We start from the raw sequence: 57,671 nt of genomic DNA, 5'->3' as shown, positions 1-57,671 counted from the left end.
TGCTTTGCTTTGCTGTAGTCATGGTGCTATGCTCCATTTAGTTTCTTAGGTTGATTAGTGCTTGTTGATGCGCTTCGTTTACCTGGCTAACAAAATTGGTTGCGTCAATTTTGTTGGCTCTACAATGGCCCTCAACCTCTTGAAGCAGTTTCTTGTGGTTAAGGTTTAAAATTGATTCGTTCTCAGCGCTTGTGATCAGGTCGCTGATTTTCGTGTTAATCCAATTCAAAAACTTTTTGTTTTTATTTATTGCTTCGTCTTGGTTTAGCTTTTCAAGCTCAGCCTTTTTGCGGTCTTTGATTGCTATCGCTTTGTCACGAATATCGATTCTGTTTACAGCTTCAGCGTATTTGTATGCTTTGTTATAAGCTTCACGCATTGATTCCATTAACTCTGCGGACTCAATTGCTTCTAAGTACTTATCGAATTTCGCTTTTGGTAACGCCCAATCTGGTAGTAGTGGAGGAAACCATTGCGCTTCCATTTTTGGGCCGTTTTTCTGTTGCTTATTAAGCGGAATGCGTATGTATTCACCATCACACTCGAAACGGTTATTAACTGGTGAGCAAGTTGCAAACTCTGACTCAAGAGAGTAGAGGTAACGGCCAATACCAAATTGAACGGCTGTTCGCTTCATAGCGCCTGACAGAGCGCCTTTAAGTGGCTCTATATTTGTGTACTCTGCGCCATCCCACTTAGTTACCCATTTATCTCCAATGCGAACTTTTAACCCGCAAAGGTAGCCTTTACCGTTAGATGCTTCTTGATAGACATTTTCCCAGCCATCCAGACCTAGAACGTCATCTAATCGTTGTTGGATTGCGCGGTTAGTGATGTATGGAATAACCATTACCCAAGGCTTTTGATTGTTAGATACACCGCTTTGTTGAACACGCCATTCAATGTCATGTTCTTCAAAAGGATCGGCTAATAAGCGCTGAGTTTCTTTAACGTCATGCATTGGCTTAGCTCGCTAATTTGATTAGTGGAGCAAGCAACTTGTCTTGCTTTTTGTATGCAATAACTAAGTCGAATGCTTTTTGGAGAGCTGCTATTGCATCGTTATCAGTTAAGTAAATAGTTATTGATTGTTCGCATTTACCGTTTACGTAAATAAACACGCAAATTGATGGGTCCGTTGCTGTGGTTACAACATTCACATGCACACAATTGCGAAAGTTGAATGACTCAACCGCTAATGCTGCAATAAGTGTTTTTGCTTCTAGCGATATATGAGTAAAAGCATTTTGTTTGGTGTTGCTATCCATGTTGATACCTTTGTTCATTTTTCTAAACTTTATTTAAGTTTATATATGCAAACAAATCTGTCAACAAAAAAGTTCAAAAAACTAAACTTTTAATTCGGAGTTATAAATTTCTATTGGTGTTTCTGTGTGCTTAAGAATGTTTAAACGCGAATGTTGATATATAGCTATTTATTGTTTAGGGTTAGTTAAGACCTAAGTTAAGCGACGTGATTTATATGGATATAATTTTAATTATTGGTGGGATTTTCGTAGTTTGGTATTTACTTGATAATCGTGACACAGATAAAACAAAGACTAAAGAAAAAAGATATGAGCGGTTTGAAACTGAGAATGGTTATGTAGAACGCGAACAAACAAGAGTTTTTACTAGTTCTTCTACAAAATTCAATGTAAATAATGAGAAGCTAGAGAAGCCTATAGACCATATTCCAAAAGTATCATCCAACGTTCAACAGCCCTTAGAACATAAACCAGACCTGATTTCTAGGCAAGAAGCAGCAGTTATTCAGCGTAATGCTGGTTCAAAAACCAAAAAGTGTTCCAAGTGCCTAAATAACCTTGCAATCTCATCCTTTGGGCAAAGCGAAAGAAATAAGGACGGTTTAACCAAGTGGTGCCTTGACTGCTTGAGAGCTGATAATAGCAGGAAGCAAATAAAGTATAAGATTTGCTCTGGTTGTGGGAAAAGGCGAAGAGGTACAAGTTTCTACCATTCTAATAAGACTCAAGATGGTCTTACAAAATGGTGCAAATCTTGTCATAGAGGCTAGTTAAAAATCTTGTATGACTTGTTTGACTACCCCAATGATAGTGCAGTTTCCATTGATAGGCATTGTCGGGTAGCTGTTATTAAATGGCTTTAAGTATTTCGCACCTCCATCAATAACTAATTGCTTTAAAGTTGCTTCGTTGCTGTCTTCTAGTCTTGCGACGATTACTTTTCCATGTTCAGCTTGCATGTTCGGGTCAACTATTATTACAGAGCCCTCAGGTATTGACTTCCCACCCGTAAAACTCGTCATACTGTCACCTTTAACACGAAGTGCAAATGCTTCATCACTAACATTTGCTGTATGTTGATAGAAAGTGATGTCAGATGCTTGTTGCAAACTTTCCAAATCAATTTCTTTCCATTTGCCAGCCTGGACCCAAGATATTAGAGGGGCCTTGCCTCTAAGGTCTGGGCCTAGCTCTAATTCTAGGTTTTTATTGGGTAACCCTTTTCCTTCAATTAACCATGTAAGATTACAGCGTAAAAACTTAGCTAATCTAACAGCGTTTTCGCCTCTAGGCTTGCTTACACCATTACGCCACTGACTTACGGTTCCCTTAGAGATTTTCAGTTTGTTGACTATATCAATTCCCTTAACACCCTCAGATTTCATCTGTGCTTCTAAACGTTCTTGAAATGTCATTTTTATATTCTCTAAGTATAGTTATCTAAACATCTTACTATTTTATTGGTTCACTTTGCTTGACTTGTAAATGTTCATAAAACTATACTTCTCGCATACTTATTTAGGAGATGTATATGAAAACCAGCGATGCAGTTTCATATTTTGGTAGTAAGTCAAAGTTAGCTAAAGCTTTTTCTCCACCGTTAAGCAAAGGATCAATAACCCACTGGACAAATGATGGTCGAGTTCCTCGCGGTCGGGCTTTTGAACTTCAAATGATCACAAAGGGGGCGCTTAAAGTTGATCTGTCTCTTTATGAGAATGAGCAGCCTAAGTCAGCAGCATAAGGAATAATATAAATGCTTTTATCTAAAAAAAGTACGTGTGCTCATGCACCAGCCGCACGATGCCCAATGGCAGCAGCTGAGAGTTATAAGAATGATTACAACATTGCTGAACTGGCTAGACAGATGGGTATGAATCCAACGGTCCTTAGAAGCAAGTTGGATGATGGTTGTGATACTCACATTCTTGGGTACCGACAAATTATTGCAATGTCAGACCTAACACAAGACTACCGTTCACTAGAAGCCTGGGCATTTAGTGTAGGAAAAACGGTTGTTGATTTACCTGATGTTGGTTTATCAGATGAAGAACTAGCAGACCAAATACTTCAGTTACAAGCCGCATGTGGTGACTTTGCCAAAGCTGTTCACACTTCACGTTCTGATGGCGTTATTACCGAATCAAATTTCGATGTTATTCAAAAGCGAGCGCAACAAGCTATTACAGCTATTTTGCATGTGACCGCAGAGCTTGAGCAAATGGTCCGTCCCGATCCAAATGAACCTGCTTCAGTGAAAGCTACATCATTGAAGGTAGCTTGAATATGAGTGACGAGCTCATGAGCTTTATTAATGAAGATACGCCGCCACCTTGGCTGCATCTAGTTGATAAACCCATTTTTACAACGGAGCTTAAATGGGCTGAATGGCCTGAATCAAAACTTAGGGAATTCCGAGATCTGTTTTGCGAGCATGGCGAAGTGCGCCTTGATCGCATTATCTATTGGGACTTCATACCCACAGGGGCAAATGTACACCGATTGGTCATGAAACCAACTAGGCGGTTTATTGAATTTTGCTTTGCACACCGGGCAGAGCACAGGTGGTAAGTGATCAATATTTGGCATGTTTAGTCCTTTTGTTTGCTGTTTGTTTATTCGCATATTCATCCTAGCAAACGAAAGGACACTTTTTAATCAATATATGAAGGTGGTTTTACATGAGCGATAACAATTTAAATCTGGTTGATGGCAAGTTTTATTCGTTCTCTTTTAATGGGCGCACCTGTGCGGGTGTTTTTATCGAGGCGCTTGTAGAAGATACGGACGAAGAATCAGGTTTTTACTGTAATGGTAAAGCTATTTGCTCATTAACTGACGCTCAACAAATTACGCCTTTATATAGCGAGGGTGATTTCCCTAAAGCTAAAGATGAAGTTCGATTATCAGATGGGAAAAAAAGAGATAGCTATATCAAATATGACGAGGCAGCAAAAGGACTTGGCGAGCTAATAAGTACAAAGGCAGATGAATTGGGTTTTCATGGCAGTGCTCGTGATGGGTTTGTTCTTGATGTTACGAATTATGTGGAAGGCCTACGAAAAGGATCCGTAAGCCGGTAAATGAGTCGTGGGTTAACAGCCAACTTTGCCTTGGTCATATACAGAAGAAGATTTTTTGAACTCTTTTTCAAAATCGACTTTAAGAAGTTCTAGGCCTTTTGAAGTTAAGTAGTAATTCGCGTTATCTGCGTGATCGCCTTCAAACATCAAGTAGTTATTTGCTGCTAGGTAATAAAGGGTTGCTCTTAGCAAAGGTATATCATTCTTTGCATCGAAGTCTGGGGCTTCATAACGTTGAAGGTGGATCTTTAGTGGTAATGGGAATTGCTCAGCGAGGGTATTTAAAAGCGGTTTAGCAATTCTATTAAAAGAAGAAATATCGAAGTTCATTTTTAGTCCTTTTGTGTGGCTGGTTTTTGTAATTCGCACTTGCATGCTAGCAGACAAAAGGGCGCTTTAAAATTGGCAGTTTGTGATGTGTTAACTGTGAAAGGTTAGCAATGGTGAGGGTGCCTAGCCACCGTTGTGGGTGGCTAGGACTTTCTTATAAGAGCCCTGCAGTGTATAGCGCTAAAACCATCGATGCTAATGCATAGATAATTTTAGAGATATCTACAGTGATCTTAACAGAGACTTGAAACTTCATGAGAAATCTCACTCTATCACAAGTCGCCGAGCGCTCAGCGACCAATGAAAATTTGGCCGACGAGTTCCGAGCCTTGCAAACTCGGAGGCAAGGGAGGGGAGTCTATTAGTCCCTAATCACGTCTAGGGCAACGGTCTGTGCAAGCCAATAGACTAACTCTCCCTGTCGCTACCGCCTATAGCGAACATACAGAATGTGTGTTTTTTAAAATTTATTCAAGTAGTTAATGGAGTCGTAATGGATGCAGCTGATAACGCTCAAATTGAAATAGAGCGAGAACAAGAAAGACAGTTAGCGAAGTTAAAACAAGAAGATATTCAAGAGTCATTAGATTGTATTGAGTGCGGTGCTGATATTCCTGAAGAGCGTAGAAAGGCAGTTAAAACGAATTTGTGTATTGGATGCGCTGAACTTCAAGAAATACAAAGACGGCAGTTTAGGCGTTGAGTATGAGCTTTATAGTTCGTCACTCTATAAGCATTGGGGTGCTGTTGATGGTGATAAGTACTCTCGTCAGTAAACATAAAACAATTTCTGATTTATTAGCCATGTTAGCTGTGATGGCTTTTGTAATTGACTTAATTGGTTGCGTGGTTATTGGAAGAAGAAAACTGAATAAAGCAAATGAATTTAAGGCGCGAGCTACAGCAAAGGCTGATGTAACTCGCAGATAAAACAAAACCCGCATCAGCTTTGGTCGGCACGATAGCGGGTTCAGTAATAACAGGAGTAAGTATGGCTAATTTAGCAGAGATTTACAAGTTCCCATGTAGCCAGGAGCAAACAAAACAGGCCGAGGTCGTTACTGTGGCAAGTTTAGAAAAAGGCTTTACGCGCCTAGCAAATACATTGCTGGATGCTGCGATTAGTCACGATATGACAAAGCGTCAATATAAGGTGTTTCTAGCAGTCATACGTAAGACGTATGGCTTTCAGAAGAAGCGTGACCGCATTAGTGGCTCTCAGTTATCTGAGATTACTAATATGCCAAGAGCGCGCTGTAGCGAAGTATTGAACGAATTGATTGAAATGAAGCTGATTATCCGTACAGGCGGAACTCAAGGCGAAATAGAAATCAATAAAAAAACGAGTGAATGGACAGAGCATAAACCTAAGAAGTGTTACCAAAACAGTACTAGCAAAAAACCAAAACAGTACAGTACTGAAACAGTAACACTTACTAGTACTGAAACGGTAACACATGCTAGTACTGAAACAGTACACACAAAAGAAAGTCTTAAAGACAACTCTAAAGATAAAGAATTAACTAAAGTTAATTCTTGCTCAGAGCAAGGCTCTGAACCAGCCGTCGCATGGATACCGACAAACAAAAAAGATGAACGCTACGAAATAACTCAAACCCAAATTGATGAATGGTCTGAAACGTATCCGGCAGTAAATGTTTTACAGCAGCTACGAGAAATGTATTCGTGGAGTAATGCAAATCCCACTCGTCGTAAAACACAGCGAGGTATGCCGCGATTTATTGTTAGCTGGTTATCGAGAGAGCAGGACCGCCCATCAGCACCAAGTCATTTTAGCCAACGCAAATCTAACAACGTTGGTGACCAACTAGCTGCAATGCAAGCAGCGGTGGCACACATGCCAGCACTTCATGATGACGAGGTGATCGGATGAACAATCAAGTATCGACACTCAATCAATCGCAACGTTGTCCTGATCAAGCGCTTGCAAGCCTGATCGGTGGTGAGATATTGCCAGCGCTAAGAGCTTACTACCCAGCAAGTGATTTTAATTGGCGTGGAAACTTAGAGCAGACAGCAATTGAATATGCGAATCAACTTTTTGGCATGAAGTTTTTGGTAAAGGAAATCAGAGCTGCGCTTAACTTAGCTAGAACACGATCTGTTTCAGAACGTCACGCGCCAAACCCCATTGAATTTAAAATTTTATGCTTGCATGCCCGCGGTATGCCAACACTTGCGCAATGCATGGCTGAGATAAACGACCAACGAATTAAAAACTACGGCAAGGACAAAGAATGGTCTGAGCCTTTAGTTTACTGGCTTAACCAAAGTATTGCTGCAGCAAGAGCAAATCTTACTGATAGCGCTTGGCAGAAAATGGCTAAAGAGAAATACACAAACCTTGCAGAGCTATATGGCAAAGGAGAACTGAGCCCTATACCGCTAAAGCTTGAGTACTCAGCACCACCGGCTTACTTGAAGTACGTGGGGTGAGCCATGAAGTCTTACGAACAAGACCAAAAGCAATTCATCCGTGCACTAAAAGAGATTTTAGGTGATGGGTATTGGCTTGCAGTCGTTGAAGCGCGTAAGGCCAAGGAAGCGGTGCTTAAAGGAATAAATGACCCAAGCGCAAGAGACTTAAATGCAGCTACTGCAGCAGGCAATAGAATAATGGCCAGAGCAGCAAAACTTGCTGGTGTTCAAAGTGTTCCTCAGTACATCAAAGATCAGAAAGAAGCATTTAAGCAGGAAAAGATAAAACGTGAAGAGTCCCGCCGTCAGCATCGTAAAGCTGCAAATCAAATGAGTAATGTAAAAGCTCACCCGGGTAACTTCACATCAAATAAAGTTCCATCACATCAGGGTTATTCGCTCAACGCTGAAATGGAAAAAACATTTAAACAAGCAAGAACCGCATAGAGGTTAATCATGGCACAAGTTAAGAAAAGCACATTACAGCAACTATCACCAACCGGCGAGCTGATCAGTGATGGGTTCCTATCAGCTGCAAAAGGGCATGCAGCAAAAGCTATCCAAGAGGGAAGCCAGGCAAATGTGAATAAAGCAATTGAACTACTGGTTAAGTCAACAACAGTGATCACTGAGCGATACAACTTGCCCCGTGATTTACGTGACTCAATGCTAGCTGCAACTGCAGAAGTATTGAAACTGGCACATCAAGAGGAAGTAGCCAAACAAGAGTCAGCAAAAGAACCTGAGAAGGCTGCGTAAATGGCAAAGAAAGTAATAACGGCTACTAATGCGCAGTATTACTTGCCTCAAATAGGGCAAGCAGTAAGAGATATGCTGCGCTTTGGTAAAGACGTTGTGATTGAGTTCAAAGAATTCAAGGCAAAGCGTTCTTTAGCTCAAAACCGACTTATGTGGGTATGGAATCAGGAAATAGCTGAACACTTGCGAGAGCATTTTGGACAAGAAAACAGCTCAGAAGATGTTCACGAAGTATTTGTGCGCAAAAAGTTTGGTGTGCGCGTTATCCAAGCAGGCAATGAAGAGCCAATCATTGTCAGAAAACGCACTCGAAAATTGAATACCAAAGAGTTTACTGAATACCTCAATTGGCTAGAGCAATACTGCGCAGAGTACTTAGAGCTAATGCTAACAAGGCCTGACGATTTATACATGCTCGCTCTATATGGGGAAACAAATGTCGCTCATTAGTAAGAAAATTCGAAATAGCGCCAGAGGCCAACAATGCCAAGTGCGCATACCTGGTGTGTGCAATGGCAATAGTGAAACAGTGGTACTTGCGCATGTAGGGAAAGGCTCAGGTATGGGCCAGAAGTGTGATGACATACATGCAACGTATGCGTGCTCAGCATGCCACGATGTTATTGATAACAGAACCCGAGCAGGTGATCCGCGTATCAATCGTTTGTATGCATATGAAGGGATGATCAGAACGCAATCAATTCTATTAGAGCAAGGTTTAATCGAGGTACCAAGCGCATGCTAACTATTGGAATAGATCCCGACTTTGTGAAAAGTGGTATTGCTGTCATTCAAGGAAAAACTATTTTACACCTTGAATCACTGAGCTTTGTTGACCTATTTGAATACATCGCTGCAGCTGGCCCAAAAGAGTCAATCACAATCAAAGTAGAAAACCCCGAAGCAATAAAGCCACTATTCGGTGAGAAAGTTAAGAACAAGCGCTCTGTACGCGAAAAAATTTGCCAAGACGTAGGAGCGTGTAAAGCGACTGCTCGACTAATTTGTGAAGTACTTGAAAGCCAAGGTTACCGAGTTACTAAAGTAAGACCTCTTAAAGGGCAACATAAGCGACAAGCTAAAAAAGATGGAAATTACTTTAATAAAATCACTGGATGGCAAGGCCGAACAAACGAAGACAAACGTGACGCAGCAATGATTGCGCTTTGGGGGTAAATAGAATGCAGCCGATTAAACTACTAGCAAAACTAACAACTAAAACACTTAATCTAACTGGTACGTTTGGCGGCAGCGGTCAAGACGTTATCGATTGGAGAACGGCAGCACATGCACTTGCTGGACTGCCACCATGTCAAACAAGCTGGGCTTACTTTCGATATGTAGGTGAAGAGCAGAGGCTTAAACGCGTAGTGCGCTCTTTAACGATGCATGCAACCTTGTTTATCAAAATACGACAGTACAAGATAAAGCCAGAAACATTGAACGGCCTGGTAATGTCGGCAATATATGAGCACGTACAGCCGGTATGTAATGAATGTGATGGAAGCGGTTTAGCACCTGGGGAGAAAGCAACAAGTCCAAGCCCTGATATTTGCATTCACTGCCATGGTAGAGGGCGTAGGCCAATATCAAAGAGAAGCCGTTGCCAGATCATCGGTATCAATCACAAAAGCTACAGCTGTGCACATGACGAAGTAACCAAAGAGCTTTTAAGGCTAATTAGTGAATGGGAGAGAGGTATATTTAAAAACATCTATGAAAAGATGGAAGATGTAGCTTAAAATAACTGGTCGGAGCAGTTGTTTTGTATTATGATGTTGATGTGGGCGATTTTATAGCCCTCAAAGTAGTTAAGGCGCTACCAAACAATCGTTTGGTAGCAATTATTCATACAGAAACTAGTACAAATAATGTTGACACTAATATTTTAAGCTAGTTTCCTCTTTAGAGGAATAAAAAATGACAAAAAAGCGAATTATAGCAGCCAAAAAAGATAAAAAAGGAAATATCATTGCTGTTAAGGGTGAAGGTAATAAGAGGTTTTATAATAAGGATCAGGCAATAAAGCTAGCGGAAAAAGGAGTGCTAGATTTAGTTGTAGTAAACCCGAGCAATAAGGATAAACACATTAGGACTCCACCCAACAAAAAGGTAAAGGATAACTTAGATAACTTACCATCATCATAACATCATTAAGCCCAGTAGTCTGGGCTTTTACTTTTCCGCTTTTAACTTTTTAAAACAAGACATTTGCAAATTTTCTGCGCACTATTACTGCGCAGTATCTCATATTCCACTTTAGCTATTTGATTTAATTAATATATAAAATAAAGCATAATTACCAGAGTGCGCAGAATTACGATTAAATGCGCTATGATAAAAGAAGGTCGGCATAGCATTTAAAGGAGGTAACATGCAAAAAAAGCTCGCTAACATTAAAGTACAGCCAGTAGGATTTGGCGATTACTGTAATTTCACATTAGCTCTAGATATCGACAATGAACATTTAGAGGCTTATTTCAATAAGAATGATACCAAAGCGACGATTGCTTATAAGCTAAGAGCCTTGGCTGACAAAATTGAGCGAGATAAAAACAGTTAACCTAGCCCTAATGAAATACGAACTATACCTAGCAGGACTCAGAATTTACTGATTTTAATATTTTGAGAAACCACTAATTATTAATGTTATGTAAAACTCAAAAACAGGTAGAGCTATGAGCGTGTTGCTAAGTAATGTAATTAAAGGAGATAGTTATAATGCATTTCAAAATGGAGTTGCGGGGTTAATTGAAAAGAACAAAGATGCAACTTTTTATGGAATAGCCAGCGGTCGTTCTATGGAAGGAGTCGGAATTTTTGACGGTGACTTGCTAATCATTGACCGCAGCGTTGATGTTAAGCAGGGCGATGTTATTGTTTGTGCGTACAACGGTGTGTTTGTTTGTAAAATTGCTGACCTCAAAAATAACTTACTGCTTTCTGCAAGCGATGAATACCCACCAGTAAAAGTTACCAAGCATGATGAGTACCTTTTTGAAGGAGTTGTGATTAGTTCTGTGCGAATGCATAGAGGAAGTGTAAAAAGTGTTGTTTAAGGGTTAGTTTATGGAAAATCTGGACTTAGTTAGTAAGCACAAGAACTATCAAGAAAAGGAATATGAAAAGTGGAGGTTTAGGTTTGAAATTTCTCTTTCGTTAACTTGGATTTTACCGTTACTGCTATTAGGTGCTCAGTTTGCACTTGTTGGAAATCAAATCGACTATGATGTAATGAAGTTATCTAATTGGGTAGGCATAGAGGCTGCGTTTGCATTACCCATTAGACTTTTTGTATTAATGGTAACTATAACAACGTTATTGGGTTTATACGCTAGAAGTTTGCAGTTTTCCGAGCAGCTAAGATTATCAAAGATGCAGCAAAATTTAGCTTTTGAACAATTAAAGATAGCTCAAAAACAGTCTGATAGACTTGAGAGTCAATTGTCACTTTACATGAAAAAAGAAAGTTTCTTGCTTTATCATGAGCATATACAAAGGTTTAAGGATAAATTAGATAATTTGTTAACGTTAAGTAAGAAAATGTTTAGGTATAATTCTAAAGTTGAAGGGGAGAGCTTGTTAATTTTATCTGAAAGGCTATACAAGCATGCTTTTCCTGAGAACACTCATCTCGAAATTCAAAATGCTAATTTGAAATCTAGTAATGTCATCTTTAATAAAGACAACCCCATAGTAAGCTTTGATAGATTAAGCCAGTTGGATACTTCAGCAAAAGGCGTTGTTTTAGAAGAGCAACTAAGAATTGTAACTGAAAACTTTATGTTTATTGGGGTACATATAAAATTACACTCAAACTCTGGTACGGATTTTGATATAGCGTTGTTTGCAATTGATTTGCAGAGGGCGTTATTTTTGATAAATATGCTAGGCTTGATGAGCGATGAACATTTCGATGAAGTCTTTTCTAAGTCTCTACCTTATTTTAAACCATTTTTTGTTGAGTCAGAAAATGACGACTCTAACTTGCAAACCCCCCAATCCTGATATAGTATTTTCCATGTTGAAGAAATCCGCTTAGTTTATGACTTGGCGGATTTTTAGTTTTAAAGGGATGTAAAATGACCGTTCAAGATGATAGTAGTACTCTGGACCTATTCAGAGAAAGATTAGCAAGCCCATTCATTTTTACTTTTTTTTGGGTTTCTTGTACTTGGAACTGGAAGCTACTTTATTGGTTCTTTTATGAGCCGTTAAAGCCAAGCCTTAAATTACAGCAAATCCCTTACGAATGGCATTACATTTACCCTTTTCTGCTTACAATAGTCATTATTGTTGTCATCCCTTGGGTAAATAACCTTGTAGAACTTTTGAAACGCTTTGCGGGCAATTGGTTTAATAAATGGCTTCATTCCAAGGGCTGGAAGGAGATGGTTTCCAATGATGAACATTTACAAATACTAGATGAATTATCTATAACTAAATCTAGGGCCCATGACTTAACAAATAAATATGATGAATTATTAAGAAGAGAAAAAGAAGTACAAAAAAGTTTAATTAAAGAGCGTGAAGAAAATTCAAAATTATTGAGTGATATTGCCACTGAAAAAGAACGCTCCAGTATTTATGAAATCTCAAGAAATGAAATAAAAGAAAAGCAGCTTGAAGCTGAAGAACTTCATCTTAAGGCTCACAACGAAGCAATAGAGTTAACAAAAGAGCTGAAAAAAAGTAGAGGCGCATACCGACAACTTCTTTTTGAAAATTCGTCAATCAATGAAAAGCTAGATGGAATTAAAGTTGAAATAAATACGCTGCAAAATATATATAAACTCGATAGTGTGAATAATATAGTCATACCGAGGCATCATGAAGTAATAGATACCATCAATAGCTTACGAAATATAAGAAAAATATTAGAAAAATAGTTTTATTGTTATTTTTAACAACCCGCACCTCGCGGGTTTTTTTATGCCTAAATTTGAGAACAAACTATGAAAGCAGGAAAACTTATAGCGCTGGGGTTTTCCGGCATTCTTGCGGCTGCAGGTGTAACAATCGCTACTTTTGAGGGCCAAGAGTTAACTGGCTATGTTGACCCTGTTGGCATTGCAACCACTTGCTATGGCCATACTGAAACAGCTGTTGTTGGCAAAGAGTACACAGAAGATGAGTGTTTGAACTTGTTAGCTGATGATTTGGCAACTCATAACGAACAGCTAATGAGCGCTATTAATACAAAGCTGAGCCAAGGCGAGCACATTGCGTATTTATCATTTCACTACAACGTAGGCTCAGGCAACTTCCAAAGCAGCACATTACTTAAAAAACTAAACAACAATGATCGCATTGGCGCTTGCAATGAGTTGTCTCGATGGATTTTTGCTAAAGGCCAAAAGTTACCAGGCTTAATCATACGAAGAGAAAAAGAGCGTTCAATATGTCTTGATGGAGTAGCAAATGTTCAAAGCACTATTCAGCAGCATTGAAAGAATCGCTATCGTCGCATTACTAGTGGCACTGGCTTACGCAACATATCAGCTTGTGACGATTGAAAACGATCTTACAGAAGCTAATAAAACGATTAAAAGTAAAAGCTTAGAGATTGATAACTTAACAATGCAAACTGAGTTCTTAGCGCAAAGCGTCGAACTAACTGAAAAGCAGAATCAAAAATTAATACGTGAGCGAGAGTCATTGTCACGCATTAATCAAGCCTACCAAGATGAAGTAAGCCAGCTAACGAACAGCTTACATACATCACAATCTGAAATCGACAAGTTACGAGAGTCAAGCGATGAAGCTATTAAACAATGGGCTAATGATAGCGTTCCTTGTGATGCTATCCGCTTGCTCAAGTACGCAAGAGCCAGCGAGTGTGACAAGGACGGTGGTACAGACAAAATACGTGTACGTAACACCGCCGGAAGAATATCTATCCAACTGTAACATCGACATTAAACAAATAGCAGGAAACGCGAGTTTGTTAGCGTATGCGCAGTATTTAGAGTTTGTCATAGATAAATGCAATGAAAACATTAAACGAACCAAACAATGGGCCAGCGAATTTAACAATGGATAAATCAACAGCAGCAGCCAGTTACACCGCAAGTATCGGTACTGGTGTCGGTGGCTTATTGTCACTTAATAACATTGCCCTTGCGCTTGGTATTTTGTTCACAGTAATAACGTTTTTAATGAACTGGCGTTATCAGAGCAAAAAGCATGAGCTTGAACTTCAGAAACGCCGTGAAGATGCTGAGTACCATAAAGCACGTATGAGAGAACTAGTGCGTGACGATGAACAAGCATTAGCTGAGTGCAAGGCAGGCTACGGTGAACAGTAGTGTCAAAATGGGACGATTTAAAGACATTATTCTTAAAGGAGCATGAAGAAAGTGGTATAGGTCCGCGTGATTTCTGTGAAAGTTACGGCCTTAATTACGCAACAGCAAGACGTTATATAAAGCTACCTCAAACCAACCTGAAGAAACAACCAAAGGCTAGAGAGCGTAAAACCAAAGAAGGTAAGCAAAAGCCCGGTGTAAAACCTGGTACTCGAAATCGGCACCTTGTAACGCATGGTGGTTATACAAAATACTTCGAGAATGAAGTAAATCAACTTGTAGAAGCCACAACCCTTGAAGATGAGCTCGCTCTTTGTCGAGCACGCATTCACATGGTTATGAAGGCCATGGAAGGGATCAATAAGAAGCTTGAAGATCCTGAAACGGATGTTGATACAGTTGCGCGGTTTTATGAGTCATTATTCAAAGCAGAGTCAGCGCTAGATAGAAACATTACACGCGTTGAATCAATTATAAAAACGCTATCAAATCTTGAAACGGACTCACTCGCACGCGGCAAGTTGATTGCTGAAACATCAAGAATATCACAACAAACTAAAGCACTGGTTCATGCAACTAAGCGCGGTAAACATCAAGCGGAAATTGCTGAACACGAAGCTACGAAAGCGAGAAAAGAAGCGGGTGGTACTAGCAAGCTTGATAACTTCATTGATAGTCGCACTGACGGCTTAGATCAGGTGGTAAGTGAATAATGCAGCCAAAGCTCGCTAAATATCCAAAAAGCACCTGGTTAACAGAAGAAGAACGCTTCACTTTAGATGATGTAGACCTGTTAGAACGTTGTGAGCCATATTTAGACTGTTGGTGGTGGCGACTAAACAACCTTTACATAATCGCTAACGAGAAAGGCCAAGAAGTTTTATTTCGTTGCCGGCTGGCACAGACCATGTTGTTTATGACCATGTGGTTTTTAAACATCATATTAAAAGCGCGTCAGTTGGGCTTTAGTACAGCTATTCAAGTTTTCATTCTTGATCACGCTATGTTTAACGATAACAGACAGTGTGGTGTTATTGCCCAAGGTAAAGATGAGGCAAGCGCGATATTCTCATCCAAGATACTTTACCCATACGAACGGTTACCAAGCTGGCTAAAGACAGGTAAGCGCTCGATTAAAAGTAAAACGGGCACTGGTATTTGGTTTAATAATGATAGCTGGGTACGTGTTGCTGTTTCGTTCCGCTCTGGAACACTTCAAGTCTTACACGTTTCCGAGTACGGCAAGATATGCGCGCAATACCCATTACGTGCAGAAGAAGTTAAAAGCGGCTCATTCAATGCTGTTCATGACGGCTCATTAATATTTGTTGAATCGACAGCAGAAGGCGCTGCAGGTAATTTTTTCGATATGTCTGTAGAAGCAATGGAGCTGCTAGAGTCAGGCATTGCATTAACGAGACAAAACTTTAAGTTTCACTTCTTTCCTTGGTTTGAAGATCCTAAGTATGTTGCAGCAGTCCCAACAAGCGGACTAAAGCTAACTAAAGAGCAAGTTAAATACTTTAAGTCAGTTGAAGCGGCTAATGGAATAACGCTCAGTGAAGAGCAAATATGTTGGTACATCGGCAAAGAACGCAACATGAAAGACAAGATGAAACAGGAGTTTCCATCTACGCCAATGGAAGCGTTTTTAACATCAGGTCGAAAAGTCTTTGCGAGTGACGATTTGATGCGTGTTGAAGGTCGTTGCAAAAAGCCTCTCATTGTTTATGAAATTGAGCCCTATACAGGCAAGCTCAAAAAGATGAATGGCAAAGTGGACCTGTCATCTAAAGCAGCTGACAAGCTAGCACAATCAACACTTGGTTACTTACTCGTTTGGGAACTGCCAGACGATGACGAAGAATATGCGATCGGCGGCGATGTTGCAGAAGGACTTGAGCACGGCGATCGCAGCTCATTAGATGTATGCGCGAAATCAGACGGTCGCCAAGTCGCTCATTGGTTTGGTCATATAGATCCTAAACGCTTTGCTCATATCAATAAGCATATTGGCCTGATGTATAACAAGGCGTTTATTGGCATAGAGCGTAACAACCACGGCCATGCAACACTTCAAGAGTTAGTTGAGATTTACCCGACTAGCCGGATTTACACAGAAGAACACATTGATCGTGAAGACACGGACGAAGAAACAAAAAAAGTAGGATGGCATACCAGTGCACAGTCTAAACCAATACTCACTAGTGGTTTGGATGAACTACTTACACATGACAAGGACGGCATTGTTTGGCGCGGAACAGCCAACGAATTAAACACCTTTGTTTACGATAAAAAAGGACGAATGGGCGCTCAGCCTGGTGGTTTTGATGATCAAGTAATGAGCTACATGATTGCTAAAGAAATGCTTGTCAGAATGCCTAAGAAACTCATTAAAGATAATACTCCCGCACCGCACAACCCTAACTCTTGGATGGCACGATAATAGATGGCTGATTTTGCAAAGAACAAAGATGGCTTGTCGTTAGATAAGCTATTGTCGATCCTTGGTGACATTGACTCACAACCTGATTGGCGAACACCCGCAACAAAAGCTTGTGCGTATTATGATGGCGACCAATTAAGTGCAAAAGTTAAAGCTATTCTAGAAGAGCGTGGGCAACCAGACATAGTGCACAACATGATTGGCCCCACAATTGATGGCGTATTAGGTTTAGAAGCTCGTTCACGTTCTGACTTGATGGTTTCAGCTGATGACGAGCAAGGTGAAGAGCTAGCGAAGGCGCTTAATGAAAAGTTTAAAGACTATTGGCGCTTAGCAAATGGTGACCGAGCGTGTTCTGATGCATACGCGAGCCAATTAAAAGCGGGCATTGGCTGGGTAGAAGTTACTAAGAATCCAATTCCTTTTGCAGCACCATACCGAATTAAGTTTATTCATCGTCGTGAGGTTTGGTGGGACTTTCACGCTGTAGAAGCTGATAGAAGTGATGCACGTTGGATTGCTCGCCGTAAATGGCTTGATTTAGATGAAGCAAAAGCGACGTTCCCAGAGCATAAGGAAATCTTGGAGCAATCAGTTAATCACTGGGAAGACTTCTTGAGAACGTTGGATGAAGAACACACTGAAGATCATGCGCTGCAATCTGCATGGAGCGATGCACAAAGCTGGAATAGGTCAACTAGTGAGTGGTTAGACACAACACGTAAACGCGTGTTACTGCAGGTTATCTATTACAAAGTATGGAAGCGTGCTCACATTATTAGATTGTCTGATGGTCGTGTTATCGAGTTTGATAAAAACAATACGGCACATGTTGCAGCTGTTAATAGCGGTAAGGTTCAGCTGGAATATGCTGCATTCCCCAATGTGCGTGAAGCATGGTTTATCGGTCCTCATCGTATTATTGATAGACCAAGCGAAGCACCGGGTGGCATGTTCAACCTTGTACCATTCATCGGTTATCAAAAAGACGCAAGCGGCGAGCCTTACGGTTTAGTTAGTCGAATGATGCCAGCACAAGATGGTATTAATGCGCGTGTTATACGCCTGAACTACTTATTGCAGGCAAGGCGTGTTATCGCAGATGAAGATGCAACACAGTTATCAGATAGACGTGTGAAGGAAGAGGTCGAAAAGCCAGATGGCTACATTAAGCTTAACCCGGAACGAAAGAACAAAGGCAAGGCCAGTGATGCAATAAGCATTCAAAACGATGTAGGCATTGCAGCACAACAGTTTAACTTGATGCAGCATGATATGAAGCTGATACAAGATTGTGCCGGTGTATATAACTCGATGTTAGGCCAAGACAGTAATGCAACAAGTGGTGTAGCTATTGCCAACTTGGTAGAGCAAGGCACAACAACACTTGCTGAAATAAACGATAATTTCCATTACTCACGGAACAAAGTAGGTGAGTTGCTTCTTGCTTATATTATCGAAGAACTTAAGCCTCAAAATAACATCGAGGTAACTGTTAACCGTGAAGATAAAGCAAAGCGCCGTTCTATTGTTATTAATGAACCAAACCCTGAAGGTAAGCGCAATAACGATGTAGCACGTTGGCGCGGACACATGGCACTTGCACCAGTTAAAGCCACGCCAACATACAGGCAGCAACAAGCGACACTACTCAGTAACACCATGAGTCAAATACCGCCAGAAGCTCAAGCAGCAACTTTACCAATGCTTGTAGAGCTGATGGATTTGCCAAACAAAGAAGAGTTTCTATCAACCTTACGCCAAGCCTTGAACATTCCAAAAGCTAAAGAGGATATGACCGAGGAAGAATTAGCACAGGCACAAGCTCAGTCTGAAAAACAACAAGCAATGGAGCAGCTGCAGCAACAAGAAATTCAGCAAAAGGTGCAAAAAATCGTATTGGAAAACAAGCAGCTTGAAGCACGTATCAATGAAATTCAGAAGAAAGCTGAAACTGAAGGCGTGAAAGACGAGAAGGTCCAAGCTGAAACGCAAAATATTCTTGCTGAGGTACAGAAGAAACAGGCAGAAGTAGCAGCGCTTAAGTCATCAATACAAACAAATTTACAACAGCAACTAGACGCAATACAGGTGTAACAATGAGCGAGCAAACCGAAGATTTAATTAATGTTTTAGTGTGCGGTAATGATGGCGCAACAGTTCATATTCGTGAAGTAATGGCCGAGTTTCAATGCTTCAAAGTGGTACAGGCAGCTGAAATTAAATCAGTAGCTAAGTTAGAGGAGCAACCAGAACTCTCTTTAATCATCGGTATACCAGGTACTGATGTTCAACTGCCATATTTAGCAAGCACGGAACTGACTGCTAGATACAAGCCTGTAGCAGGTGATTATCTAGTACTTTATGAAAATGATTATGTCTCAATTAGCCCTAAAGAAGCTTTCGAAGATGGATATAACAAAATTGAGTTTGCTGATTTTGAAGGCGCGGACGAGCTGGGCATTCCAAAAGAGCATATGGGGCAGGTGACAGCAATCGCTAAAATGTGCCATGAAGTAAACCGAGCCTATTGCAAAGCTCTTCGCGAAGAGCAGCCAAGTTGGGAAATGGCACCACAATGGCAAATTGACTCAGCGATTAAAGGGGTTGCTTTTCATATCCTTAACCCTGATGCACCGGCTAGTGCTTCACATGATAGCTGGATGGCTGAAAAAGCTATTCAAGGTTGGAAGTATGGCAAGGTTAAAGATGCTGATAAAAAAGAGCATCCTTGTATGGTCCCGTTCCACCATCTACCGGTAGAACAACAAGCGAAAGACTTTATTTTTAGCACCATAGTTAAACAAGCTATTCAGGGCTAAATATGAACTTATTAAAACACTTCTTTTTAAAGTTCATAATGCCAGCTTTCAAGCCTGTTGAAAGCCATCAAATACAACAATTAAAACCAGAGCTAATAAATCAAAGTATTAAGCAACGCAAACCAGTTTATGTAATTAGCTGGGGAAGTGTTGATGTGAGGTTACGTAAACCTTACCGGTAATAAATCCAATTAAGTATGTACTACGCAGAAATTAAGCCGCTTTAGGGAAACCCAAGGCGGCTTTTTTGTGCGATGCACAACAACTCGCAAAGGCAGCGTACAGCCTACAACTTTAATTTTCGCAGCTATGTGTCAAATAGTGATGGAGTCATAAGTGGATAATCTCGACGATATTTTAGAAAACGGCACACCAGAAGAAATCGAAGCGGCATTGGCCGACGTTGATCTTGATGGTGACACGCTTTTTGGTGATGAAGATGGCAGCGAAGTAAGCGAGCCTGTAGTAGACACTAAAGAAGAGCCTGCAGCGGAAGCTGAAGCCGAACAGGAACAAAGCAAAGAACAAGCTGAAACAGACGTAAAACCGGAATCGTCATCCGAAGCGAGTGAGCAAAAAGGTGATGTGCCTGAAGGTTTTGTGGAAATCGATGGTAAATACTACGTTGAAGCAACAGACATTACGAGTAAGAACGGCCAGCACAGCTTGCCTTATGATGTACTAGTCAAAGCGAGACAACGTGCGGCAGACGCAGAAGCGGCAAGCCAACGTATAGCCGATGAAAAAGCAGAGCTGGAAAGCAAGTACGAAGAAACTAAGCAGTTAGCTGAATTGCACAGCAGTCAGTTAAAAGACGCGGGTATCGACGCACGCAAATTGCCTAAGCAAATGCTTGAAGATCCTGAATTGTTGGCACGTATCAAAGAGGAATATCCAGACTTAGGGGAAATGGTCGGCGCTTTAGCTGAACAACTCCGAGAGCACAACGCTAATAAGCAAGCATCCCAAGAGCCTCAGAAGCAAGAAGAGCCCTCAAGTGATAATTCGGTCCAAACTGCTTTTGAAAGTTCAAAGCATCTGAAATCGTGGCGTGATAATGATTCAGACAAGTGGGAAATGGCCCAAGTTATTGATGAAAAGCTCGCAAGTGACCCGTCTTTTAAAAACAAATCAGTAGCAGAGCGCTTTGCAGAAGTTGAAAAGCGTGTTCAGTCAGCGTTTGGAGAGCAACACAAGCCTAAGCCAAGCGAAGTCCCATCTGCTGCAATCCCCAATTCACCGACCGACTTAGGATCACAAGCAAGCGACCTTAGCGCAAATGCAAGTTTGCTCGATAAGGACGCGGCAACGATGACTGATGAAATGTCAAACATGACAGAGGCTCAGATCGAAGCCTTGTTATCTGAAGCGTCGGACGTTTTATTCTAGGAATTAAATAATGAGTACGATCACTAGAGCACAGGCTGCAAAAGCATTTGGCGCAGCCTTGTTTACACACACTCGCCGTCAAAACACGTTTGTAAACATGTTGACCGGCGGTGCTCCGCAATCTGCGAAAAAAGACACGAACCATGGCAAAAACCAAACCGAGAAAGGTGCGCCAATTGTCATGATCCGAGACTTGGAATCACAAGCCGGTGATACGGTTGAAATGGATTTATTCCACAACCTAAACGGCTTGCCAACAATGGGTGATAAGAAACTAGAAGGCCGCGGCGAGAGCTTAAGCAAAACAGTGTTTGAATTACGCATTGACCAAGGCCGTAAGATGGTTGATTCAGGCGGTAAGATGAGCCAAAAGCGTACTAAGCATAACCTGCTTAGCACGGCTAAAACGCTGTTAGGTAATTACTACAATGACCTTAAAGATGAAGTGGCAATGTATCACCTGGCAGGTGCACGCGGTTCATTTAACCCAAGTGACATTATAGTTCCACTTGAAGACCATGAAGAGTTTAACGAAATCATGGTTAATGAAGTGCAAGCGCCTACTTATGACCGTCATATCTTTGGTGGTGACGCAACGTCATTTGAAACGTTGGACCCAGCTGACATTTTAACGTTAGACAAATTAGATGATTTAGCGTTGATCCTTGAAGAGCAGCAAAACCCAATGAAGCATATTTCGTTTGAAAAAGACGAAATGGCTAACGAGTCGCCGTTCTTCATCCTGTTTGTTACTCCGCGTCAGTGGCGTGACTTATGGAATAGTGCGTCAGAGAAGAAAATGCAAGAGCTTATGTCTCGTGCAATGGCGCGTGGTCGCGGCTTTAACCATCCAGTATTCAAAGGTGATGTGATCATGTGGCGTAACATTCTTGTTCGTCAATATCGTAAGCCAGTACGTTTCTATGCAGGTGATACTGTCACTGTTTCAAACAATGACAAGTTAGCAACGACTAAACAAGTAACAGCTGGTGCGGATATCGACCGCGCAATCTTGCTGGGTGGTCAAGCGCTAGGTAATGCGTATGGTAAAGCTGAGTCAGGTACTCACTTCCATATGAGCACGAAGAAGGTCGACCATGACAACGGTAATGAAACAGCCATTGTTTGGATGAACGGCTGTAAGAAAGTGCGATTTGCAGACCGTGAAGGCCGTGTAAATGACTACGGCACGATGGTTCTTGATACTGCTGTAACACTTCAGTAAATCTCAAAGGCGGTTCACGCCGCCTTTTAATTCTAACTTTTTAAATAGTGAAAAAGATTATGAAAGAAACATTTTATCGCGGTGCGCAAGGTAATTTGTCATTACATGTGCTAACGCTATCGCTAGCTGCACTAGCAGCGGGTTCAACGGTCATTGCAGCTGAACAACTGCCTATCGGTACACAGGTAACCGGTATTCGCGTGATTAATAGCGCGCTAGGTGCTGACACAGAGCTAACGACAAAACTCGTTGATTCAAAAGGTATTGAAAAAGAGCTGTCAGTTGTTGATACGGTTGCTGCCGGCACTGATGTGACGCCTGTAAAACCAATCTATATCGGTGATGCAGGACCGAGTGATTTGGTGATTGAAAACTCAGGTACGGGTGCTGCTACTGGTGAAGTAACACTTCAACTAGAGTATCGATTCAAAGGCTACTAAAAGCTATTTGATGTTGTAATTAAAACCCTGCAAATGCAGGGTTTTTTATTTTGAATTACTGACTTATGGAGTCATTAGAATGGCTACGAATATTGTTTATATTGGTTCAAAACCTGTAAAGAAAGATACGGTGTGTGGTACGCGCCTTATTTTTAAACGTCACGAACCTATTCCGGTAGATGATGCATTAGCGCCACGCTTTTTAGATTTTCCTACCGTGTGGGTAAAGGAAAGCCAGTTAGAAGGCGTTATTGAGCGACAAAAAATGATAGACAAACTGGCTGAAGAAGAGCGACTTGCTGCAGAAGAAGCCGCTAAGAAAGCTGAAGCTGATGCCAACATGGTTGTGATTGTTGAAGGGGAAGAAGTTGATCTTGCTAAGTACAGCTCAAAACAGCTAGATACCTTTGTTGTTGCGCATGAATTAGAAATTGAAGGCCCTAAAAAGCCAGTAGATGACTACCGCAAAAAAGTGCGTGATGCATTTCGTACTTTAACGAGTGAATAAAGCGAGGAATAATCATGGCTCAGCTGTCTACCTTGATCCCGCTTGTTCGAGAGCGTTGCGGTGGCGTTCTTGACAAATTTGCACTTGATCACCTTAAACGTGCATATCAAAAGTTTTGCGCAGAGTCCTTGTATTTGGCTTGCTCACAACAATTCAATCAAGGTGAGGCAGCACTGTTAACCATTGATGATGAGCATTCGTTTGGGGGTGTTAGTTTTGTTCTCGATACTAACGGCCATGAGCTAGAGCGGGGTATTGATTACAACGTATCAGTGAATGGCGAAGTATTTCTAACAAAGAATACCTCAGTCATTAAAGTGTTCTATTACATTACACCGCTGTTTTCACTACCTGATGATTTTAACGCAAATAACACGCTGATCAGTAAGTACGCTGATTACCTTGCCGATGGCGCAGCATCAACACTCATGAAAATGCCTAACACCCAATGGACTGATATTAATTTTTCAGAGCACTACCGTCGCAGCTTTATAGACGGTTACCGCCTTGCATACCGCGAAGCTATCAATGCGCTGGACGAACAGCGACCAACTAAACCTAGAGAGTTTTACTAATGGCTATTGTCACATCAAAAGAAATTACTACGCGAGTAAATAAGTTACTAAACGATCCGGGCTTTGTTCGCTGGCCTGAAGAAGAGTTATTGAATTACTTGAATGATGCGCAGCGTGCGATTGTTCTACGCCGTCCTGATTCATATAGCATTGATATTGATGATTTTGCATGTGTAGAAGGTACTAAACAAGCACTGCCAGCAGATGCGCTGCGATTGATTGATATTACTCGTAACGCAACCGGCAAAGCTATTCGAGGTCCATATAACCGTCAAGTGCTCGATGATAATCATGAGAACTGGTACGCAGGAACTGATGCTGCAGAAGTTCAGCTCTATATCTATGACGAACGTGTTCCAAAAACCTTTTACGTTTATCCAGGTGTAACAGCTGGCGTTCAATTAACACTAGCTTATTCAAAAGCACCGGCGTCAATTAATATGACTGCTCACAATGCAAGTGAAGTCATTGCATTAGATGATATATACGTCAACGCCATCATTGAATGGATCTTATACCGTTCTTATATGAAAGACGCTGAATATGCAGCAGATCCAAATAAGAGCACTATGCACTTACAAGCTTTTGAGAACCAGCTGGGCCAGAAAAATCAAGCTGATAGTGCAATGATGGGTCAGCAGAAGGGGCAGTAAGATGACAGCAAGTGCAGGCGCGTGGTATCGCGTAGGAACAGTAAACGTAACTGGTGGTAGCCAATATGTAATAGGTGTAAGTACTAATTGGCAAAATGATGTTATCTCGATTGCAATAGGTGATATTTTTACGCTTGATGCTAAAACGTGGTACGAAGTAACTGCTGTAAATAGTGATACAAACATTACATTAGATCGTGACTTCGAGGGAGTCACTTTAAACGGTCAAAGCTATGCAATTGTGCGCAATACATCCGGCACAATCCTAACGCGTATTGCGGGACAGATATCAGTACAGTTCAATCAAAAGCAGCTGTTCTTAGATGAATTACGCACTTGGCTAAACTCTGATAATGCTAGTGAGCCACTTACTGATAGCCACGGCGTTAAACAGTCCCTAAAAACGCCTGCGCAAATGGTTCGTGATCATGATGATAAGTTAGCTAATTTAGATGCTATTCACCCTTACCCTTGGGCCTTTAGAAAGGCTTCAATGGATGCTTATATAAAATCCGCTAAAGAACGATTTGCTGCTTCTGGTTTCATCCACAAAGGCAAACATAACGGCACCAATAGCAATAATGTAAATCAAGGTCTTCAAGCTTTTGGTAGCTTCACTGTCGAAAGCCAGGCAAATCTGCTTCTACTGGGTCGAAACAAGAAAGAAGCAAGTACTGATGCCATTTCAAAAACGGATTATCCTGTATTAAATATGGCAGGTGTAGCGATTAAAGTAGGCTTACAACAAAGTTTTGATTATCACTATGCCGCTGCAAAGTTACCACCTGCAGAAGAAGGTTTAAGAACGTATGACTCGGCAACAGGCTTAAGCATCTTACATGCGACCCCAGCAATTGCCTTTGCTAGTGAAACAGAAACCAACAAGGTTGTTATTGACCGTGAAGATATGTGGGGCTTCGAGCTATTTCTTCGTGAAATCAATGACCAAGACCCTTTTGTATATCGTTGGGGTAACTGTCAAAACCGTTCGGGTAATATTAATGGTGTACCAACAGAGTACGACACTGTTAGACCAGCCGAGTACTTTGCATGGTATAAGGGAGATGCCGAAAGTCGGGGTGTTGGCGTCAATTGGCTACAGGCTGCAGAGAGCGAACGTAAAAAAATTGCCTCTGATTTTGACAATCTAATTTTCTTTGATGACCAAACAGGCAAGTTTTATCAGTGGACGCTTCGCGGTGTCTCATACGCTGGCATGGGTAATGGTAGTTGGCTTCAACTCGATACTAATAAGGGAACCCGTCAAGATTTAGCCTTTGCTGATATGGTTAGAGTAAAACCACGCGGCAAACAAGACGACATACCAGACCACTTAGCGGCTTGGAACTCACCAGATGCTAACTCAGGATTTTATATCAGCAATCGATATGGTAACGGTGTAGTTCATATTGAAAATGAACAAGGTATTTTCGAAGCGAATATTGGTAACGGTACATCACCATTTTCTGCAGGTGGCCACAATGGTCATTGTTATTTATTAGTATGTGGCACTGTACGTCGATTAAACGCAGGTGGTCATCACCCTAGCCTTAACCCTATGGGTACCAGAATGTTTATATCGTCAGCCCAAAATGCAGGAGTGCACTGGGACAGGCCTCTTTATAAAAAACCACTAACAACTGCAGATTGTTTTGATATTGGAACTTTAACATCGGGCGCAGCCGTAGCAACAGGCTCAGGTAAAATTATCTCAGGCTTGAGTGGTCGAAAAGATGGTCGTTATTTCGATGCCATTTATGCTGAAGGCCAAGGTGGTGTAGCAAGGGATATGCGCTATTCTGCTTGGGGCTTAACTAAAAAGGACTTTTGCGAAGCAGATTTGCGATACAAAGCAGGTTCAGAGCGCGGGTTAGGTTACGTACCGTTCACCAAAGTATATCAATCAGCTACCAGCGCCGATAACAACACCTATATTGATTTCCTGAATGATGAAGCTACAAACTTTAAAGTTGGTGATGTTGTTTATTGTGAGACTGCGACAGGAACATATAAAAAAGCCTTTGTTACACGTATAGGTGAAAAGTTTGTCCAAACTACAACAAACAATGGTTGTAAACCTAACGGGCTTGTTGTTCACACCACGAAATCATTAACGCGTGTTGGTGGTTACTTTTTATGTAACGATGTATTTGCTGACCCTGCAGATATCCTTCAGTGCACAGATTTAGTTAATGGTTGGCAAGGTGGTTGGTGTGAACAAATACCAGATGGAACGGTGAAATTGTTTAAATTCACCCACCCAGTTAACGGGTTAGACAAATACTTTAAATCTTGGCGTCACAGTGCTGATTTAGGTGTTACGTGGTCTGAAACCTCATACGCTGACTTATCAGGCAAAGACGGTGTAAATAGTGGCCGTTATTTCACCCCAACGGCAGGAACAGTTCACATTGCGGAGTATCAAACAAAGAGCTGCTTAACTGTAGCATCTTTAAGGAATGCACCTATAGATTTAGCGAATAGTTTTGGTGTGTTTGTATCTTCAACTTACGATGACCTGTTTGGTAGCGATTTACAGTTTTCATTAACGGGGCTGATTGGTCGTTCAACTCTCGAAGACGCAAGGGGCGCAACTATCCCACTTACCCGCCATGTAACAGTGAACAATAACAATGGCCGAATTTATGCCAGCAAACCACCACAGCATGAAGTAATCAACCAGCCAGCTCCAACGAATGATTCTACAGGTGTGAAAGCATTAGGTTACCCAGTAGAAGTGTCTTCACAAGGTTATATCGAATATGCCTATGCAGCACTTAAGTACTCAAATGGTAGCTGGAATGATAACGGGCTGATTGGTATTGCCGATAGCGAGTCAACACGAACAGACTTCGACGGTAATAGCTTGCCGTTCGGAACACATAATACTTCAGAGGCATTAGGGTGGATGAAAAATGATAAGTAAACTAATTGATTTTGTTGTTCTAAATGAAGACGGCATCGAGCCATTATTAAATAACGGTTTGCCAGAGCTAAAACCAAGACCCGACACTAAGTTTATCAGCGAGCTTGAACATTTAATTGCAACGGGCGCTAACTTAGAAATCACAACGCTCTTTGCTGAGTTGGTGAGCTTGGGTGAGCAATGGGATTGGGCTGAACGTTATTACGACTATCTAGTTGAACTAAACAAAGTCGAACAGTACAACGCAAACTTGCCTGACCCAATTCCAACCGAAGAAGGCGCATTGATTGAAGCTGAACCTAAAGCGATGCCAACGGAACCCCTGCGCCCAGCGGTAAGAACCGTTGATAACGTGCTTGAACCTTATCAAAAGCAGATAATGAAAATTCAAGGAATTGAGTTTAAAGGCATTGATGTATCTCTTAATGAGTCTAATCAAAACGGGTTATCAGCACTAAAGAGCGCCCTTGAAATTGCAAAAGAGTTTGAAGTTGATGATGAATTTTTTCCTATCAATTTTAATGCTGAAACATGTGATGGAACACAGGTATTAACTCTTGTTGATGAAGCAGAATTTAAAGAGTTTGGTTTGCAATTTATTATGGCTAGAAAAGCTTTTTTTGAGTAGGTGAGTATGGAAAGTATTAAAACTTTAAGAACGTTAACGGGCTACATTTTATGTGGCCTTTTATTTATCGGGCCATTTATCATTTTATCAGCATCCGCGTTGTTTGGCAGTGTCTGGGCTTTTAATAGTTTATACAGTATCGACATAACTATTTGTAGTATTTGCCATGGCTCCAAGCTTGAATCTATTTCCGCTCGCAGCTACAGGTTGAGGCAGGATAAGCGTTACAACTATCAAATGCTCATTATTGATTTTTTAGCTAAGCCCTTCGATGGTGATAATCACTGCTACAAAGCTTACAAGTGGGAGAGCAAAGTAATAAAACTCAAGCAATAACATCACCTTTCAATTTCAACTTACATAAAGCGAATTACAATGCCTGCGATCACTGTTAAAACTTTTGCCGGTGAACGGCCGAAACTCGATCCTCGTTTACTTCCCAATGAATCTGCATCTATCGCATATGGTTGTCATTTTAATAATGGCAATCTATCCCCGCTAAAACGTCCAGCCTTGACAGGTATCGCGGTACTACAAACAGCAAAGACAATATACCAATACTTAAATGAAAACTGGTTTGCTTGGGATAAGCACGTTCATGCGGTGCCAAGTCCTATCGCAGATGATCCTTGGCAACGTGTGTATTTTACTGGCGATGGATACCCGAAAGTAACAAATAACGAAATATTCAGTGGCTCAAATATGCCTGCAGCATCTTACCGATTAGGCTTGCAAGCGCCAGAGGTGCCAATTATAGCGTCTGTAACTGAGGGAGTTGACGAAAACGAAGATGGTGCAAGCATTGACCCTAATGATGACGAAACAAGGTATTACACTCATACATTTGTCACTGCAGCAGGTGAGGAAGGACCACCAGGTGAAGCTTCACAGAGGGTTGAAATTAAATATCCTGATGAAGATAGCACCTATGTAACGCTGGTATTTTCCCCGCCGAACGTGAACGCATCAAACATAACACATAGGCGTATTTATAGAACAGCAACTGGAGGTGGCTCAGCTGATTATTTATTTGTGGCTGAAATACCAATCTCGCAAAACGCTTTCACTGATGATATTCAAGGAGAAGAATTAGGTGCGGCACTTAATACATACGACTATGAAATGCCAAACGAAGCTATGATCGGATTAACGTCGATGGCGAACGGTATTCTTGCTGGCTTTTTTGATAGCACAGTTTGCTTTAGTGAGGCGTACCTGCCTTATGCATGGCCGAGTGATTATCAGCAGACTACAGAGCATGACATTGTGACAGTTGCTGCCCTAGGCAATACATTGGCGGTACTAACTAAAGGTTACCCGTACTTGTTCAGTGGTATCACGCCCAGTGCAATGGCAGGGCAAAAATTGGAATTTAATCAAGCGTGCGCAAGTGGGCGATCAGCAGTTATTGTTAATGGCTCGCTGATCTATGCAAGTCCAGATGGTTTAATTTCATTGTCAACAAGCGGCCTTAGCATGCTGACCAATCAAATAATTACTCGCGAACAATGGCAAGAGTATGAGCCTCAAACAATAGAAGCATATCACCAAGAAGGGCGCTACCTCGCGTTCTACGGGGAAAATTTAGACAAAGGTTTTATATTCGACCCAAACACAGGCGATTTTAGGCATTTTACAGCAACTGCAGACTGTGGCTTTAACAGCTTAGTTGATGATGCGTTATATACATGCCAAGGAGGAAATCTAAGCAAATGGGAGTCTAGCCCTTCTGTTATGAGTTATCAGTGGCGGTCTAAGGACTTTGAGGCACAAGACATAAGCTTTGCTTGTGGCATGGTTAAAGGCGTTAACATTAACCAATCAGGTTTACGTATTTTTGCTGACGAAATAGAAGTGTTGCACCTTGAACCCGGTAAAATCCCTAGCGCAGCGTTCAGGCTTCCTCCAACTCGCGGCGATTCTTGGGCGTTTGAGGTTTATGGTAGAGGGACAATACACAGTGTTTCAATTGCAACGACAATGCGTGAGGTTGTGGCTTAATGGTAAAGAAGCTAAAGAAAAGTGATTTTCCTGGTATTGGCCGACAAAGTGGCAAGCAAACGCAAAGTGCTTTAGCTGAAAATATAGAGTTACTTACAGGTCAACGTGGCGACGGTCAAAATAGAGCTTTATTAGTTAAAGATTTGGTTAACCTTGATCAGATGAAACTTGATGCACTGAGGCAAAGTGCTAAAAGTGGCAATACTAATGGAGGTGGCTTACCTATCATAGTTGGAGGCGTAGAGCGTCCTCATAAGCCCGTTAACCTTTCGGGCACTGGTGGATTTACTTTCATTGCACTTACTTGGGATAGCCCAACATATCGCGGCCATGCTTATGCTGAAATTTGGCGCAGTGAAACCGACTCATTTAACAGCGCTGTACTTATTGCGACAGAAGTGACCGACGTATTTAGTGATTCAGTTAATATGGGGGCTGAATATTATTATTGGGTCCGCTTTGTAAATGTTGCAGATATGAAAGGGCCAACACAAGGTGCAGCCGGTTTGAAAGTGGTAACACAAGAATCCGCGGCTATGATCCTAGATGAAATTGGCGGCTTGATCGAAAAGTCACATTTAGGTGATTTCCTCACCTCTGCCATAGACTCTATCCCAGATATTGAAAACTTAATAGACAGTATAGTTTTAAAGGAAATACCATCACTAAAAGTTGATATTGACCAATTTGAAATTGATATTGCTGAGTTACGCACCAATGTCGATCAGTTTCTTATTGATATTCCAGAGCTAAGATCAGATCTTGATAAAGTTAGTCTTGTAGAGATACCTGCGTTAAAGACTGATATTGACCAGTTTAAAATTGATATTCCCGTTTTGCGTGAGAATGTAGACCAATTTTTAATTGATATACCTAGTATTCAAGGTGCCGTTAGCAATATACAAGTAGAAATACCTAACATTAACAACTCGATCAATGCTTTAAACGTTGAAACTGAAAATGCTAAACAAAGCGCCGATGAAGCTAAAAACAGAGTTGAATCAATTGAAATAAGTAATGACGATTTAGCAAGACAGTTAATAGATGCGGCTCTTATTAACGACGAGAATTGGCAAAATAACGCGACTAAGTTTGTTCTGTTTGAGTCTGAACTTAATAACATGAGCGCTCGGATAGAGGCCGAGTTTCTAACCAAAACAGAAGCTAATGAGGCTATTGCCGCTGCAGCGGAAACAATACGTGTAGAAATTGAAGAACATGGCACATCATTAAGCGGTGACATATCAAATACGTACTACACAAAAGCAACCACTGATCAGGCGATAGTAACATCAAGAAATCAGCTCAAGGCAGAAATAGAAGATCCTGAAGGTACTAGTGTAGGGGCCCTACTCAATACGCAATATTACACGAAGGTTAATACCGATAGTGCTATTAGTCTATCCGCTCAGCAACTAAAGGCTGAAATCGAAAATCCAAGCGGTAATAGCTTGGGCGCTTTAATTAATAATGATTATTATACAAGCGTCGAAACTGACAGTGCTATCTCTGCATATGGTATTCAGCTTAAGGCATTGATTGAAGATCCAGAAGGGGATAGCTTAGGAGCTTCACTCCAAACAAACTACTACACAAAAACGGACACGGATAGCGCTCTAAGCCAACTAACTACAAATCTTGAATCAGCCATTGAGATAGCAGGGCAAGATACTGAAAGTCGCATACAAGCCACATTAGACACGCAGTATTACACCATCACTGAAACTGATAGTGCAATTAGCCAAGCTACTACACAGTTAAAATCACAAATTGACGGTGAGATAAGTGCGACATTAACCAGTGATTATTTTACGAAAGCAGAAACTAACGAAGCAGTCACTACAGCATCGCAGTTGCTCAAGTCAGAAATTGAAGATCCAGAAGGGAATAGCTTAGGCGCAACGCTTATCACTGACTACTTTACGAAGGCAGATACCGAAGCCGCTATATCGCGCTCTATTTTTGAATTGAACAGCCGGTTTGACCCGCTGGCACAAGCTGTTATTGATAATGCGCTAGCTAATGATGAAGCACACAGCAAACAACAAGTTATAACGGCCAACATTCTACAGCAACAGCAAGTTACTACGGATGAGACAAAAGCGCTTGCAGAGTCATTAACTGTTATTGAGTCGCAATTCAATGACAGTAGCGCTCGCATAACAGAGTTAACCAAGTCATTTTCAGATAGCTTGGCAGCAAATGCACAAAGCACGTTCCAACTACTTAGTACGATAAATGAAAACAAAGCATTCTTAGAAACAAATTATCTTACAAAGGTTGATACTGAAGAAGCCATAAGCCAAGCTGAAACGCGATTACAATCAAGCATAAACGGCACAAGTTCTGACATTTATCAAAACTTCTACACAAAATCGCAAACAGACAGCGCGATAAGTACAGCAGTAACCGTGCTGGGTTCAGCCATAGATAGCGATATAGGCGAAGTTTCCGCAGACTTACAAAACAACTATTTCACAAGCATTGAAACAGATAGCGCTATAAGCCAGGCAACGCAGCTTTTAAAAAGTGAAATAGAAGATCCAGAAGGCAATAGCATTGGCGCTATATTAATAAGCGACTATTCGACAAAAACAGAAATAGACAACGCTATAAGCGAAGCGTCCCTTCAACTGAGTAGCAGCATTGATGATTTAGAAGCCAGTATTTTTGATAGTGTTTACACTATTGCTGGTGCTGATGAAGCGATTGCAAATAGTGTTACAGCGTTGAGATCAGAACTAAACCAAGCCATTGATAATGGGGATATCGAAACACTGCAAGCAGTCACTGCAGATTTACAAAGTAATTACTATACGAATGTGACTGTTGATAGTGCGATTGCTCAAGCCACAACTACGCTAAAAAGTGAAATCGAAGACCCTAACGGTGACAGCCTAGGCGCTGAGCTGTTTACTCAGTATTACACCAAAACCGATACAGACGGTGCACTTGCTGAGTTAAATACACAGATCAGGGCTGAAATGGACCCGTTAAGCCTAGCTGCGATTGAAAATGCGTTGGCGAATGATGAATCAAACAGCCAAAGACTTCTATTTGAAGCAGAAATAATATCCAAACAACAAGCGCTTGTTGACGAACAAGGGGCTATTGCTGAATCTATATTTGCACTACGCTCCGAATTTGGAGATAGCCAAGCAGAATTATACAGGCTTGAAGAAGCGTTTGCTGGAACTGCTTTGGCGACAGCTAAAGAGGTTACGCGATTAGAGTCATCCATAGACGGCGTATCAGCAACATTATTGAACAGCTATGACACATCGGCAACGATAGCCGAAGCGATAACAAGCGCATCGACAGCGTTAAGAAGTTTAATTGAAGATCCAGATGGAAATAGTGTAGGAGCGAACTTACAGTTAAATTATTATACAAAGACAGATACTGACAGCGCTTTAAGTGAATTAAACACGCAACTTCAAGCATCAATAGATGGCGTGAGTGCTGATATTTACGAAAATTTTTACACGAAAGCGAATGCTGATAGCGCTATAAGTTCTGCGGTAACGGCGCTTCGATCCGACGTTAAAACTGATATTGGGCTAATTAACGCAGGTTTAGACCAAAACTATTACACTAAAACAGAAACGGATAGTTCTATTACACGGGCGGACCAATTACTAAAAGCCGCAATTGAAGATCCTGAAGGTGAGAGTTTAGGTGCTACCTTATTTAATTCATATTACTCAAAGGTGGCGACAGATAGCGCAATAAGCGACGCAACTACAGCCTTAAACTCAACGCTTAGCCAATTGGTTTCTGACGGTGACCAGACTGTTATTGATGAAATAAGCGCTGACTTACAAGTTAACTACTACACCAAGACAGTAACGGATCAGGCGATTGCTGATGCAACAACACAGTTACAGTCAAATATTGATGATGCAAATGCTGATTTATATGAAAACTTTTTCACGAAGTCTCAAACAAGCAGTGCCATAACAAATGCTACAACAGCGCTAAGATCTTCACTAACTCAAGATATTGAAGATGGTGATCAGGGCATTAAAGACGAAATAAACGCAGACTTACAAGTTAATTATTCAACTACGGCAGAAACCAACACAGCCATTAGCCAGGCAACCACTGCGTTAAAAAGTGAAATTGAAGATCCAGACGGGGATAGCTTAGGCGCTACGCTCTTTAATGATTTTCAAACAAAAGCGGACGCAGTAGAAGCCAGTGCAAGCACCAGCCAACAGTTAAGAGCCGAGTTTGAACCAAGTGCACAAGCGATTATCGAAAACGCGCTTGCTAATGACTTAGAAGGTGAAAGACGGATATTTGCCGAGGCTGACTTAATCCTCAATCAGCGTGTGCTTGCTAATGAGCAAACTGCTCTGTCTGAAAGTGTTTTTGCTTTGAATGCGGCTATAGATGAAAGCAACGCAGGCTTATACCAACTGCAAACAGCGTTTGCTACAAAGGCGCAAGCCACAGCACAAGACTTATTAAAGCTTGATAGTGATGTAGGTGACGTTAAAGCAGATTTAATAAACAACTACCTTACAAGCGCTAGTGTAAACGAAGCAATTGCAAGTGCTGATCTTGCGTTGCGTGCAGCGATGGAAGATCCTGACGGTGATAGTATCGGCGCTGATTTACAAACGAAATACTATACGAAAGCCGCAGCTGATAGCGCCATTAGCTCAGCAACAACGCAATTGAAAAACGTAATCGAGGACCCAGGCGGCGACAGCATAGGTGCTGATTTATTTGTTAACTACTTAACAAAGGCAGAAACTAATGCTGCAATTAGCGAAGCTAAAACGCTTTTAAATTCGACTATTGATGATCTTGAATCAGACTTGCAGGTTAACTATTCAACAACTGTGGAAGTGGATGCAGCAATAAGCGAAGCATCAGAAGTTTTAAAATCTAACATCGATAGCAACCATGCAATGCTGGTGTCTGATTATTACACGAAAGTTGCTACAGATGGCGCCATAAGCTCAGCAATCAATGCTCTTCAGTCTAGTTTTGATAGTGATATCGATTTCTTGGTGTCGGACTTACAAACCAATTATTACACAAAAACGGCTGCAGATAGTGCTATAAGCAATGCGACAACGCAATTAAAAAGCACCATAGAAGATCAGGCTGGTAGCAGCATAGGCGCGGATTTATACAACAACTACTATACAAAAACAGCAGCAAACAACGCTATTAGCACTGCAACAACAACGTTAAAATCACAAATTGAAGATACTAACGGTTCAAGCGTTGGCGCTAGCCTGCAAACACTTAGTCAAACAGTCGCGACAAACGAAGGTGTTTTTTCATCGCTTTGGGGAGTTAAAACGAATGTTAACGGCTTGCAGTCTAGTATTGGCCTTGTAAATGATGGTGTGGAACCTATATTTGCGGTGAAGGGCGCGAAGTTTGCTGTTATAACAGATCAAGATCCTACTAACTTAACTCCTGTATTTGCTGTTTCTGACGGCAAGACAGTTATAAATACGGCAGTAATTGACCAAGCATTTATTCAAAGCTTAGTTACCGATGAGTTGCTATCAAACCGTGTAGTTGTAGGCTCTCAATTAAGCTCTCCATCTATAAACTATAATCCGAGTACGGGAGCAAGAAGTAACAACTTCTCGATTGATCCTAATGGCAATATGCTAGCTAAAAGCGCAACTCTAGAATCAGTCACTATAAAAGATAGTAGTGGCAATGTAGTTATGTCGTCTGCAGGGGCTATACCATCATCTAAAGTGACAGGGCTAGGGACATTTGCGAGTAAAAGTTCACTAAATTACAGTGAGTTAGGTGGGAAGCCTACACTTGGAACTCTAGCTGCAAAAAACTCACTCTCTTTCAATGAGCTAACAGGCTACCTTGATTATGACGAAATAACAGGAAAACCCGTGCTAGGCCCGTTTGCTGGACTTAGTAAAATCCTGAGCTCAAATGTTAGTACATATATTGCAAATGGTGCAATTGGCAGTGCTCAAATAGATCAGGCTTATATCAACACTTTATTTGGTAATAATGCCAGTTTCTATGGAACTGTTTACGCTGCAAACATAGAGGGTGATGTAACTGATTTAAGGGTTAAGACATCATCTAATGTTAACGCTACAACTCATAGCCAAGAATACACGGTGATAAGTTTTACCATAGCAAGTTTGCCATTTGCTCGAAGTGTTACAGTAAGTGGAATTAAGATTATTGGTAGTCACGGATTCAGCGCTGCACCCGAAGCGGAGGTATTGCTGTATGTGTCCGGTTTCAGCGGCGCACAAGATTCATACACGCATGCATTTAGTGGTGATGATGGAACGCGAACTGCGGTAACCAAAACATTAGCGGCAACAATACCAGCGAACTCTAGTAGAACAGTAACATTGAAAATCAAGAAGACATCAACTGAAGGAACGCAGACCGTTAACGCACCTGCGCAAAGTATTATTTGCCAAACCTTCAAAGATGGCTCAACGATTAGTTAATGGCAAAACCCCCCAATATAGGTTAGTATTTTTACATAATGGACAAATCGTATCTGCAGTGTGTGTCATGGGCCAACCACCGTGACCGGCTTAAAGAGCCAATAACGCGAATAGGTAACACGGCGAACGAACCCAACTTGTTCAATGAAATAGATAAAGCCTGCTCAAATGAGTGGGCTTTTTTGTTTGTGGCGCCCGATGGCTTCGTTGTTTTGAGGCCGCGTTCGCAAATGAAACATGAGTATATCCAAGTGTGCGTTGCTTCCTGTCATGGGGGCGATGCAATCAACCGGTATCTCTATCACATCATTCGCCTTGCCAAGTGTGGCCGGGCATCCTTCATAGAGTTTTCAACAGCACGTAAAGGTTTTAATAAAGTCGCACCGGCTTATGGTTGGCGTCGATTTTGTGTGCGTGACGGTTTAGTTGTCTGGCGGCATTTTTTAGAGGTTTGTAAAGCATGAGTAAATCAGGCGGGGATATTAAAGAGACTGAGTACGAGAAAGAACTCGCAAAAGTCTATGCAGAAGAATGGGCTTACTATCAAGACAGCATAGTTCCATTTGAAAATATGGTTATTGATGACGCTAAAGAAGCGAATGATGGAAGTGTTTATTCAGACATTGCTGAAAGTGCAAACCTTGGCGGTCAAAAAGCATTCACAGATGCAAGAACAAGCACAACTACGAACTTAGCTGCAAGTGGTGTTAATCCAAACTCTGGTAAATTTAAAGGCACATTGAGCGACTTAAGCGACAAACAATCAGTTGTATCAAGTGACACCACAGCACGGTCACAGGTGGCAGGCCAAGAGCGCTATATAGATAAAATGAGCAATGTAATGGCGATGGGCCAAGGTCAATCTCAAGAGGCAACAGCGACCTTAACGGATATTGCACAAAGCTCACAGCGTAAAGCCTTCAATGATGCAAATATCTCACAACAACAAAGCGACAACTTACTTGGCGCAGCTGGTGCAATAGCAGGTGCAGGGGCTAGTTATTACAAGAACCAGCCCGCTGTAGACGCAAACAATGCCAACACAATCACCTATAACGCAACGACTAACAGTAGCTTGCTCGACGATAGCAATATCAACGCAACGAGAACAACTTAGGAGATAACATCATGGCAGACACACCAGCAACAACAGACGATCCATTTGATCTTTATGCCGTCGATTCCAGCCAAATACGCACGGGTCGGTATCAAGATGCGTTAGCAGATCTAACACGCCAACAATTCGAAGATTACAAAAAGCGTTACCTTCCAGTGCAAGAAAAATTATTTTCGTTAGCAACTGATGATTCGCTATTAACGGAGCAGCTTGAACGAAATCAGCAGAACATTGATAGCAACTTCAAGATTGCTAAAGAAAGTGAAGACAGGCAGTTAGCACGTTTTGGTGTTAGCGCAGCAAACAGCAAGCAAGATAATAACAATAACAACCTGCTCAAAAGCCTCACAACGGCATCTGTGAATAATGAAACACGCAGTTCAGTAGATGATCTGCAAAACAAAATACTAACCGGTCAAGGTGGTGCTACAAGCACGCTTGCTGATATAGGAAACGTCTAATGTCTTATTCAATTATGAACGCAGGCCAAAGCACTAAGGCCAAATCAACTCAGTCACTCAAAACGCTCTCAGATATGGAGCAAAACCGAGAAATAGCAAATGACCAAGCTGATCAGGCGCAAAAAAATTCGCAAATGAGCGGCACTGCAACCGGTGCAATGATTGGCACACAGATAATGCCAGGCTGGGGCACTGCAATTGGTGCTGTAATTGGTTTTGCTGCTGGTTCTTTATAAGGGGGAGTTATGGCAGGTGCATTCGTAGATGGTGCGTTAAAGGGCTTCAACATGATGGAGCGTCATCAGTCGCGTCAATTCAATGAGCAGCGTTTAAGTGATTTAGATAAGCGAAATGAAGAACGTTACCAGCAAGGACAGATGCGACTTGCTGATTTAGACAAACAAAGAAAAACGGAGCGTGCAGAAGATGTGGCATTTAGAAATCAGCAGGCCAAGCAAAACAATGAACATCAAAATGCAACGCTTAGGTCAATGAATGACTATCGCAATAAATCTCTTGAACAACGTGCTGCTGAAACTACATGGCAGCAAAATTACCAAACGCAACAAGATAATTGGAAAAAAGATCAGCCAGTAATTTCTATGGCTTGGCAAGCATTCAGAGATACAGGAAAAATACCGGAAGATTTAGAGCCTGTAATGCAAAGAAATAAGGCGATGGATCCGCGTACTTACGCAAAGCCAGAAGCTAGAGAAAACATAAAAATGTTTGACTCTTTTCTCGGTGAAGTTGCAAAAACAGGCAAAGTATCTGAACTAAACTCGCCTAAATCAATAGAGCTAACAAACGCTGCTTTTTCCGACAAGCTAAATTCAACCATTGGACAGTACAACGAGAGTGTTAAGTCGAAGGTAGCAAACAATAAAATTGTTAGATACGTGCCGCTTAGTGATAAAGGCGAGCCTGCAAGATTTGGCTTTGAAATAGAGGTCACTTATGAAAATGGCATGAAAGAAATAAAACCAATGACCAAGGGCAGAACATCTGAACCTGATGATCCAGTAATGACCTATACGCCCAAAGAACTTTTTGGCACTGTAAAAGCGCGCGCAATGATGGCAGATATGATGGAACGGCCAGAGTATTACGATCGTCTTGGTATGCAATTAAATGCGAATATGGGTATTCGAACCACCCCTCAATCTAAAGCTAATGACGCCAAAGAAGCTGAATATAGAAAAGCTAAGTTGCAACTGCTTGAGTCCAAGACAAAAGCATTAGCAGATGTTGAATCAGGAAAAGGAACAACTGTTCCATTAGAGGGAGAAGCCAAAGAACAGGCGATCGCAGGTGTAGAGACTCAGTTTCAAAAGCAGATGGAACAATTAGACAACATCTACGGGAAAAGTAGCTCTTCAGAAAAATCAAATAAAAAGCAAGTGGGAACAGTTAATTACACGAGTCATATTGATGGTGTGGATGCAAGAGGAGTGATTGCTAAATTTATGGAAGCCAATAAAAATTTGTCAGAACAACAAGCCATTCAAATTGCAATTCAGCAAGGGTATTTATCAAATGAACAATAAAATAATAGACCCATTCACTAAGAAAGAAATTGAATTTATAGATCCATTTGCTGAAGAAAAGACAGAAAGTGGAATAGCTGCATCATTTGGTGCAGGTGTTGATAAGCTACAAGAATTAGGTTACCGAGCTGTAAAAGGTTTCACAGATGTTGGCAAACCTAAAGAAGATCAAACAAATTCATTAGGTAGAGCTATAGGTCAAGGAGGTTCATTATCGAAATGGGCCCAAGAAGGCATTGACAGAAATATTGAAGAACAAAATAGCTATGAGCCTTCAGTTAAATCATATAAAGAAATTGATAGTCTAAGTGACTTTGCGAGCTATGCAGGTGAGTTAACCGCTGGCTCTATTCCATACATGGTGGGAGCGGCAACGGGTGTAGGCGCTTTTGGTATGGCCGGTGGCCTTGCGCAAGAAGCTTACGAAAAACAGCCTGAAGGTGAAAAAGATGCAACACGTGCAGTTGTGTCAGGTGCTGGGCAAATGCTGCTTGAACGACTTGGTATTAAAGTTAGCATGGGTCAACTAGGTAAAGACATTTTAAGAGATGGCGTTCTTGAGACAGCAAAGCGTTATGGTAAAGGTGAATTAACTGAAGCTGTACGTGATCCTAGCATTGCTAAACGGCTACTAAAAGGCTCAGTTGGTGAAGGTGTTACAGAGACGGGCCAAGAAGCATTAGCGCAGTGGGGGGCTGGCAAAAGTCTGGATGAGTTTGAAAAATTGGACGAGGCTTTTGTAGGCGGTTTGGTTGTAGGGGGTATAGTTAGAACTGGCTCTGAGGCAACTCAAAAAGCACTGGGCTATCAGCAACGAACAGCTGAGGTAGTGAAGAATAGTGCTGATAGTTTAGTAGAGTCAGGTGTACCTCAAGACGAAGCGATTGATATGGTACGAGTCAAACAGTTTGAAGCGGCTAAAAAGCAAGGTTTTACTGATGCTGAAGCCTCAGCAATTGTTGCTCGAACAATGAAAGAAAAGTTTGATATAGATAACGACTTATTTAATGCAGCGTCACAACCAGAGCCATTACCTGAGCAGGTTATGTCTAATGAAGATATGACAACTAATCCAGTTGAAAATGAAGCAGTAAGCGATGTGAACTATGACGCACCCACTGCAGCCAGACAGGCTGGCTTTGGTGAATCTAACAAAGATGCCGGGCAATATGGTGATATGCTTACGAGCCCAGTCCAAGAATCAATAAAAGCACTTAATGATGGCAATACTTCGCCGACAGTTAATGAGCGAGTACAAGCAGCGGCTTTTGATAAATCACCAACACCTGAGGACCGCTTTAGTCCCATTAAGTACACGCATGAAGGCGATTACCTAGAAGCTGAGCTTCAGAAAAGGCAAGGGATTGAAAAAGCACCAATCGAAGGAACTGCAGAACCAGAACAGGCTATGCTCCCAACATCACAAGAAACAGCGGATCGCCAAGCGCGTGAAAAGCGTTTTGCTGATCTTGCCGCGCAACCCGAAGGCATTGAACAAAAAGATATTATCTTTGCTGAAGATGGAAGGCCTAAGCAAGAGGCTCAACAACGAGTAGAGAAAGCAGGCCGTGATGCTGAGAACTTATTGCCACATAAAGATATAATTTTTTCAGGTGATCAAAGTGGTATAAATGTTCAAAAGGACGGACAACCATTTAAGAGCAAACGCGATGCATTGTTAAGCAAAGAGGCACGGGCAGCACGCAGAGCTGGTGATAAAACTAAAGCGGTTTCCTTTGATAATGGTTTCGGTTGGATGATTAAAAGTCCCGCTAAAAATCAAGGCAAGGGCACTGAGCCCGCATTAGAAGAAGCCACAGGACAACAGGCCGACATTAAAGGCGAAATGATAGATTCTGAATGGCAGGCTTTTTCACCACAAAGCCAAACTAAAAAAATACCGCGTGCTGAAATGCCACAAATCAAAGCGGAAAATCGCGGTGCCATGGTTAACTTTATGAAAGCCAGAGGCATTGAGCATAAGCAAGATACAGTTTCAGCACAGTCTTTGAAACCAACACAAGCGGAGTTCTCACCTAACAAAGTTACACAAGCTAAAGAATACGAAGGCGGCGAGCGTTCGATTTTAGTGTCGAATGATAACCATATATTAGATGGTCACCATCAATGGCTAGCTGCTAGTGAAAAGGACAAGCCTGTTAAAATAATTCGTTTAGATGCACCAATAGAGCGATTAGTGCCACTGGCAAAAGAAATGCCGAGTACTGAAACTCAAGACACCAATGGTCAATCAATTGAACAAGACCCGGTAACTCTCGAACAAACAAACGAATTACCACCAATCCTGAAAACATCTAAACGGAAATGGCTTCAAGCTGAAGCTAAAAAACAAGGTCTCAAAAAAGATTCACCTGGCTATGACGCTGCTATGAAAAAACTAGATGAAGGGTATGAGTCTGCTGTTGATAAAGCGTTTGCAGAGCAGCCTTTTGAAACTTTTCAGCAGTTTAATGCTGACACACCTGAAAGTATTAATCGGCAGGCTTATAATGAGTTAAGAAAAGAGTTCGGTATAAAAGGTAAAGAGCCGCCTATTTCTGACAAGACACCGGAGCAAAATTCAAAGCCGCCACAGAGCGGCTTTTCTTTGCCTGGCGAACAGGAAAGAAAGCAAACAAGTGATTCAGAAGTTATTGAGGATTTCGGTGAAAAGTTAGGTGGCGCTCGTAAAGATTTATGGGGAGGGTTTGCAGAAAGTCTTGATGAAAAATCAGATTCGATTAAATCGAAACCACTAAGCAAAGCTTTGCCTCAACCTGATTATCAAAAAATGTCAGATGAAGGCGCAGATCCTAAAGCATTAACTTTTATTGCAATGGCTAGAGGAAGCATACCTTCAAAACCAAAATTGAGTCATAAGGTCAGCGACTGGGCTGATTATGTAGATAAAGTTAAGCAATCGATTAATCGAGTTTTGAAAGAAGGGGCAGATCCCGAAAGTGAAATTAATTTACTTAGCCATTTCATGCGCAAAGGGACCTTGAATGGTGCTAAAGAGGCTTTAGGCACAATTGCAAATGCTAACCCTGCAATTTTGAAAGAGGCGTCGAAATACCGCATACGTTCTGCAAAATATAGCTTGTTCAATGGTAAAGAGCACAAGCCAGCTAAAACTTTTTACACAATTGAAAAGCAAGGTCGCCGCATAAGCTTAAACAATGCAGTTGAAACATTAGAAGATGCGCAAAAGCAGTTAGCTGAAATAATTAAAATTGAGAGTCAATCAACAAATAGACAAGCAAGACATTCCAAAATAAATGTGTTTCGTGACCGATACACGGGCCAAGTTTATTTGGGCTGGAAGGGCGCGAGTGGTGTATTAAAGATTCAAGACTTCAAAACACCGGCCGAAGCTCGAGAGCATTTAAGTTCTAATAGAGATGCAGTTGAAGAGAAGCTACAGAAATTAAAGTCCACACCGAATATGCGTAAGCCTGTAAATGCGGAACGAACAGGGCCAGAAAGACACTCTGATAATGTTACACCTGGTACGTTTACTGAAGCATTTGGGTTTCGAGGTGTTGAATTTGGGAATTGGGTTGAACAGGGTAAAAGACAAAAGGATCTCAACCAAGCATATGATGCATTGATGGATTTAGCAGAAGCGATAGATGTGCCTCCGAAAGCGCTTAGTCTAAATGGGCAGCTTGGCCTTGCATTTGGTGCCAGAGGTACGGGTGGCAAAGAACCTGCGGCAGCACATTACGAATCAGGCAATATGGTCATTAACCTAACTAAGAAGTCGGGTTCAGGTTCCCTTGCTCATGAATGGTGGCATGCACTGGATAATCACTTTGGTAAACAAAAAAATAGAGGCTCAGGTTTTATTACAGAATCACCATACCACTTAAAAGGTGATGAGGTTCGTCCAGAAATGGCTGAAGCGTTTAAGAGGGTACGAAATGTTATTAATGCAAGCGATTTACCCAGCCGGTCATTGAAATTAGATCAACGTAAATCTAAAAAGTATTGGTCTACAAATGTTGAAATGACAGCGCGTTCATTTGAGACATTCATAATTGATAAGTTAAAGAAAGGCAAAATTACAAACGATTATTTAGCAAATGTAGTTAGTGATGAAGCTTGGAGCGCGGCAGAGTCACTTGGTTTTGAAGATGGCAATACATTCCCTTACCCATTGAGCTCAGAGCAAACCCCAATCAATGAAGCCTATCAAGCATTGTTTGACACAATAGAACATAAAGAAACACCTGAGGGGATCAAGTTCTTCTCTAAATCTAATGCCAAAGAAAAGCCTAAAGGTATTGCAAAAGGTGATGCTGAAAAAACAGCAAATAGTTTCATTAAATCTTTGAATGGTGCCAATGGAATTAATGTTCATGTACTTGAATCAACAAACGATGCTGAGAAGCTATGGCGTATGAGTTTGAGTGATTCAATTGTTAAGGGGGCTTATAACGATAAAACTAAAACGGTCTATGTAGTAGCAGAAAATATTGAAAGTGAATCAGATTTAAAACGAACTTTAGCACATGAAACTATTGCCCATGGTGGTTTAGACACTGTTATAGGTAAGGAAGCACATCAAGAGTTCTTGAATCGCATAAAAAAAACGAAAGGTCGAAAAGCATTTGAACAATATTGGAAAGATGCCAATAAAGATTATTGGGATTCCAGTGATGACGTAAAAGCAGAAGAGATCTTTGCACGATTTGTTGAGAATGAGCCTAGTAAAGGTGAGCTCAAGTATTGGTGGCAAGCATTAAAGCGTTGGCTAAAAGCACAGCTTGATAAAGCAGGTATTATGTATCGTGAAGATGATGAAATTACTCATATGCGCGAAATGCTGCACAGTATTGTTAAAGGCTTTAAATCGAAAAGTGCTCCATACACCGACTCAATAGGGGAGTTAGCATACAGCCAGAAGGGGAACAAATTTAGTCAAACGACTACTTCAGATAACCGCACTGCCAAAGAAAAACTGGGTTTAACTGAAAATGCTCAGAAAACCTTGTCAGATAAAGCGAAAGAGCGAACGGCTGAAGTTATGGGGACTTTAAAGAGTGCTCCATTTTGGAACCGTTTGAATGAAGGTATCTTTGATGGGCTTGCAGGTATTAAGCAAGCCGAGGAAGCGATTGGTGTAACTGATCCAAATAAACAAGGATATGTAAGTGCACGTTTGGCTGCAGGGGTTTCTGACGTATTACACGGTGTATTCAATTATGGTGCGCCGCAATGGAAAGACGGGATCATTCAACGCAAAGAAAACACGAAAGGCTTACTCGAAGTTTTTAGTATGGTTGAAAACGATCTAAATGATTGGTTAGCGTGGATGGGGGCTCACAGAGCTGAACGATTAAAGGCACAAGGAAGAGAAAATAATTTATCAAAGGCAGATATTGAAGAGCTCAAGTCACTAGCGAAAGGAAAAGAAAAACTCTTTGAAGAGGTTAGAGCTGAGTACAATAAAATCAATTCAGCTATTCTCGATGTAGCCCAAGGTGCTGGGCTTATTAATACGCAACAGCGTAAGTCATTCGATGAAGAATATTACGTCCCATTTTTCCGAGATATGGGTGAAACTGATCCAGAAATGGATGCAATCAAACGCTCTATCGTCGAGCCTCACACTCGCAAAGGCATTTCAGGCCAGTCAGCGCAAATTAAAGAACTTAAGGGCGGCAAGCAATCTACCAAGGACCTATTAGAGAACATTATCACTCGCCAAAGCACTTTAATAGAAGCATCACTTAAGAACAAGGCGATGCAGGAAGTCGTATCAAATCTTGATGGTACTGACTTTATGATCCATGAAAAAAGCGATGACGCTAAAAGCATGACGCAAGAAGAATTGAATCGAAACAGCAAAGTACGGGTTATGATAAATGGTGAGCCACAAGCTTACTTAGTTAGTGATCCAGCTCTCATGCGCTCACTTATTCAAGTGAACAGCTCGGGTAGCCAGAATATTGTTAATAAAATCGGCCGTAGCGCAAAAAGGTTTTTAACTGCAGGTATCACATTATCACCTGACTTTATTGCAAAGAACTTTATTCGTGATGCGGCGCATGCTTGGATGATCAATAAAGACGGGTTCAAATTCGCTACAGACAGCGTTAAAGGTTTGAAAAAAGCATTTAAGGAAGATGAAGCGTACCGAGACCTTATATTCAGTGGAGCAGCCTTCCAAGGTGGTTATATTCATGGAGCAGATCCAGAAGCTGCCGCACAGCAAACTCGTAGAGCATTAGCAAAGAAAGGTTTATCTGAGAACGAGATAAATACTTATCTAGGCAGTTTAGTAACCAACGGTAAGCAGTTACTAGAGACATACCGGAATATAAGCGACAAAGTTGAGAATGCTAACCGGTTAAGCACTTATGAAGCGGCATTAGCAAACAATAAAAGTAAGCGACAAGCAGCTTTTGAAGCGAAAGACTTAATGGATTACAGTCTAAAAGGTAATTTTACGACAATTAATTTCATGGTTGATGTATTGCCATTCTTCAATGCTCGATTGCAAGGCATGAGCAAACTCGTCAGAGCGGCCAAAGCACAAGGTGATGATCAGTTAATTAAAGTGCTAAGTCGTGAACTGGCAATGAAAGGTATTAAAGTCGCAGCGTTTAGTCTTGCATTGGCTATGTATAATGATGATGATGAACGTTACCAGGCGTTACCTGATTGGGATAAAGATGCTAACTGGCATTTCTTTTCTGGTGATGATCATTGGCGAATTCCAAAGCCATTTGAGTTAGGCGTGATTTTTGGCACCATACCTGAGAGATTGTTTAATTATGCCGCGGGCAACCAGAGCAGCAAGGATCTGCAAAAATCATTAATGCATGCAGCCTTAACAACGATGGCATTAAACCCTACACCCCAATTTATACTGCCGCTTGTTGAAACGTCATTAAACCGTTCATTCTTTAGAGATGCACCTATTGAAGGCATGGCAGACCAAAACAAACAAGCAGAAGACCGTTACAGTGCTTTCACTAGCGATACAGCAATAGCATTGGGCAAGACGCTTGGTTGGTCACCTAAGAAAATTGAGCATGTGATTTTAGGTTATACCGGTACGATGGGGAGCTATGTTCTTGGAGTCAGCGATATGATTGCAAGACAAGCCAGTGGTAAGGTCAATGCTGAAACACCACTTAATAGATACCCAGTGATTAAATCTTTTTACCAAGGTGATACACCTAAATCGAACACTAAGTTTGCAAATGAGTTCTATGATGCGCTTGATGCTGCAAATCAAGCCTATGGAAGTTATAAGCGCGCTATGGAGCTTGGTGATACTACTCGTATTAAGGAACTGCTTGAAGATGAAGGTAGCAAACTACGGTCTAGAGCAGGGCTAGCAAAGGTTCAGCGTTCTATATCAAAGTTAACCAAAGTCAAGAATGCAATTAATGATAGCAAACAGTTAACTAGTTCTCAGAAACGAGAGAAGGTAGATAAAATCCAGAAGCAAATTAATGCTATTTACCACAAAGCTTACTTAGCATTTAGATTAGGAGAAATATAAAAGCACACAAACGAAGGGATGAAGGTGAGTTTGTGTGCTTGGGTATTGATAATATTTGGGAATCTACTAAATGAAGAATTTATGAAATTCATATTTAAGATAGGAGCTAAACTAATTGTTGTCAAATTTCATTCTAAAAGTTTATATAACCCTATTTATTTATGCTAATTTAAAAGAATGAAGTAATTAAGAAATATGAATCAAATGGATAGTGATAAAAGTTGTTTAGTAGTGAATTCAAATTTAATAAGAAGGATTGCATCTAAGCGAGAGGATTTACTCACCGATACACATCTATTCATGAAAGAGATTATCCTTTTGGGACTTAATGCTTTAGATGTAAGTCGAATTTCAATTTGGATGATTGAAGATGGTAAATATTTGGAGTGTGTTTTGAATTCTGAGTGGTACTTTACGGAAGTTCCACCACAACCTCCAATCATCGAGAAAAAAAATCATCCAGAATACTTTTCTGCAATAGATTTTGGTAACTCAATAGTTGTCAATGATGCAGAAACAGATGAGCGAACCAAGAGCTTTTTCGATGATTACCTCAAGCCGCAGAACATTAAGTCAATGTTGGATACAATAATTTTTAAAGAAGGGTTTCCAATTGGAGTTGTTTGTTGTGAACAAGTAGGGGAATCTAGAGAGTGGTCGGTAGAAGAGGTTCATTTCACAGAAGTTTTGGCGGATAGTTGTACATATCGATTTATGGCGCGAGAACAAGCTAAGCTTGAGAAAAAGCTTGAGACTTTAGCCTTTAAAGATGAATTAACGTGTGTTCATAATCGCAGATTCTTTTTCGAATCTATAGATGCAATTTTTAATCAACATGTAAGAGAGAAACGACCTTTATCCTTTGCAATGATAGATCTTGATAATTTTAAATCAATAAACGATAAATTTGGCCATGAGGCAGGTGACTTAGTTCTTCGTAAATTTGCAGAAATTGTAAAATCATCATTGAGAAAAAGTGATCTTTTTTGTCGTTTAGGTGGAGAAGAGTTTGTCATCGCTTTTCAAGGATTAACTTCAGATAAAGCAAAAGAAGTATTGGAGAGAATTTCAAAATCGGTTCATGAATGCTCTATAGTTTACTTAAATGCTAAAGTAAAATTTACATTTTCTGCAGGTATTAGTCAGTTGAATTATAATGAAACTGTTATTGCCTCAATTAGACATGCGGATGAAGCTGTCTATCAAGCAAAAAAGAGAGGCAAAGATCAAGTGTTTATAAGTAAGTAATCTGTTTTACTTACTTGATAAATTATAAACTTATAAAAGCCTAATTTAATCTCAATCAAAAGTAGGTCCAATAATATTATTGGACCTACTTCAATTGTCCAAAGCTTCTGACCCTTGGGTAGAGGGCCTCCACAGATGGAGTGTCCTAAAAGAATAAAACAATGAAGAAGCAAGTACTTTCGGTTTATAATTGCGGACAACATGAAGTTACATAAAACGATACCTCATCGTCAACTAGTTTTAACTGTTTTAAAGGGAATTCATATGAAACTGTTTATTTTTTTATCGTTATCTATTATTTCACTATCATCTGCTGCTCATAGTGGACGAACAAATTCAGAAGGCTGTCATAATGATCGCAAAAATGGTGGCTATCATTGTCATGGCACAAAGACAAAGTCTTACACAAGTAAATCTACTTCAGTAATCTCACCAACTTCTCCGCCGCTTTTAACAAACTACAATAGAAAAGATTGGCCTCATTGGGTCGATGCTGATTCTGACTGCCAAGATACTCGCGCTGAGATACTGATCCGCGACTCTCGAACTCCTGTAAAATTCAAAAGAAATAAAGGCTGTAATGTTTCATGGGGAGAATGGTTAGATCCATACACTTCACAGGTTTTTACTAAAGCATCTGATTTAGACATTGACCACGTAGTTCCTCTAGCTCATGCACATGAAACAGGTGCTGCAAATTGGACTCGAGAACAAAAGCGGGCTTTTGCGAATGATTTTGAAAACTTACTAACAGTTGAAGATAATTCAAATCAAGCTAAAGGCTCTAAATCACCATTAGAATGGATGCCGGAAAATAAGGCTTTTCACTGTGAATATTTAGAAAAGTGGTTGAGGGTTAAAATTAAGTACAAACTATATCTTTCTGAAAGAGAGTCTAAATTTGTAATGACCCAAGTCTATGATTGCAGGAATAAATAAACCCGCAAGGTGCGGGTTTATTTACATAAAATCTTTGTTTAAGCTAACTTTTTGCTTGCACGCTCATTTGCTCTTTGGTAGCGCTTAACAGACTCTTCAGGAGTCGGTTTGTTTCGTTCAAACAAATCCTTCATTAGCTTCTTCATACCGTCTTGTGAAGTGTTTTTAAAATCAGGTTTAAGATTCATCAGATTTTCCATCGTTTTCATCCTCCTCATTTGCATCTGGCACAATAAAGTCTAGCACCAAGTTTCTGCAATATAGCTCGGTAATGTTGAGTGTGCGTATTGTACGCATTAAATGTTCAAATTCAATGCTAGCATCTTCTACTTTATCGAATAATTCTTTGCTTTCATTTCTATCAATTACATATCCGTGTGAGGGATAAGTAGAAATTAATCTGTTAAGTGCTTTATCTTTCAGGTTTCCCGAATTTAAATTGGAACCATATTGTTCAGCAATCTGCATTGCTCTTTTAAATTCACCAAGTCGTACAGGTTCAATTTGTGCATAAATCGGGCTTAGAGAGTTTGTCGCCATTCTTTGTGCAACATCAAAAGCTTGTTTAGTACTTAAGCCTGCTCCATTTCTTAACTCGACAAAAGTGTTGGCTACAATGGACCTAGCCTGTTCATCTAAAAACTCTAGAGCCTGAAAAATATTCAGCCCTGATGCTAACTCACCAACTTCATCTTTTTTTGCTATCTGTATATCAAGTGGTCCGAATTCACCACGCTTACCCATTATTAAAGTGTTTGCAGATATAGACATTAGCGTACCAGTGCTTTTGCATAAACCTCCAATTGCATAGTACACATTTTTATATTCATTCTTTAAATATCTTGCAATTCGATACCCAATATCAGGCACACCACCAAGAGTTTGCAAAAATAATATTACATTATTTTTTTTATTTTCCTGCATCTCAACTATGTTTATAAACATATCATCTGCATGGGCGGTTAAATTCCCAGAAAATAAGAAAATATCTGCATCGTACTTATCTCTAATGCTTTTGACCGAAGTTTCTATCAATGGTTCCATAAACGTCCTTATTTGAAGATAAGATCAACTTTTATACACTACGCCAAAATATTTACATTTACAATTTACTAGCATAATTTAAGCCATATTAGTTAACTAATAGGGTTTATTCGTTCAAATGATGTCTGTGATAAATAATACAATACAACACAGTAGTCCTAGTGACCAAAATAGACTCTCTTGTTCATTCCTCCATTTATCTGAGCCTATATTTAAGCAGGCTAACCCAAGCAGGCAAATTGGGCCTCCAATGATTAACCCCACCTTATCTGTAAGAGCCAAGCCAAGTATCACTAAAATTAGCATTAAGACGATGTGCATATTTAAACCGCTTAAGTTAAATTGATACAACGTTAGTAGACTGCTTGACTTAATTCCACGTGTTTTTTATTGCTGTTAGCACTTGAATTGTTTACCTAGTGACACAATATTCGTTTCAGAAGCGAAAGCTTAACAATTGAAATGCGTACCAAACTGTGTACCAAAAGTGTTAAAGGTATTACCATGGCAGAACAAAAAGATATTACAAAACATGAATTTGGCTCAGATACGGGCAAGTTATTGCATCTAATGATTCACTCTCTTTACTCTAATAAAGAGATTTTCCTACGTGAGCTTGTATCAAACGCGTCAGATGCGGCAGATAAATTACGTTTCCTTGCGCTTTCGAATGGCGATTTATACGAAAACGATGCGGAACTAAAAGTACGTATCAGTGCCGATAAAGACGCAAACACGGTCACCATTACTGATAACGGTATTGGTATGAGCCGTGAAGATGTGATCAATTCACTAGGTACAATTGCAAAATCAGGCACCGCAGAATTTTTCCAAAACCTAACTGGTGACCAAAGCAAAGATTCACAATTGATTGGTCAATTTGGTGTTGGTTTTTACTCAGCGTTTATCGTTGCTGACAAAGTAACAGTGCGTACGCGTAAAGCAGGTGAAAGCCAAGGTATTGAATGGCAATCTGCAGGCGAAGGTGAGTACACATTACAAGAGATTGATAAACCATCACGTGGTACCGAAATCATTCTTCACCTTCGTGAAGACGAAACAGAGTTTGCTGATGAGTTCCGTTTACGTAGCATCGTAACTAAGTATTCAGACCATATTTCTATTCCAGTAGAAATGTATAAAACAGAAGTACCTGAATCAGAAGGTCCTGACGGCGAGAAAATTCCAGCGCAGCCAGGCGAGTGGGAAGGTATTAACCGCGCAACAGCACTATGGACTCGCGATAAGTCTGAAGTAACAGACGAAGAGTACAAAGAGTTTTATAAGCATATCGGCCATGATTGGGAAGAGCCACTAAGCTGGGCACATAACAAGGTTGAAGGTAAAACAGAATACACTAGCTTGTTATACATCCCGAAAAAAGCACCTTTCGATTTATGGAACCGTGAGCGTCAATCTGGTTTGAAACTGTATGTGCAACGCGTTTTCATTATGGATGACGCCGAGCAGTTCATGCCAAGCTATTTACGTTTTGTGAAAGGTTTACTTGATTCAAACGATTTACCACTTAACGTATCGCGTGAAATCTTACAAGACAACAAAGTAACGCAAGCAATCCGCAAAGGTTGTACGTCACGCGTACTTAAAATGCTTGAGCGCATGGCGAAAAACCGCGAAGAAGATTACCAAACGTTCTGGAATGAATTTGGTCAGGTGTTAAAAGAAGGCCCTGCTGAAGATATGGCAAACAAAGAAGCGATTGCTAAGCTACTGCGTTTTGCTTCTACACATACAGATGAAAGCACACAAAATGTATCGCTTGAGCAATACATTGAGCGTATGAAGCCAGAGCAAGACAAAATCTACTATGTAGTTGCTGATTCATTCGCTGCAGCGAAGAACTCACCACACCTAGAGATCTTCCGTAAGAAGGGTATCGAAGTATTGCTTCTAAGCGACCGTGTTGATGAGTGGATGATGAGCTACTTAACTGAGTTCAACGAAAAATCATTCCAGTCAATTACCCGTGGTGACTTAGATTTAGGGAACATGGATGACGAAGAAACGAAAAAAGCGCAAGAAGAGTCAGAAAAAGAAGTTGCAGGCCTAGTCGAGCGTATTAAAACAGCACTAGGTGATAACGTTAAAGACGTACGCTTTACGCACCGTCTAACTGACTCGCCTGCATGTGTTGTTGCAGATGAGCACGATATGAGCTCGCAAATGCAAAAGTTAATGGAATCAGTTGGTCAAACAGTGCCTGAGCAAAAGCCAATTTTTGAGCTTAACCCAGAGCATCAGCTCGTTAAACACCTAAATGTTGAACAAGACGAAGACAAGTTTGCTCAGTGGTCACAAGTACTTCTAGATCAAGCATTACTGGCTGAGCGCGGTACTTTAAAAGACCCTGCAGGCTTTGTAACTCGTTTGAACAAACTTATGCTAGATTTAAGCAAATAAGCGTTTTAGCGCAATGAGTTGGAAAAGGGAGCAAGGCTCCCTTTTTTATTGCCGCTAATATAGGCAATTGGTATAAGTTACTTGAGGTATAGCCTTAGTTGTGGAAGAATTCAGGCTCTAAAAACAAAACTCCACTGATCGACCATTTTTTTAAGATTAGTATCACACAGAGGACAATGATATGCGCATTATTCTTTTGGGCGCGCCGGGTGCAGGTAAAGGTACTCAAGCTCAGTTTTTGATGGACAAATACGGTATTCCACAAATTTCTACGGGCGATATGCTGCGTGCAGCAATCAAAGAAGGTACACCACTTGGTCTTGAAGCTAAAAAAGTAATGGATGCAGGTCAATTAGTATCTGACGAAATTATTATCGGTCTAGTTAAAGAGCGCATTGCTAAGCCAGATTGCGAAAAAGGTTTCTTACTAGATGGTTTCCCTCGTACTATTCCTCAAGCAGATGCAATGAAAGAGAATGGCGTGGTAGTTGATCACGTTATCGAATTTGACGTTGCTGATGAAATTATCGTTGAGCGTATGGGCGGCCGTCGCGTACACCCTGGCTCTGGTCGTGTTTATCACGTTGTTTATAATCCACCTAAAGTTGATGGCAAAGATGACATCACAGGTGAAGACCTAATCATTCGTGATGACGACACTGAAGAAACAGTTCGTAAGCGTTTAGGTATTTACCACGACCAAACTAAACCATTAGTTGATTACTACCAAGCTGAAGCAAAAGCAGGCAACACTCAGTACCACAAATTAGACGGTACTCAAGCTGTTGAAGCTGTTAGCCAACAACTTGGTGAGCTTTTAGGTTAATAGCCTAATTGTTGACATAAAAAAACCGCCGGTGGGCGGTTTTTTTATGTCTGTCTCACTGCAAGTAAAAATTGCGCTTTACAGTTTCTTTAATGCCGCAATAGCGCCGTCGTAATCAGGCTCTTTTGAAAGGTTATCGACAAGCTGCTTGTAAACAATGTTATGTTCTTTATCGAGCACAAATACGGCGCGGGTTAACAAGCCCATATCTTTGATAATCAAACCATAGTTCTTACCAAAGTCACGCCATACTGAGTCAGATAAAGTCACTACTTTGTCTATATTCTCCGCTTTACAAAAACGCTTCTGTGCGAACGGTAAGTCTGCGCTTAAGGTTAGCATCGCCACACTTGGGTATTCTGAAGCTACTTTTTCATTAAAGTGTTTGGTTTGAATACTACATACACCGGTGTCTAAACTTGGCACAACGCTTAAAAGCACGGCTTGGCCTTGATAGTTGTCTAGTGTGACTGGCGTAAAGCTGCCATCTACTACTTTAAAATTAGGCGCTTTTTGACCAACTTCAACACCTTGTCCTAGTAAAGTGACTGGCTTAGACTGGGCAGAAACCTTACCAGCATCTAAACTATTTTCTGATAAATCACCTGCATAACTAAACGTGCACACTGCACTTAATGCAAATATAAGTGGACGTAACATAATAAGATTCCTTCAAATTAACGCATTTAACATCAGTGTATTATACTCATGAGGTGGCTCCAAGGATTAGTACAATTTAAAATTGTAAATAACCAGTAGTTTGATTAACATGTGTTCGTGACCCTATTTTTTATATATAAAAATAAGAATAAAGTTGCTAGGCTAATTCGCGTCTAGTTAAAAAGTACGGATTTAGAGAGAGAGTATGTCAACATCGGTATTAGTTTGTGATGATTCAAAGTTAGCTCGTCGACAATTAGCACGCTCTTTACCCGATGATTGGGATATTAAAGTTGAGTTTGCTGAAGACGGTGTTCATTGTATTGAGCAAATCAAAAAAATTCAGCCTGAAATACTGTTTCTCGATTTAAACATGCCTGAAATGGATGGCTACGAAGTACTTCAAGCTATTCAAGAACAAGACCTTCATGTTCTCACCGTGGTTGTGTCTGGTGATATTCAGCCTAACGCTCACCAACGTGTGCTTGAGTTAGGCGCTATCGACTTTATTCAAAAACCTTGCTCTGCAGAAAAGCTTGCTAATATCATCGAGCACCATGGCATTAAAGATAAAGCCATGCGTGAGCGCCTTGCTAATAAGCTAGGTGAGCAAGTTGACCCTGATGTACGTGACATCTATCAAGAGCTCACAAACGTGGCTATGGGGCAAGCAGGGGACTTATTAGCGCGTCTTCTTAATGTATTCGTAAAGCTTCCTATTCCTAATGTAAATGTATTAGAGGTAAATGAGCTCGATATGGCTTTACGCTCGATTGATGCGAATGCCACTACATCGGGTGTGTGCCAAGGTTTTATCGGTGGTGGTGTATCTGGTGAAGCCTTATTGCTATTAAATGATTCAAGTTTTAAAGAAATTGCGTCACTTATGAATTACGAAGGTGAGCTTAACGATAAAGTTGAGCTTGAGCTGCTGATGGATGTCAGCAATATTCTAATTGGCGCGATTTTATCAGGGCTTTCTAAACAGCTCGATATGCGTTTTAGCCAAGGTCACCCTGTGGTGCTAGGACAGCATTGTGATGTGACCGATTTAGTAAAAGCCAATAAATCTCGCTGGCAACGAACGCTGGCGATTGAGATCAGCTATGGCATCGAAAATCATAATATTAACTGTGATTTGATGTTGCTGTTCACCGAGGACTCATTAAAAACCCTTAAGTATAAAGTAGCTTATTTATTAGAAGACTAAACTATGCCTGCAGCCGATTTTAATATGAATGAACTCCATTGGTTAATGGATATGTTTAATACCGTTGATGTAGGTCTAGTGGTGCTCGATAGAGACTACAAAGTATGCATCTGGAATGGGTTTATGGAAAACCATTCCGGCTTATTGCCAAGCGCGGTGAAAGATAAAGACCTGTTTGACTTATTTCCATCAATCGATGAAAAGTGGTTTCGCAGCAAATCTGAGTCTGTATTCATTCTAAATAATCGCTCGTTTACTATTTGGGAGCAGCAGCCTTATATTTTCCGTTTCAAAAATTACCGCCCAATTACCGGTAAAGCGGATCATATGTATCAAAATGCCACCTTTATTCCGCTGACGACGACCACAGGTGAAGTATCGCATATCTGTATCATTATCTATGATGTAACCGATGAAGCGGTGAATAAAAAAGAGCTAGAAGAAGCCAACAGTAAGCTTGAACATATGAGCCGTACCGATGCACTTACTAAGCTCACTAACCGTGGTTATTGGGAAGAAAAGCTACGCAAAGAATATATGCGAATTGTGCGCAGTGGCGGATGTAGCAGCTTATTAATGTTTGATATCGATCACTTTAAAAAGGTTAACGATGAGCATGGCCATCGTGGCGGTGATGAGGCGCTGCGTCATATTGCAGACTTACTGCGTAAGACTCTGCGTGAAACAGATTTAGCAGGTCGCTATGGCGGTGAAGAGTTTGCGGTAACCTTGCTTGATACTGATCATGAAGGTGCGCATATCTTTGCTGAGCGATTAAGAACACTGATTGAGAACTCATCAATTTACTTTGATGGCAAACAAATCCAACTGACGGTCAGTATTGGTTTTGCGTGCTTCGACGAGAAGTTTGATCGCTACGAAAAGTGGGTTGAAGCAGCCGATAAAGCTTTATATCACTCAAAAGAAAACGGCCGTAACAAGGTCACAGCTTATACAGATTTATAAAGAAGGGGCTAATAAGCCTAATGCTGATCAGTTAAGAAGTTGATCAGTTGACCGATCAGAATGATCATGCACAATCCGTAGTTAGGCAACTAACTACGGATTTTTTTGTGAATATAGAACAAGCTCTTCATTCTGCTTTCGAAGAAAGCACTCGTTATCACACGTTTGAAAAATTATCTGAAATTTTATCTTCTGACCTGATTGAACAAGGCTTTCAACAAGCTGGAGTAGCCACAGTTAGAAAGCGCAGGTTGCCTTTAGAAGCTGTGCTTTGGTCTGTTATTGGCATGGCATTATTTCGTAAAGAATCTGTCTGGAATATTGCGAATAAACTAGACATTATGCTGCCTGGCAAAAATCAGTTAGTCGCCCCGAGTGCCATGGTTCAAGCTCGCCAGCGATTAGGTGATGACCCCGTTAAGCAAGTCTTTAATAAAGCTGCTGATAATATGTACCATACAGAAGAGTTTGACACGTGGGCTGGGTTAAATTTATTAGCGGTTGATGGTGTTGTTTGGCGTACGGCCGATTCAGATGAGAATCGTGAAGCATTCTCATCGGCTAGCAACCAATATGGTGATACAGGATTCCCACAAATTCGCATGGTTTGTCATATGGAACTCACCAGCCACCAACTGATAAGCAGTGAGTTTGATAACTATAAGACGAATGAAATGAAGCTTGCTGAACGACTGATTGAGCGTACACCTAACCACTCGTTGACCATGTTTGATAAAGGGTACTATTCACTGGGCTTGTTAAATCGATGGCACAGCACTGGAGAAGAAAGGCATTGGCTAATACCTGCAAGACCTGATTTACAATACGAAGTCGTTTCTAAGGTTGGTAACAATGACCTGATAATTGAGCTCAAAACCACTAAGCATGCGCAAAAGAATTTCCCCGATGTTCCCGAAGTTATTAAAGCAAGACTGGTTAGTAAAACCATAAAAGGTAAAAATTACCGAATATTAACCTCGATGGTAGATAGACTTCGTTTTCCAAGTAGCGAAATAGTTGATTTATACAGCCATCGCTGGGAAATAGAATTAGGGTATCGAGAAATAAAGCAAACAATGCTAGATAGCACATACCACCTTCGGAGTAAGCGCCCTGATATGGTTAGACAGGAGCTATGGGGGATCCTCCTCGCATACAATTTAATTCGAAGGTTGATGACCCTAGCAGCAAAAGCTGAAGGAATATGGCCTAACCAACTCAGTTTCTCAAGCTGCTCGATGGCAGTTATTCAATACTTTTCATCAATATCAATTATGAGCCCCGGTAATATTCCAATTCACTGGGAGCATCTGTTAGGTACGCTGAGACTATTTAAACTGCCACCTAGAAGAGAAGATAGGCGATACCCAAGAGCGATAAAGCCTAAGCCATCAAAGTACCCACATAAAAAAAGAAATGCCAGTCAGCTTAACTGACTGGCATTGG

60 protein-coding genes (1 of these 60 running past the window's edge) are annotated in these 57,671 nt (G+C 40.9%); 52 read left to right on the top strand and 8 right to left on the bottom strand.

Features of this window, described 5'->3' with window-relative positions:
• The 3 genes in view from PASHI_RS00300 to PASHI_RS00290 are tightly spaced (at most 4 nt apart) and all read right to left on the bottom strand, a layout consistent with a single transcriptional unit that may run on beyond the window.
• On the bottom strand, positions 1-37 hold the 5' portion of the coding sequence (locus tag PASHI_RS00300) for a hypothetical protein (RefSeq protein WP_062564188.1). It extends 1,133 nt beyond the left edge of the window; 37 of the gene's 1,170 nt are visible here — the first part of the coding sequence; it begins with the start codon at positions 35-37; its stop codon lies off the left edge, out of view.
• Positions 38-961, bottom strand: a complete 924-nt coding sequence (locus PASHI_RS00295; protein ID WP_062564187.1) for a Rad52/Rad22 family DNA repair protein — start codon at positions 959-961, stop codon at positions 38-40.
• 4 nt (positions 962-965) lie between these two features.
• Positions 966-1,268, bottom strand: coding sequence for a hypothetical protein (locus PASHI_RS00290; protein ID WP_062564186.1), 303 nt, complete (start codon positions 1,266-1,268; stop codon positions 966-968).
• A 215-nt stretch (positions 1,269-1,483) separates the two neighbouring features.
• Between PASHI_RS00290 and PASHI_RS00285 the strand changes: the two genes are divergently transcribed.
• The gene (locus tag PASHI_RS00285; protein WP_062564185.1) at positions 1,484-2,038 is read left to right on the top strand and encodes a hypothetical protein; all 555 of its coding nucleotides are present in this window, start codon (positions 1,484-1,486) and stop codon (positions 2,036-2,038) included.
• On the opposite strand, the gene PASHI_RS00280 is transcribed toward PASHI_RS00285, so the two are convergent.
• The gene (locus PASHI_RS00280; protein ID WP_082710844.1) at positions 2,039-2,683 is read right to left on the bottom strand and encodes a LexA family protein; all 645 of its coding nucleotides are present in this window, start codon (positions 2,681-2,683) and stop codon (positions 2,039-2,041) included.
• 116 nt (positions 2,684-2,799) lie between these two features.
• Between PASHI_RS00280 and PASHI_RS00275 the strand changes: the two genes are divergently transcribed.
• From PASHI_RS00275 to PASHI_RS00260, 4 genes are all read left to right on the top strand, one after another.
• Complete coding sequence (locus PASHI_RS00275) at positions 2,800-3,012, top strand: Cro/CI family transcriptional regulator (RefSeq protein ID WP_062564184.1); 213 nt, start codon at positions 2,800-2,802, stop codon at positions 3,010-3,012.
• A 12-nt stretch (positions 3,013-3,024) separates the two neighbouring features.
• Positions 3,025-3,552 carry a phage regulatory CII family protein gene (locus tag PASHI_RS00270; protein ID WP_062564183.1) on the top strand — a complete coding sequence of 176 codons (528 nt, stop codon included), beginning with the start codon at positions 3,025-3,027 and terminating at the stop codon, positions 3,550-3,552.
• 2 nt (positions 3,553-3,554) lie between these two features.
• Positions 3,555-3,839 carry a hypothetical protein gene (locus PASHI_RS00265; RefSeq protein WP_062564182.1) on the top strand — a complete coding sequence of 95 codons (285 nt, stop codon included), beginning with the start codon at positions 3,555-3,557 and terminating at the stop codon, positions 3,837-3,839.
• A 110-nt stretch (positions 3,840-3,949) separates the two neighbouring features.
• Complete coding sequence (locus PASHI_RS00260) at positions 3,950-4,351, top strand: hypothetical protein (protein ID WP_062564181.1); 402 nt, start codon at positions 3,950-3,952, stop codon at positions 4,349-4,351.
• A gap of 12 nt (positions 4,352-4,363) precedes the next feature.
• On the opposite strand, the gene PASHI_RS00255 is transcribed toward PASHI_RS00260, so the two are convergent.
• A complete protein-coding gene (locus PASHI_RS00255) occupies positions 4,364-4,681 on the bottom strand; it encodes a hypothetical protein (RefSeq protein WP_156426437.1) in 318 nt (105 codons plus the stop codon).
• A 493-nt stretch (positions 4,682-5,174) separates the two neighbouring features.
• Here PASHI_RS00255 and PASHI_RS00250 point away from each other — a divergent pair, with 493 nt between their 5' ends.
• From PASHI_RS00250 to PASHI_RS00045, 42 genes are all read left to right on the top strand, one after another.
• A complete protein-coding gene (locus tag PASHI_RS00250; protein WP_062564179.1) occupies positions 5,175-5,384 on the top strand; it encodes a TraR/DksA C4-type zinc finger protein in 210 nt (69 codons plus the stop codon).
• Between the two features lie 2 nt (positions 5,385-5,386).
• A complete protein-coding gene (locus PASHI_RS00245; RefSeq protein ID WP_062564178.1) occupies positions 5,387-5,611 on the top strand; it encodes a hypothetical protein in 225 nt (74 codons plus the stop codon).
• 61 nt (positions 5,612-5,672) lie between these two features.
• Entirely contained in the window at positions 5,673-6,575 is a 903-nt protein-coding gene (locus PASHI_RS00240; protein ID WP_062564177.1) for a replication protein, read from the top strand.
• Positions 6,572-7,138 carry a hypothetical protein gene (locus PASHI_RS00235; protein WP_062564176.1) on the top strand — a complete coding sequence of 189 codons (567 nt, stop codon included), beginning with the start codon at positions 6,572-6,574 and terminating at the stop codon, positions 7,136-7,138. Before PASHI_RS00240 ends, PASHI_RS00235 begins: the two co-directional genes overlap by 4 nt.
• Positions 7,139-7,141: 3 nt before the next feature.
• Positions 7,142-7,567: a hypothetical protein gene (locus PASHI_RS00230; protein WP_062564175.1), complete on the top strand. Its 426-nt coding sequence runs from the start codon at positions 7,142-7,144 to the stop codon at positions 7,565-7,567.
• A gap of 9 nt (positions 7,568-7,576) precedes the next feature.
• Positions 7,577-7,879, top strand: coding sequence for a hypothetical protein (locus tag PASHI_RS00225; protein ID WP_062564174.1), 303 nt, complete (start codon positions 7,577-7,579; stop codon positions 7,877-7,879).
• Positions 7,880-8,329 carry a recombination protein NinB gene (locus PASHI_RS00220; RefSeq protein WP_062564173.1) on the top strand — a complete coding sequence of 150 codons (450 nt, stop codon included), beginning with the start codon at positions 7,880-7,882 and terminating at the stop codon, positions 8,327-8,329.
• Positions 8,316-8,624: a DUF1364 domain-containing protein gene (locus tag PASHI_RS00215; RefSeq protein ID WP_062564172.1), complete on the top strand. Its 309-nt coding sequence runs from the start codon at positions 8,316-8,318 to the stop codon at positions 8,622-8,624. The genes PASHI_RS00220 and PASHI_RS00215 overlap by 14 nt, the downstream gene beginning before the upstream one ends.
• Entirely contained in the window at positions 8,618-9,055 is a 438-nt protein-coding gene (locus tag PASHI_RS00210) for a hypothetical protein (protein WP_062564171.1), read from the top strand. Before PASHI_RS00215 ends, PASHI_RS00210 begins: the two co-directional genes overlap by 7 nt.
• Entirely contained in the window at positions 9,046-9,621 is a 576-nt protein-coding gene (locus PASHI_RS00205) for a hypothetical protein (protein ID WP_156426436.1), read from the top strand. Before PASHI_RS00210 ends, PASHI_RS00205 begins: the two co-directional genes overlap by 10 nt.
• Before the next feature lie 178 nt (positions 9,622-9,799).
• Positions 9,800-10,027 (top strand): DUF3892 domain-containing protein, encoded by a 228-nt coding sequence (locus tag PASHI_RS00200; protein WP_062564169.1) that lies wholly within the window; start codon positions 9,800-9,802, stop codon positions 10,025-10,027.
• 226 nt (positions 10,028-10,253) lie between these two features.
• Positions 10,254-10,442 carry a hypothetical protein gene (locus PASHI_RS00195; protein WP_062564168.1) on the top strand — a complete coding sequence of 63 codons (189 nt, stop codon included), beginning with the start codon at positions 10,254-10,256 and terminating at the stop codon, positions 10,440-10,442.
• 115 nt (positions 10,443-10,557) lie between these two features.
• Positions 10,558-10,938 (top strand): LexA family protein, encoded by a 381-nt coding sequence (locus PASHI_RS00190; protein WP_156426435.1) that lies wholly within the window; start codon positions 10,558-10,560, stop codon positions 10,936-10,938.
• Between the two features lie 10 nt (positions 10,939-10,948).
• Entirely contained in the window at positions 10,949-11,887 is a 939-nt protein-coding gene (locus PASHI_RS00185) for a hypothetical protein (protein ID WP_062564167.1), read from the top strand.
• Between the two features lie 74 nt (positions 11,888-11,961).
• Positions 11,962-12,768, top strand: coding sequence for a hypothetical protein (locus PASHI_RS00180; protein WP_062564166.1), 807 nt, complete (start codon positions 11,962-11,964; stop codon positions 12,766-12,768).
• Positions 12,769-12,834: 66 nt separating this feature from the next.
• A complete protein-coding gene (locus PASHI_RS00175) occupies positions 12,835-13,329 on the top strand; it encodes a lysozyme (protein ID WP_062564165.1) in 495 nt (164 codons plus the stop codon).
• Positions 13,301-13,789 carry a hypothetical protein gene (locus PASHI_RS00170; RefSeq protein WP_062564164.1) on the top strand — a complete coding sequence of 163 codons (489 nt, stop codon included), beginning with the start codon at positions 13,301-13,303 and terminating at the stop codon, positions 13,787-13,789. Before PASHI_RS00175 ends, PASHI_RS00170 begins: the two co-directional genes overlap by 29 nt.
• On the top strand, positions 13,680-13,922 hold the full coding sequence (gene lysC / locus PASHI_RS22395) for an Rz1-like lysis system protein LysC (protein ID WP_425272492.1): 243 nt from the start codon (positions 13,680-13,682) through the stop codon (positions 13,920-13,922). The genes PASHI_RS00170 and lysC overlap by 110 nt, the downstream gene beginning before the upstream one ends.
• Positions 13,870-14,187, top strand: a complete 318-nt coding sequence (locus PASHI_RS00165; RefSeq protein WP_062564163.1) for an HP1 family phage holin — start codon at positions 13,870-13,872, stop codon at positions 14,185-14,187. Before lysC ends, PASHI_RS00165 begins: the two co-directional genes overlap by 53 nt.
• Positions 14,187-14,900, top strand: coding sequence for a hypothetical protein (locus PASHI_RS00160; RefSeq protein ID WP_062564162.1), 714 nt, complete (start codon positions 14,187-14,189; stop codon positions 14,898-14,900). The genes PASHI_RS00165 and PASHI_RS00160 overlap by 1 nt, the downstream gene beginning before the upstream one ends.
• Positions 14,900-16,633, top strand: a complete 1,734-nt coding sequence (locus PASHI_RS00155) for a terminase large subunit (RefSeq protein ID WP_208855476.1) — start codon at positions 14,900-14,902, stop codon at positions 16,631-16,633. The genes PASHI_RS00160 and PASHI_RS00155 overlap by 1 nt, the downstream gene beginning before the upstream one ends.
• A gap of 3 nt (positions 16,634-16,636) precedes the next feature.
• Positions 16,637-18,730 (top strand): portal protein, encoded by a 2,094-nt coding sequence (locus PASHI_RS00150; protein WP_062564161.1) that lies wholly within the window; start codon positions 16,637-16,639, stop codon positions 18,728-18,730.
• 2 nt (positions 18,731-18,732) lie between these two features.
• Entirely contained in the window at positions 18,733-19,455 is a 723-nt protein-coding gene (locus tag PASHI_RS22120) for a RyR domain-containing protein (protein WP_208855475.1), read from the top strand.
• A 336-nt stretch (positions 19,456-19,791) separates the two neighbouring features.
• The gene (locus tag PASHI_RS00135) at positions 19,792-20,844 is read left to right on the top strand and encodes a hypothetical protein (RefSeq protein ID WP_062564159.1); all 1,053 of its coding nucleotides are present in this window, start codon (positions 19,792-19,794) and stop codon (positions 20,842-20,844) included.
• Between the two features lie 10 nt (positions 20,845-20,854).
• Positions 20,855-22,069, top strand: coding sequence for a N4-gp56 family major capsid protein (locus PASHI_RS00130; RefSeq protein ID WP_062564158.1), 1,215 nt, complete (start codon positions 20,855-20,857; stop codon positions 22,067-22,069).
• 59 nt (positions 22,070-22,128) lie between these two features.
• Entirely contained in the window at positions 22,129-22,509 is a 381-nt protein-coding gene (locus tag PASHI_RS00125) for a hypothetical protein (protein ID WP_062564157.1), read from the top strand.
• Between the two features lie 79 nt (positions 22,510-22,588).
• Positions 22,589-23,017 (top strand): hypothetical protein, encoded by a 429-nt coding sequence (locus tag PASHI_RS00120; RefSeq protein ID WP_062564156.1) that lies wholly within the window; start codon positions 22,589-22,591, stop codon positions 23,015-23,017.
• Positions 23,018-23,031: 14 nt separating this feature from the next.
• Positions 23,032-23,592, top strand: a complete 561-nt coding sequence (locus PASHI_RS00115) for a hypothetical protein (RefSeq protein WP_062564155.1) — start codon at positions 23,032-23,034, stop codon at positions 23,590-23,592.
• Positions 23,592-24,245 carry a phage adaptor protein gene (locus PASHI_RS00110; protein WP_062564154.1) on the top strand — a complete coding sequence of 218 codons (654 nt, stop codon included), beginning with the start codon at positions 23,592-23,594 and terminating at the stop codon, positions 24,243-24,245. The genes PASHI_RS00115 and PASHI_RS00110 overlap by 1 nt, the downstream gene beginning before the upstream one ends.
• Position 24,246: 1 nt before the next feature.
• Positions 24,247-27,171 (top strand): hypothetical protein, encoded by a 2,925-nt coding sequence (locus PASHI_RS00105; RefSeq protein ID WP_062564153.1) that lies wholly within the window; start codon positions 24,247-24,249, stop codon positions 27,169-27,171.
• Entirely contained in the window at positions 27,161-27,799 is a 639-nt protein-coding gene (locus PASHI_RS00100) for a hypothetical protein (protein ID WP_062564152.1), read from the top strand. Before PASHI_RS00105 ends, PASHI_RS00100 begins: the two co-directional genes overlap by 11 nt.
• A 6-nt stretch (positions 27,800-27,805) precedes the next feature.
• Complete coding sequence (locus PASHI_RS00095) at positions 27,806-28,135, top strand: hypothetical protein (protein ID WP_062564151.1); 330 nt, start codon at positions 27,806-27,808, stop codon at positions 28,133-28,135.
• Positions 28,136-28,174: 39 nt separating this feature from the next.
• Positions 28,175-29,800 (top strand): hypothetical protein, encoded by a 1,626-nt coding sequence (locus PASHI_RS00090; RefSeq protein WP_062564150.1) that lies wholly within the window; start codon positions 28,175-28,177, stop codon positions 29,798-29,800.
• A complete protein-coding gene (locus PASHI_RS00085) occupies positions 29,800-36,267 on the top strand; it encodes a rhoptry family protein (RefSeq protein ID WP_062564149.1) in 6,468 nt (2,155 codons plus the stop codon). The genes PASHI_RS00090 and PASHI_RS00085 overlap by 1 nt, the downstream gene beginning before the upstream one ends.
• Positions 36,268-36,404: 137 nt before the next feature.
• On the top strand, positions 36,405-36,731 hold the full coding sequence (locus tag PASHI_RS00080) for a hypothetical protein (protein WP_156426434.1): 327 nt from the start codon (positions 36,405-36,407) through the stop codon (positions 36,729-36,731).
• On the top strand, positions 36,728-37,384 hold the full coding sequence (locus tag PASHI_RS00075; protein ID WP_062564147.1) for a hypothetical protein: 657 nt from the start codon (positions 36,728-36,730) through the stop codon (positions 37,382-37,384). The genes PASHI_RS00080 and PASHI_RS00075 overlap by 4 nt, the downstream gene beginning before the upstream one ends.
• 11 nt (positions 37,385-37,395) lie before the next feature.
• The gene (locus PASHI_RS00070; protein WP_062564146.1) at positions 37,396-37,845 is read left to right on the top strand and encodes a hypothetical protein; all 450 of its coding nucleotides are present in this window, start codon (positions 37,396-37,398) and stop codon (positions 37,843-37,845) included.
• Positions 37,845-38,081 carry a glycine zipper domain-containing protein gene (locus PASHI_RS00065; RefSeq protein WP_062564145.1) on the top strand — a complete coding sequence of 79 codons (237 nt, stop codon included), beginning with the start codon at positions 37,845-37,847 and terminating at the stop codon, positions 38,079-38,081. The genes PASHI_RS00070 and PASHI_RS00065 overlap by 1 nt, the downstream gene beginning before the upstream one ends.
• A 9-nt stretch (positions 38,082-38,090) precedes the next feature.
• A complete protein-coding gene (locus PASHI_RS00060) occupies positions 38,091-39,392 on the top strand; it encodes a hypothetical protein (protein WP_062564144.1) in 1,302 nt (433 codons plus the stop codon).
• A complete protein-coding gene (locus PASHI_RS00055; protein WP_062564143.1) occupies positions 39,382-46,911 on the top strand; it encodes an LPD38 domain-containing protein in 7,530 nt (2,509 codons plus the stop codon). Before PASHI_RS00060 ends, PASHI_RS00055 begins: the two co-directional genes overlap by 11 nt.
• A gap of 204 nt (positions 46,912-47,115) precedes the next feature.
• Positions 47,116-48,159: a sensor domain-containing diguanylate cyclase gene (locus PASHI_RS00050; RefSeq protein ID WP_167542010.1), complete on the top strand. Its 1,044-nt coding sequence runs from the start codon at positions 47,116-47,118 to the stop codon at positions 48,157-48,159.
• A 201-nt stretch (positions 48,160-48,360) separates the two neighbouring features.
• Complete coding sequence (locus PASHI_RS00045; protein ID WP_082710842.1) at positions 48,361-49,098, top strand: HNH endonuclease; 738 nt, start codon at positions 48,361-48,363, stop codon at positions 49,096-49,098.
• A gap of 38 nt (positions 49,099-49,136) precedes the next feature.
• On the opposite strand, the gene PASHI_RS21930 is transcribed toward PASHI_RS00045, so the two are convergent.
• Both PASHI_RS21930 and PASHI_RS00040 read right to left on the bottom strand, forming a co-directional pair.
• A complete protein-coding gene (locus PASHI_RS21930) occupies positions 49,137-49,286 on the bottom strand; it encodes a hypothetical protein (RefSeq protein WP_156426433.1) in 150 nt (49 codons plus the stop codon).
• Positions 49,276-50,142 carry a hypothetical protein gene (locus tag PASHI_RS00040; RefSeq protein WP_062564140.1) on the bottom strand — a complete coding sequence of 289 codons (867 nt, stop codon included), beginning with the start codon at positions 50,140-50,142 and terminating at the stop codon, positions 49,276-49,278. Before PASHI_RS00040 ends, PASHI_RS21930 begins: the two co-directional genes overlap by 11 nt.
• Positions 50,143-50,646: 504 nt before the next feature.
• Here PASHI_RS00040 and htpG point away from each other — a divergent pair.
• Entirely contained in the window at positions 50,647-52,563 is a 1,917-nt protein-coding gene (htpG, locus tag PASHI_RS00030) for a molecular chaperone HtpG (protein WP_425272490.1), read from the top strand.
• Positions 52,564-52,744: 181 nt separating this feature from the next.
• Positions 52,745-53,389 carry an adenylate kinase gene (gene adk / locus PASHI_RS00025; protein ID WP_036967590.1) on the top strand — a complete coding sequence of 215 codons (645 nt, stop codon included), beginning with the start codon at positions 52,745-52,747 and terminating at the stop codon, positions 53,387-53,389.
• 78 nt (positions 53,390-53,467) lie between these two features.
• Here adk and tpx read toward each other — a convergent pair whose 3' ends face one another.
• Positions 53,468-54,049, bottom strand: coding sequence for a thiol peroxidase (gene tpx / locus PASHI_RS00020; RefSeq protein ID WP_062564138.1), 582 nt, complete (start codon positions 54,047-54,049; stop codon positions 53,468-53,470).
• Positions 54,050-54,254: 205 nt separating this feature from the next.
• On the opposite strand from tpx, the gene PASHI_RS00015 reads away from it, so the two are divergent.
• From PASHI_RS00015 to PASHI_RS00005, 3 genes are all read left to right on the top strand, one after another.
• A complete protein-coding gene (locus tag PASHI_RS00015) occupies positions 54,255-55,259 on the top strand; it encodes a response regulator (protein WP_054561731.1) in 1,005 nt (334 codons plus the stop codon).
• A 3-nt stretch (positions 55,260-55,262) separates the two neighbouring features.
• On the top strand, positions 55,263-56,225 hold the full coding sequence (locus PASHI_RS00010) for a sensor domain-containing diguanylate cyclase (protein WP_062564137.1): 963 nt from the start codon (positions 55,263-55,265) through the stop codon (positions 56,223-56,225).
• A gap of 107 nt (positions 56,226-56,332) precedes the next feature.
• Positions 56,333-57,661, top strand: a complete 1,329-nt coding sequence (locus tag PASHI_RS00005) for an IS4 family transposase (RefSeq protein ID WP_062564240.1) — start codon at positions 56,333-56,335, stop codon at positions 57,659-57,661.
• Positions 57,662-57,671 lie beyond the last annotated feature (10 nt).

This window comes from Pseudoalteromonas shioyasakiensis, from assembly GCF_001550135.1.
GTDB classification, from domain to species: domain Bacteria; phylum Pseudomonadota; class Gammaproteobacteria; order Enterobacterales; family Alteromonadaceae; genus Pseudoalteromonas; species Pseudoalteromonas shioyasakiensis.
Note: the sequence above shows the minus strand (reverse complement) of the source record. Positions and strands in the feature narration are given on the sequence as shown.

Bases quoted from the DNA above. Each gene is read 5' to 3' on its own strand.
- PASHI_RS00295 (WP_062564187.1), bottom strand. From the start codon at position 961: ATGCATGACGTTAAAGAAACTCAGCGCTTATTAGCCGATCCTTTTGAA.
- PASHI_RS00290 (WP_062564186.1), bottom strand. From the start codon at position 1,268: ATGGATAGCAACACCAAACAAAATGCTTTTACTCATATATCGCTAGAA.
- PASHI_RS00285 (WP_062564185.1), top strand. From the start codon at position 1,484: ATGGATATAATTTTAATTATTGGTGGGATTTTCGTAGTTTGGTATTTA.
- PASHI_RS00280 (WP_082710844.1), bottom strand. From the start codon at position 2,683: ATGACATTTCAAGAACGTTTAGAAGCACAGATGAAATCTGAGGGTGTT.
- PASHI_RS00275 (WP_062564184.1), top strand. From the start codon at position 2,800: ATGAAAACCAGCGATGCAGTTTCATATTTTGGTAGTAAGTCAAAGTTA.
- PASHI_RS00270 (WP_062564183.1), top strand. From the start codon at position 3,025: ATGCTTTTATCTAAAAAAAGTACGTGTGCTCATGCACCAGCCGCACGA.
- PASHI_RS00265 (WP_062564182.1), top strand. From the start codon at position 3,555: ATGAGTGACGAGCTCATGAGCTTTATTAATGAAGATACGCCGCCACCT.
- PASHI_RS00260 (WP_062564181.1), top strand. From the start codon at position 3,950: ATGAGCGATAACAATTTAAATCTGGTTGATGGCAAGTTTTATTCGTTC.
- PASHI_RS00255 (WP_156426437.1), bottom strand. From the start codon at position 4,681: ATGAACTTCGATATTTCTTCTTTTAATAGAATTGCTAAACCGCTTTTA.
- PASHI_RS00250 (WP_062564179.1), top strand. From the start codon at position 5,175: ATGGATGCAGCTGATAACGCTCAAATTGAAATAGAGCGAGAACAAGAA.
- PASHI_RS00245 (WP_062564178.1), top strand. From the start codon at position 5,387: ATGAGCTTTATAGTTCGTCACTCTATAAGCATTGGGGTGCTGTTGATG.
- PASHI_RS00240 (WP_062564177.1), top strand. From the start codon at position 5,673: ATGGCTAATTTAGCAGAGATTTACAAGTTCCCATGTAGCCAGGAGCAA.
- PASHI_RS00235 (WP_062564176.1), top strand. From the start codon at position 6,572: ATGAACAATCAAGTATCGACACTCAATCAATCGCAACGTTGTCCTGAT.
- PASHI_RS00230 (WP_062564175.1), top strand. From the start codon at position 7,142: ATGAAGTCTTACGAACAAGACCAAAAGCAATTCATCCGTGCACTAAAA.
- PASHI_RS00225 (WP_062564174.1), top strand. From the start codon at position 7,577: ATGGCACAAGTTAAGAAAAGCACATTACAGCAACTATCACCAACCGGC.
- PASHI_RS00220 (WP_062564173.1), top strand. From the start codon at position 7,880: ATGGCAAAGAAAGTAATAACGGCTACTAATGCGCAGTATTACTTGCCT.
- PASHI_RS00215 (WP_062564172.1), top strand. From the start codon at position 8,316: ATGTCGCTCATTAGTAAGAAAATTCGAAATAGCGCCAGAGGCCAACAA.
- PASHI_RS00210 (WP_062564171.1), top strand. From the start codon at position 8,618: ATGCTAACTATTGGAATAGATCCCGACTTTGTGAAAAGTGGTATTGCT.
- PASHI_RS00200 (WP_062564169.1), top strand. From the start codon at position 9,800: ATGACAAAAAAGCGAATTATAGCAGCCAAAAAAGATAAAAAAGGAAAT.
- PASHI_RS00195 (WP_062564168.1), top strand. From the start codon at position 10,254: ATGCAAAAAAAGCTCGCTAACATTAAAGTACAGCCAGTAGGATTTGGC.
- PASHI_RS00190 (WP_156426435.1), top strand. From the start codon at position 10,558: ATGAGCGTGTTGCTAAGTAATGTAATTAAAGGAGATAGTTATAATGCA.
- PASHI_RS00185 (WP_062564167.1), top strand. From the start codon at position 10,949: ATGGAAAATCTGGACTTAGTTAGTAAGCACAAGAACTATCAAGAAAAG.
- PASHI_RS00180 (WP_062564166.1), top strand. From the start codon at position 11,962: ATGACCGTTCAAGATGATAGTAGTACTCTGGACCTATTCAGAGAAAGA.
- PASHI_RS00175 (WP_062564165.1), top strand. From the start codon at position 12,835: ATGAAAGCAGGAAAACTTATAGCGCTGGGGTTTTCCGGCATTCTTGCG.
- PASHI_RS00170 (WP_062564164.1), top strand. From the start codon at position 13,301: ATGTTCAAAGCACTATTCAGCAGCATTGAAAGAATCGCTATCGTCGCA.
- lysC (WP_425272492.1), top strand. From the start codon at position 13,680: ATGCTATCCGCTTGCTCAAGTACGCAAGAGCCAGCGAGTGTGACAAGG.
- PASHI_RS00165 (WP_062564163.1), top strand. From the start codon at position 13,870: ATGAAAACATTAAACGAACCAAACAATGGGCCAGCGAATTTAACAATG.
- PASHI_RS00155 (WP_208855476.1), top strand. From the start codon at position 14,900: ATGCAGCCAAAGCTCGCTAAATATCCAAAAAGCACCTGGTTAACAGAA.
- PASHI_RS00150 (WP_062564161.1), top strand. From the start codon at position 16,637: ATGGCTGATTTTGCAAAGAACAAAGATGGCTTGTCGTTAGATAAGCTA.
- PASHI_RS22120 (WP_208855475.1), top strand. From the start codon at position 18,733: ATGAGCGAGCAAACCGAAGATTTAATTAATGTTTTAGTGTGCGGTAAT.
- PASHI_RS00130 (WP_062564158.1), top strand. From the start codon at position 20,855: ATGAGTACGATCACTAGAGCACAGGCTGCAAAAGCATTTGGCGCAGCC.
- PASHI_RS00125 (WP_062564157.1), top strand. From the start codon at position 22,129: ATGAAAGAAACATTTTATCGCGGTGCGCAAGGTAATTTGTCATTACAT.
- PASHI_RS00120 (WP_062564156.1), top strand. From the start codon at position 22,589: ATGGCTACGAATATTGTTTATATTGGTTCAAAACCTGTAAAGAAAGAT.
- PASHI_RS00115 (WP_062564155.1), top strand. From the start codon at position 23,032: ATGGCTCAGCTGTCTACCTTGATCCCGCTTGTTCGAGAGCGTTGCGGT.
- PASHI_RS00110 (WP_062564154.1), top strand. From the start codon at position 23,592: ATGGCTATTGTCACATCAAAAGAAATTACTACGCGAGTAAATAAGTTA.
- PASHI_RS00105 (WP_062564153.1), top strand. From the start codon at position 24,247: ATGACAGCAAGTGCAGGCGCGTGGTATCGCGTAGGAACAGTAAACGTA.
- PASHI_RS00100 (WP_062564152.1), top strand. From the start codon at position 27,161: ATGATAAGTAAACTAATTGATTTTGTTGTTCTAAATGAAGACGGCATC.
- PASHI_RS00095 (WP_062564151.1), top strand. From the start codon at position 27,806: ATGGAAAGTATTAAAACTTTAAGAACGTTAACGGGCTACATTTTATGT.
- PASHI_RS00090 (WP_062564150.1), top strand. From the start codon at position 28,175: ATGCCTGCGATCACTGTTAAAACTTTTGCCGGTGAACGGCCGAAACTC.
- PASHI_RS00085 (WP_062564149.1), top strand. From the start codon at position 29,800: ATGGTAAAGAAGCTAAAGAAAAGTGATTTTCCTGGTATTGGCCGACAA.
- PASHI_RS00075 (WP_062564147.1), top strand. From the start codon at position 36,728: ATGAGTAAATCAGGCGGGGATATTAAAGAGACTGAGTACGAGAAAGAA.
- PASHI_RS00070 (WP_062564146.1), top strand. From the start codon at position 37,396: ATGGCAGACACACCAGCAACAACAGACGATCCATTTGATCTTTATGCC.
- PASHI_RS00065 (WP_062564145.1), top strand. From the start codon at position 37,845: ATGTCTTATTCAATTATGAACGCAGGCCAAAGCACTAAGGCCAAATCA.
- PASHI_RS00060 (WP_062564144.1), top strand. From the start codon at position 38,091: ATGGCAGGTGCATTCGTAGATGGTGCGTTAAAGGGCTTCAACATGATG.
- PASHI_RS00055 (WP_062564143.1), top strand. From the start codon at position 39,382: ATGAACAATAAAATAATAGACCCATTCACTAAGAAAGAAATTGAATTT.
- PASHI_RS00050 (WP_167542010.1), top strand. From the start codon at position 47,116: ATGGATAGTGATAAAAGTTGTTTAGTAGTGAATTCAAATTTAATAAGA.
- PASHI_RS00045 (WP_082710842.1), top strand. From the start codon at position 48,361: ATGAAGTTACATAAAACGATACCTCATCGTCAACTAGTTTTAACTGTT.
- PASHI_RS21930 (WP_156426433.1), bottom strand. From the start codon at position 49,286: ATGAATCTTAAACCTGATTTTAAAAACACTTCACAAGACGGTATGAAG.
- PASHI_RS00040 (WP_062564140.1), bottom strand. From the start codon at position 50,142: ATGGAACCATTGATAGAAACTTCGGTCAAAAGCATTAGAGATAAGTAC.
- htpG (WP_425272490.1), top strand. From the start codon at position 50,647: ATGGCAGAACAAAAAGATATTACAAAACATGAATTTGGCTCAGATACG.
- adk (WP_036967590.1), top strand. From the start codon at position 52,745: ATGCGCATTATTCTTTTGGGCGCGCCGGGTGCAGGTAAAGGTACTCAA.
- tpx (WP_062564138.1), bottom strand. From the start codon at position 54,049: ATGTTACGTCCACTTATATTTGCATTAAGTGCAGTGTGCACGTTTAGT.
- PASHI_RS00015 (WP_054561731.1), top strand. From the start codon at position 54,255: ATGTCAACATCGGTATTAGTTTGTGATGATTCAAAGTTAGCTCGTCGA.
- PASHI_RS00010 (WP_062564137.1), top strand. From the start codon at position 55,263: ATGCCTGCAGCCGATTTTAATATGAATGAACTCCATTGGTTAATGGAT.